The sequence below is a fragment of the Neobacillus sp. C211 genome (assembly GCF_051842875.1).
Classification (GTDB): Bacteria; Bacillota; Bacilli; order Bacillales; family Cytobacillaceae; genus Neobacillus.
This window is the reverse complement of sequence record NZ_JBPXRO010000035.1, coordinates 1-55,279: the sequence shown is the minus strand read 5'-3', so window position 1 is coordinate 55,279 and position 55,279 is coordinate 1. Positions and strand designations below refer to the sequence as shown.

Here is a 55,279-nt window from a genome sequence, read left to right as displayed (position 1 = left end):
TTAAAGACAACCTGAAAAGGTTGTTTTTTTATTTTTCAACGTATATGTATGGTGTTCACTGTAGTTATTAATATAACTGAGCATTAGTTTACTCCATTGTCCTATGTAGATCCTACTTTTTAAATATTATAAAGGCCGCTTTTTGTTTTCGATAATATACAATTTCCATTATATGTCCGAAAGTTCCAGTCAACAATCCTATTACAAGTCCATTAAAGACAGGGAAATCTAGAAATCTAATGACCGTAAAATGTCTGATAAAGCTAGAGTCATGCCAAAATAATCCGAAATCCATTCCTAATACCATTCCGATAAAGAAGCCAGACAAATATGTCCTGTGGTCAACATCTTTACCGACCATTCTATTATTATTGGCTATTGCATAATTGAATGCCTGCCAAATTCCATAACCATATAGTGAGGGGTAAAATAACGCCCAACTATAATCAATCACATGATGGGCTGAATTAATATCTCCCATAAAGGAATCAATGAGAGAAATATTTAGGTTTGAATTCAAATTCACTATAAATTCCAAGCCAATCAACACAGCGCCAACAATATAATCTTTATTGTAAAATTGTCCGAAGCCTGGTAAAACACACGACCATAACATAGCAGCAAATGGAGATTTATATTGTCGACTTTGTCTCATGGTGCTATTTCCCCCAAAAGAGTATGTTACTATAATTTCTGCATAGTAAGTCTAATCTCCTTTATTTGTCCATTTTTTGGTAAAAAGGTCATATACCACTATTATAAATTAGGTAGGAATGACCATGGGGACGGTTTGTGTAGTCGACTGGGAATCCCATCTGGCTGATGATTGGAATCAACTGTTCCACTTTCTCTCCCCCTTCTATAATTAATAAAAAGAGGCCGGATTCATCATGAATCCAGCCTCTCTCCCTTATTAGGCAATTACGTAATCTGTCACATTTCGGTCGATGACTCTTGCTCCTTTTGCAGCTACAAACTTGCCACTGGCCGTTGTGAAAACTTCAGATGCAATAATCTGCGCCATCGATAATTTTACAACTTCTTCATCGATCGGCTCTTTAGGGTTATCGACGGAAAGATTTGCCGTCTTTCCAAACTCTGTGGTAAATTGCAATTCTAATGTTTTTACCATTTCTTTCACCTCCACTCCCTTTATTATTTCGTTAGACTATTAACCTAGAATCGCGGAGCTGTCATTTCGCTCCACTTTGTTTAGCGGGTCATTGCATAGAGCAGCTACTGCTAGTGCCGCTTGCGATAGTTGATCTGCGGTAGCAGCCTTTGTGATATTGCTAAACGTTTTTGCTTTGAGGATGGGATTTCCTTCGTCATCCATGCCCGCTTCAAACACGATGCGAAGCTTCGTAACCTCTAATAATGCTTGTGCCATTATCTCTCACCACCTTTCACCTTCTATATATAGGAAAGTCGGTAAAAAGGACAGGGTAGGGAGAAGAAGATTTTAATTGGTGGTCGAAGATTAATAGTTTTTAGTTGAAAAATGCCCTCGTGCTTTTACTGTGTTCTTGGTATTTCTTGTTTACGAATCCGAAGAAAGAAATAAAAATGTACCTAAATAGGCGGAATCCAACAATCAACCTCATTTATACTTCTGATGTTCTTCGTAGTAATCTTAATTGCCAAGGTAACCAAAAGCCAAAAACAATAATGAATACAGGGATAGACCACCAAGTATGCCATCCTTTTAACTTCATATATCCAACTTGAACAAGCATCCATTCAGATAGGGCAGACAAGAGGGTAAAAAGGGTAACATATATCCATTTCTTTTCCTGTTTCAAATAGTTAAGAAATATTACAGCATAACAGGAAGGGATGATACCCATACTTATCAAATCACCGATTCCTTCTTGCTTTGGATCACGACCTAGATCAAATACATCAAAGTAATTTAACATAAAGAACACATCTATTATTATTGCTACAAATCCAATCGTACCAAAGATAAAATAAATTTCTCTCCAACTTAATCGTTTTGGCATAAAAAGCATATAAAGCAAAGAAATAATCCCCAAGATAATAGGGAACCATATGCCTTTAGCTGATAAATCCAAGTTTTGGATGAACTTTTCCATAATATATATCTCCTTTATTCTTTAAAAAAAAGGTGTTTATCGGAACCCACATATCTCAAAAGATAATTGTTATTTTTTGAAAAATCCACACAAAAATGCACCAGAGGGATTGGATAATTTCGGTAAATATTGCTGGAAACTTTGTTTTTGGGAATAAGTTTTGGTTCTAGAAACTACGGTTTACGTTTATGGTACTGTTCTTGTTCAACGAAGCAGATTTAAGTAAATAATAAAAAAGGGACTAATTTAAGCATTAGTCCCTTTTTCATTGATGGACTTCATAGGTGTTCCATATGTATTTTCTCCCTATTTTGGGGATATTATTCCTTGATGGATTTAATAGGAGGAAAGTTCTATGGAAAATAATCACGATCATATTAAGTTAACAGCTGGTGAGCTTGCGGTTTTATGGGGTTCTTATATGAATGATTCGTTAGGTATTTGTACGATTTCTTATTTTTTAAAGGATGTGGAAGATCCAGATATTCGTTCTGTTTTAGAGTATGCTTCGGATTTGGCAAAAAAACATATTGAAGTCGTAACGGATATTTTTAAAGAAGAAAAAATCCCTATTCCAATGGGGTTTACAGAACAAGATGTTAATTTGGACGCTAAAAGGCTTTATCCAGATACGTTTATGCTTTACTACATTCAAAATATGGGAGCAACAGGGATAAATAGTTATAGTGTAGCCCTGCCCAATGCAGCTAGAATGGATATTCGTGAGTTTTTTACATCTTGTATGGGTTCATCCTGTGAACTTTATAATCGGGCATCGAATGTTCTTCAGGAAAAAGGTCTTTTTATCCGTTCTCCTTATATTCCTTATCCGAGCCAAGGTGAATTTGTTCATAAACAGCATTTTTTAGCAGGATGGATGGGGGAGCAAAGACCTTTAACAACGATTGAAATTTCAAATTTATTTTTTAATTTGTACAGAAATTCGCTTGGAAGTGCTTTGTTAACAGGCTTTTCTCAAGTTGCTCAGTCTAAAGAAGTTCGCCGATATATGGTCCGTGGCGCTGAAATTTCAAGTCATCATAGTGCCGTTTTTGCTAAATTTTTAACGAATGATAATCTTCTTTCTCCAATGACTTGGGATATCATGCCGACAACATCAACAGAATCGCCGTTTTCTGATAAATTGTTGATGTTTCACTCAATAGCACTGAATAATGCAGGAATAGCGTATTATGGTACAAGTTTAGGAGGAGCTGCAAGAAAAGATCTGGCAACTGCTTATAATCGTTTAATATTAGAAGTAGGAGAATTCGCAGTGGATGGAGCAAATATTATGATTGATAACGGGTGGTTAGAAAAGCCTTTTTCAGCACCTGATAGAAAAGACTTGGCAAAAGGTTAGAACGATGTGGTATCTTTTGAAAGATTATTAAGGAGTATTGCCCTCATTGGATTTGGGCAGCCCTTTAAGGATTTTCTCGAATCCTCGATACCACAGTTTAGGTTTATAATATGTTTCAATAGCTTTACTTATTGGGTCTACTAAGCGTTCAATCATTCAACTTATTCAAAGATATGGAAATAGATATGTCTAACAGGGGAAAGATACGACCTTGAAGTTTAGTGTGGAAGTGTACTCCTTCCAGACTAAACTTCAAGGCTAGTAAGAGAAAGCGCGATAGGGATGAAAGACAGACTAGTTGCCTGATGAAGAGACTGCTAAATCACAGGATCTATTACTACCCAAAGAGGGTAATTCAAGTTCTTAAATCCCGTAGCTATGAATACATGTAAACAACAATAAAAGGTGCATTCCTTCAGCATTTTTTAAGTTGATACTATATATAAGTGAAGGTTAATTGAAGAAGGGAATTAAAAAGAGGATGCAGTGCATACTGTATCCTCTAATCTTTTGCTGCACGCAGTAGTCCGTTGTAGGTGCAGCATTACCAGAAAATGATGGTATTCATGAGCAATTCTGGAGTCAAGTCCAACTGCAACAAGTGAATACTCAAGGTGTTTCTAAATTATTTCTCTCATTATTTCTCTAGTATTTTTCCGTAAAAAGTCCTACTCCTAATGGAATATTATAAATTTAAAAGCTACAGCTACAAAAGAATCTGGAATTGAGGGATTTAAGACTTATTGATCTAAATCTAAACTTCTTTAGTTATATCATACTTTAACAATTGTCGATGGTCATAAAATTTCTCAAAAATAATACCCATTAAATAGAAAAATAATAAACCAAAACAAATGTGAATGAGTGTAAATTTAACTCCAAATGATGCGAATTCATATACAATAACTGGTAATTTCGCAGTTGTCCAAACTCCTAAAAAAAATACAATGTACCGTATGCTTGCCCCTTTTCTTAATAAAAGTGCCGCAATTGGAAAAGCTACGTAGAGTGGACCAGCTGCAATTACTCCTAATAATAGGGAGAACAAAATGCCATAGATGCCGGATTTCCTTCCCATATATCTAATTAGTGTTTCTTTCTCCACCCATTTGTCAAGCAAACCTACGAATATTAAGACAGGAGGGAGTAGAAACAGCATATCTAAAATGCTTTTTTCTGTTAATTGAAACGCGTTCCATCCCACCGATTGGTTTATAAAAGTAAGGATAATGAGCCCAAATAATAAAATGAAAAAGAAACGATATCTTTTTAATTCAATCATCCCATCACCACCCAAATAATATATGGAAATATTAGGGACATTAACACTGCAGATGCATTGCGAGAATAGGCAAAACTTCGCCCAAATATCTTTTGTTCCATAGGTAAAGTTGTGATTCCTACTGACATTAATGTAGACATTAATACAGCTACTTGAGGTAGTCCTGCACCATTTTGGACTAATGTATGTCCAAGAGGAAATACAACAAAGCTTGGAACTAGTGCAATAGATCCAATTAATGCTGAATAAACAATACCTATCAATCCAGACTTTTCTCCAATGATTGAAGAAATTAAGGATGGAGTTAATATAGATAGTGATAGTCCAACGAAAAGCATAATTGATAACATGTCAGGTATAATATTACGAAAGCTTTTCCATGACTTTAATAGAGCATCTCTTGTTTTATTTCGATCTTTTATAAAAGAAATACTGAGAAGAATAATAGCCATAACGTAAAGGATAGCACCATTAATCATGATTAGACTCCTTCCATTTTTTGTATTTATTTAAGAAAAATGATAAGTTCTTCATTTTTTCTTCGATATCTATTTGAAAATCTTCTAATTTTCTTTTTCCAACTGTAGTAATTTTGTACATTTTTATAAGCTTATCTTGATCAGATCTGTCCAAATAAGACTCAACAGCACCTTCTTTCTCTAATGTTTTTAATGTGCGATATAAGATGGCACTATCAATAGGATTGATGGGAAGCTCTTCTTCACATTTCTGCAGAAGTTTCCCTCCATAGCTATCTTCCTCTGTTAAAAACAGCAGAAGAAATGCACCTGTATGTCTCCCTGTATGTTTCATGAAATATATAACCTCCTAATTTAAATGTAAAATTTTTTTCGGCAACACTTTACTGTTAATAACAGTATACTGTCATCGACAGTAATATGTCACTGACAGTATGTCCTTTTTTAAAAATTTTTTGTTCAATTTTTCAGTTCAGCTTTGGTAGGGTTAGTTGGATGGTGGCTTAAGAATGGAATGTCTATTAGTAATTGTTATGTTTGGAATGGGCCTGACACTCGAGCTATCGGATTTTAAAGAAGTATTTAGAAGACCGAAAGAAGTGGCGCTTGGGGTCATCGGTCACTTTATCATTATGCCGTTACTTGCCTTTTTATTGGCGGTCGGACTCCATTTACCTGAAGAAGTTGCTGTAGGTGTCATTTTAGTAGGATGCTGTCCAAGCGGAACTGCTTCCAATGTTATGGTGTTTCTAGCAAGAGGAAATGTGGCACTTGCCGTTGCAATTGCCTCAGTTTCTACGATTCTTGCACCAATTGTTACACCATTGCTTATTCTTCTGTTTGCGAGCAAATGGGTTGATGTCAGTGTTGCTTCCTTATTCCTTTCGATTGTACAAGTTGTCATTGTTCCATTAGCAGCTGGCTTTATCATTAAAAAGTTCTTTGGCAAACAGGCAAAAGCCGGTGCAAAAGCATTGCCGCTTGTTTCCGTTATTGCGATTGTGTTAATTGTATCTGCTGTCGTAGCAGGCAGCGCGACCAAAATTGCTGAATCGGGTCTACTTATTTTTGGTGTAGTAATCCTTCATAATCTGCTTGGCTTCTTCCTAGGCTTTTTCTTTGCCCGTTTATGCGGGATGGACCTTGCAAAACAAAAGGCTGTAGCAATGGAAGTTGGTATGCAGAATTCGGGCTTGGGAGTCGCTATCGCTACCGCTCATTTCTCGCCTTTGGCGGCAGTACCAAGTGCCATTTTCAGTGTCTGGCATAATCTATCTGGCTCCGTTCTCGCTAATATTTTCAGCCGGATGAAAGAAAAGGATCAAAATGATCAAAGTAGTAAACAAGCAGTCTGATCCTGAAGACCATTCGCCTAAATTTAATAGAATAGAAGAGAAAAACCACCTTTTAAGATTTTAAAAGGTGGTTTTTCTATGCTTGGGGAAAGGGGACAATGTCCCTGTTCCTATTTTACTGTAATCATCCGCTTCACTACTGTCGTGTTTTGGGATTTATCAGTAACAGTGTACGTTATTGTATAGGAACCTTTTTTCTTTGGATTAACCGTTCCTGTAACTTTTATCTGACTGGTTAAACTGCCATCTAAATTGTCTTTTGCGGTTACCCCTGTTTTCGGATTGAAGGAAGATTTGTAACGAATGGTTATATTTTTAGCCCCAGAAATGACTGGTTTTGTACTATCAATCGTGATTTTTCTCGTAACAGTGATAACGTTCTTTGAATTATCAGTGACCGTGTACTTTAATGTATAAGTACCCTTTTTCTTTGTATTAACGGTGCCGCTGACTGTTATTTTACTAGTCAAATTACCGTCAATATTATCGCTCGCCGTTACACTTGCTCTTGGATTAAATGAAGAATTTAGTCTAATTGTTTTGTTGGTGGCACCTAAAATGACAGGTTTCACATTATCATAAACAGTTACTCTTCTTTTAACTGTAGTCACATTAATAGACCTGTCAGCTACATTGTAAATTAAATCGTACGTGCCTAATTTCGTCGTATTAACCATACCCGTCACATGAATAGCACTTGTGATATCACCATCTACATTATCTAATGCTTTCACACCTGTTAAAGCATTAAAAGTGGATTTGATCGGAATAGATTTGCTTGTGGCACCTGTAATGACAGGTTTCACCGTATCCTTTATTATATAAGCTGAAGAAACATATCCTCTCATCTTATGGTCTTCGGTTAAAACAGGGTACCAAACAAATTGATTTGTAGAGTCATAAGTAAATTCTCCGTCAATGATCAATGCTGTATTTTTAGGTAAGGTTTTGAGAATTGAAGTACCTGGTGCTTCTCGCAATTTAACACCGTCCGCCGTCGTTACCACACGGTTTCCAACTTTAAAAAAATAAGCGGAGTTGTGTACTTGATCAGTTAGTGTGTATTCCAACCTATTAAACTTAATGCTTTCAGTGCTATCACGATCATATTGAAAATCAGATGTGCTAAATGGGTATTGTGCTAGTTTTGTATCATCTAAATAACTTTGAGCTTCTAATTTAGCAAAAACTTGTTCTTGATAAGCATCCTTATTTCTTTCACCGGTCTCTTGTTTAAGCGGACTGTTCACAGGTTTTGTCCCGTTGTATGCGAAAACAGGGAAATACCAATTTTCAATCACCTGGCGTCCTGCCCCTTTGATTTTCGGCAAATCCGTTCGTGTATACATACTGCTAAGGACTCTTACACCGGCCTCGATATTATAGACGATATCGTTTTTCAACTTCTCCTCGTAGTATTCATCTTGATTGGTAAGCTGCATGAGACCGATACCACCATCTGGAGAAACAACAGGTTCACCCGCATCATCAAACTGCTCCCAGTTCCCATTTTCCTGTGTAGCCACGGCTTTTACTACTTCGGGAGGTATGTCCGCTTCTACTGCTGCATTCGTAAGTAAGCAGTTCATTTGCTGAAAAGTCGGGTTGACGTTCGGTTTAATCCCACCGCATTTGGCGGATAAATCTGACTCTGCAGAAGCGTTCACATTGAACAAACTAATAGTTAAACAGGTTAATATTCCTACTTTGAATAAGGGGATCTTCACGAAACAAAACTCCAGTCTATGAATATCTTTGTCTAGTATTATCATAACATGGTGACTAGTAATTTTGAATGGACGCCGCTGTCAAGATTTGTTATTTTTAGAACGATGACCTCGGAATATAGAATATGAAGAAAACAGAACAGTATGAGGGTTTGCTGTTTTCTTTTTTAAAGGAAGTGTATCTGATGACTTCAGGTTATAAACCCGCCGTGCATTTTAATCATGTCAATTATTCACTTGATGGAATCCATATTTTAAAAAATATTACGGGATCTTTCCCCGAAGGTTGTATTACCACTTTAGTGGGGCCTTCAGGAGCAGGGAAAACGACTTTGCTCAAATTATGTAATGGGTTGCTATCACCTGGTGCGGGAGAAATTCAAATCAAAGGTAACATTATCTGCAGCTATGAACCCGTGGAATTACGCAGGCTTGTGGGGATTGCACTTCAAAGTGCGCCAATGATTAATGGCAGTGTTCTAAAAAATCTTGCCTTACCATTAGTATTGCAAGGGAAACAACTAGCTGAAAAAGATGCAAAAAATTTATTGCATGATGTGGGGTTAGAGGAGGAATGTTTGCTTCGACCTATCAAGGATTTATCAGGAGGACAACGTCAAAAAGTATCGATAGCAAGGACACTTGTTAACCATCCACAGATATTATTGCTTGATGAAATCACTTCTTCACTTGATCGTGTATCACAGCTGGAAATCGAAGAACTCATTGTAAAAATTAATCAAAAATACGGGACCACTATCATCTGGATTACCCATAATTTACAGCAGGCAATGACGATTGGACACTACACTTGGGTCATGATGAATGGTGAAGTGATTGAAACAGGAAAAAGCAGCTTACTGCGCTCTCCTGTTAATGAGAAAGTGCAACTTTTTGTAAAGGGGGATATGGAATGAGTTATCTCCACTTAACTATTGCCCTTATTTTCGTTTTCCTTCCAATTATTTTATCCAAAACGCTTAATCTGGGACTGGAAAGAGACACCATCATATCTGTGATACGTTCCATCATTCAATTATTGGCGGTTGGGTATATTTTGAAGTTTGTATTTGATTCCGAACATATGATGTATATTTTCCTGATGGTGACAATCATGATTGCCGCAGCGACACAAAGTGCACGAAAAAAAGGCGTTTCTATAAAAGGGATCACATGGAAATTGATCGTCACATTATTAGTAATTGAAGTGCTGACACAAAGTATTTTATTAGGATTCAAGATCACACCTGCCACGGCCCAATACATTATCCCAATTAGCGGAATGGTCATCGGAAATTCGATGGTGCTCGCTATTCTCTTCCTCAACAGATTCACAGCAGAAGTAGAGGCGCATCAAGATGAGGCGGAACTCATCCTGTCACTCGGCGGAACACCTAAACAAGCCATACACACACAGCTCATCACTTCTATAAAAGCAAGCATGATTCCGACCATTGAGAGTCAGAAAACAATCGGCCTCGTCCAGTTGCCGGGAATGATGAGTGGCCAAATCATCGCAGGAGCCAACCCAATGCAAGCAGTCCAATTTCAATTGCTCATTCTCTTTCTCTTGTTAACAACCGCTGCAGTCACAAGCGCCATGCTCGGATATTTATCCTACCCAAGCCTTTTCAACCATCGCATGCAGTTACTAAGGGGGAAATAGTGCAAAAGGTGTCAGGCACCACGAAAAGACATTTGTCCATTTGTGGTGCCTGACACCAATAACTATATATTCCTCTTATTTTTGGTACTTATCTAACTTAGAGGTTACGGTGCTGGGCTTTCTCTCCTGAGGTTTGGCTTTTAGGGTTGATGCCCAAGCTATTTTTGATTCATATTTCTGGGTATGTTCCTTTTTGACTAGGTTCTGTAACCGATCTTTGTTTTTTTCTAGGGATTCCTCAAGGGCATGCATACGCCGTGAAGGAAAGGCGAGTCCCGCCAAAATAGTCGTTACCGTTGGATCTGATTCCGAGAAGTAGGTCCCTTCGAATAATTCGAGTGGTTCTCCAATTCGTTCAAAAATGGATGGAACATTAATTAGTTTAGCCATTTTTTCTGGGCCTTCGTAGATTAAGCCCGAGCGGATTACACCGGTTGACTCCACCGGACAGAATACGGAGGTAGCCCAAGATTGTTGTATTTTACTAGTAACATCTGAGGTTGTTTTTGCATCGGTAATTTGAGCAGAAGATATAATCGTTACTCCTCTTGTTCCCAAAATATTCATCAGATCAGTTTCGTCAAAGTTTCCGTAAAACGAGCTCTTTTTCGTTACTTGCAACACACTCTTAATGGCTTCCATGACTTGCTGATTAGAAGAAAGGTAGATTTGATGTTTACTGGATTGTGGGTTTAACTTTCTCATTTGATCATTATCAACTAGGAACACCGATGAAAGCGAGTTTATCTTGGAAAGCTCTTCAATACACTCTGTAGCATTGATGCGGTTACCTGTTAATACATTTCGATCAGGAACAATTGCAATGGCACCTATGTTAACGCCGGATAGATGTTCCAATAACAGATCGATCAATAACGGGCTCATCCCTGATCCAGTACCACCATCGGTTGAGAAGGCCACTAATAAAAGTTTAATTTTCTTAAAGGAATTCTTTACAAAGTCGACAATCTCTCGGTAGTTATCGTTAACCGCTTTTAAACCGATGGATCGATCCTGCCCAGCACCATTGTAACCAGGAACAAAATACTTCCTTTCCACTTTTGTGTTCACTATGCCATCGCGTTTGTTCGTATTGATAAGTGCGGTTTGAAACCCCATTGATGAAGCAACTTCCGCTAAATTACCGCCTGCTTGCCCGACTCCTAAAATCCCAATTGATTCCATCAGATCGCCTCCTTCATTACTAAAATGATACTCATGTTTTTCGAAAATAGACTTTTTCATTTAAAAAATGCCTAAAAATAGTAGTTGTAAAATGAATAAACCAACTGTGACTTAACAATCGCTACATATTAAAAATGGTGTCAGGCACCATGAAAGGACATTTGTCCATCTGTGGTGCCTGACACCAGGAACCACTCGCTGGCGAGGTGTAATTTTATACTAAATTTAAGCGGCTAAGGTGTTGAAACGTAGTAAATAGCAGTAATCTTTACGAAAACATCCTAACAGAACATGTAAAACGAACTTGCTAGGTTAAAATAACCACTTAAATCTCGAGGAAGAAACATTAGATGAACCTATAAATTACAACTACATTAAATAATGGGGTAAGAATGCTTTGGTTCGGTATTGACGACCGGACGCACATATTTATTATTCTCGTCTTCTACTCCCGTATTAAATTCTTTACTTTTTCTCTGGCACCACTACGCCAACCTTTCACGGCTGATAAGGATACCTTTTCTAGTTCGGCAATTTCCTTTACCGATAGGCGATCACGGATGGTATACAGGAGCCATTTCTTTTGATTCGGTGTCAGTGTTTCGCAGTAGGATAATAGAATTTCCTCCTGTAAAGGGTCATCCGAATAGGGATCTGCTGCCAGGTCCCAGAATTGCTCATCAGGGTGAACATTTCGTTCTTGGTCTTGGTGTAATTTTTTCAATTCCATCAGAAGATAGCCTTTTATATAGGTGTAGGCATAGTTGGTGAAGCTCCCTTTTTGGGGCTCAAAGCGCTGGCTGGCTTCCCAAAGGGCGATGAGACTGTGCTGATAGAATTCCTCATGGTGTTTGTAAAGGTGGAGCGAGTGCATGATTTTATGGAGCATGGGCTGGTACTGGTCGACTAACTGTTCAAAGCTTTCCAAGGGAAAGTCCTTTCAGAAAGCGCGCTTTTCATGTATTCCCGGGTACCTCTACCATAGCGGGAATGCTCGATCGTATCGAACGGACAATATTCACTTTTGGAAGGGATTTTGGGCTAATTGAGGTGATTTTTGCTAGCAAATTTGATTTTTGGAGGCGTTTTTTGGAGTTTCAGTCGATTTTGGGGTGAATTACGGATGCTTACTACATAATTATTGGAATTTACTACATAATCCCGTACACTTATTACATAGTTTACGAAACTTACAACATTTGCTGGATAATTATTGGAAATTACTTAAAAAAAGAAAGCTCAGTCCGAAACAACCCTAACTTCTGGCAACCAAATTACAAAAAGACAAAAAAAATTTCACACAGATACAAAATGTGACAAAGTTCACACTTTATATCTAGTAGAATAGTAGTAAAATTTGAGAATTGATACTATAATTTATATTTATGATGCAAAACCAAAAGCTTCAAGTCGAAAGACGTCGAAAGCTCGATTGTTAGGTATGCGGGGGGAATTTTAATGGAAAATGCAGTGAAAGAATCAGTGGAAGAAGTTGGAGAACGGCGGGCGAAATCTTTTAAATGGTATACGAACTGGAAATTTATCACAACGGGTATAATCATTATTATAGCGCTCATATTTGGGGCAATCAGCTATTATCAGGCAAACCACTTTAATGCAAATATCAAGATTAATGGCGTAAACGTCAATGGACTGACTGCTGATGAGGCACTTAACAAATTAAACACAGCTGTTTTAAAAAACGTCGTCTATGTCGGGCAACAACAAATTTTTGATGGACAAGATACGAAGATGGGTTTTACAGATCAGGATCTAGCAGGTGTTGAAAAATTATTAAACAGCCAGCGAACGTATTTTCCTTCTTCAAAGGCAAAAGAATTTTCATTAATGCCTAGCCAACCCGATCAGTATCGCAGCCAAGAGATGAAGAAACAAGTGGAAGAAAAGCTACTTTCAATGAATAAGAGTTTAACAGCGCCTAAAGATGCGAAGGCCAGTTTGGAACAAGGTAAAGTTGTCGTCTCGAAAAGTAATGATGGACAACAGCTTGATTTTGCCAGTCTATTAGAGGACTACGAAAAGCAGGAATATACGAGTGAAATCCGTTTGAACCCTGTATACATCCAGCCAATCAAAGAAGACAGTCCGATTGTAAAAAATGAACAGAAAAGGCTAGAGGAACTCCTTCTGCAAACCGTTGATTATAAGGTACAGGATAAAGTTTTTTCGTTAAAAGGCAGCGAATTAATAAAAAATGCCTCTGTGACAAAAGACTTGAAGGTCACGATTGACCCAAGTGATATTAACGAGAAAATTGCTGAAATTAATAGTTCTAAATCCACATTAGATAAAGATTTCACATTTAAGACCCATTCAGGTGCAGTCAAAACCGTAAAAGGAAAAGGCTATGGCTGGGCATTAGATGTGGAAAAAGAAACAACACAAATTAAGAAAGCTTTTGAAAAAGGCGAGAAATCGATCGATGCTGCTAATATTATCGGACATGGCTGGAGTGGGGAAGGCTATGGTTATGAAACGACATCAAACAATGGCATCGGTGATACATATGCTGAAGTTTCGATTGCACAACAGCGGATTTGGATTTACAAAAATGGTAAATTAGTCGTCACATCGAATGTTGTGACCGGGAAACACAGCACCGGTAATGATACAAAAAAAGGAGTGTGGTATATTCTCTATAAACGCACACCTTACACACTAACGGGCCGAGAACTCGGAGGAAAACCAGGTTATTCAGTAAAAGTTGATTATTGGGCTCCTTTTACGAATGATGGACAAGGATTCCACGATGCCGGCTTTCGGTCAAACTGGTCAAGTAATGCCTATCTTAATGCAGGATCACATGGCTGCGTCAATACACCGCCAAATGTTATGAAAGCCGTTTATAATAACCTAAGCACACACGATCCGGTGGTCATCTATTAAACAATCGATTAGAGTCAGGAAATCGTCAATGATTTCCTGATTTTTTATTTGGAGTCACTTTTTTGCACTTCATCAAGAAAAAGACAAAAAGCGATCATCCATCCTGACTGCCTATTAAGAAATCCAAATCTAAATATATCTTTCAAAACTGAGGTACTATAGAGATAGGTTCAAAATTCATAAATAAGCGAGGCAGAAAAAAGATGGAGTTAAATAAAGACTGTATGTATTGCATGAAGGATGAAAGACGAGACAATCTTATGATTGAAATCTGTGAGTTGGAGGTTTCAACAGTCTTTCTTTTTAAAGAACAGACGTATACTGGCAGATGTAATGTAGTTTATAAGGATCATGTTAAAGAACTATTTCAGCTCAGTCATGATGAATTAGCGGCTTTTATGAACGATGTAAAAAAGGTAGCTGCAGCGGTCGATCAGGCTTTCCAACCAAACAAGATTAATTATGGAGCGTATGGTGATACATTACATCATCTACATATGCATATTGTGCCTAAGTATGAAGGAAAAGAAAATTGGGGGTCCACTTTCGAGATGAACCCAGGAAAAACATACTTAACAGAAGAAGAATATCAGAAAATGATCGAAACAATAAAAGGAGCTCTGTAACATCTATTGAAATTGTTTTTTCAAATTTGATGTGTTTTAAGGTGATTTAGGCTTGGTTCCGAAAAAAACTTCCGGGCCGTAAGGGGGAGAGGTGTGAGTATAGCGCACTCCTCTTTTGTGTGCCTTAAAAAGGTGGCTTAAGGATAACAAAAAAGATGGGATCATCCCGCTTTGTTTCTTACTGATTAATACTTATTCCCCACGTGACCTCATCTAGCAGTCTCTTTAATAATTCTTTTACATCAATATCCTTCGCTTTGGCTATGATTGATTCTCGATCATCGTTCAAGTATTCTTTATCCCCATTGGTATCAACGATTTCTAGCATCATCTCTGAAGGGATAATGATAAGTGGTGTATATCCTTCTCTTTTTCCCTCTATTAATCAACCTAAATAGGTGATACAGAAATTTGTATCACCTTTAATTATGGCTTCTTTAAAACCGCTTTATTTATGATAAGGTTCCCCCGTAACAAGGCTATCGCAAAATTTTTATCCAAGTTATTTTAGCTCCTTAAAATTGGAACGGTATATGAATAAATCAAATACTAGTATCATATGCTTTTTCCGTGTTGCTTAATAGATTTCCGAAGAATTATCCCGTGGTTAGCAAAATGGGAAGCCGCAAGCATTATCGTTCCTGTCGTAGGAATCAATTTTGAACCATGCAAACTTGTTCTTTCCTCTCCATATCATTCTTTTCTTCTCAAGTAAATGTTTCTCAGGTTACTAGATCTTAGGGGGGATTCACATTGGAAAAAACCTATTTACTTCTCATTTCAATTATCATTTTTCTGGGATTTTTCTTTTTATCCTCCAATACCGATAAAGCGTTCGCACATTCCGGAAGCTACGGCTTTGCTAAAATCGCGGCGGACGGTGATACGATAAAAATTACCCTCCTGATTGATTCATTATCCATCTCCGAATTCCCGGGTGTGGATGCCAATCATGACGAGATAATCGATCAAGATGAATTGAAAAACGCCTACGACGAGGTGGTACGTCCCTACATTGAAAAAGGCTTGGCAGTAAAAAATAACGGCCGCGTTTTGTCAATGAACCATGAACTTCAATCGGTCCCCCAACTATCGATGATTCAAATCGATTTATTTTTTAAGGATTCTTCCAAAATCGGGACAGTGTCAATTCTTTATAATTTGTTTTTTGGCCGCTCCGAAAACAAACATACGAATGTTGCCACATTTAAAACGTTAGACGGAAAATCGTTCGAATATATATTTTCTAAAGATAAAAAGGAGTGGACAGGAACGTTTGGTGAAGCCCCGGGATTTTTTGACACGGCTTTTCAGTTTATATGGCTTGGAATCGAACATATATTAACTGGGTACGACCATATGTTGTTTTTGCTAGCCCTTTTTTTGGTAAAAATGAAGTTTCGAAGTATGGCGGCCGTCGTCACCTCCTTTACTATTGCACACAGCATCACACTCATTCTAGCAGCTTTGGACGTCGTGTCCCTGCCTTCCCGGATTGTAGAAGCGACGATCGCCCTCACCATCGTTTACGTGGCGCTGGAAAATCTTTGGTTACGGGATTTTCAGCACCGCTGGGCGTTAACGTTTGCCTTTGGATTGATACACGGATTTGGTTTTGCCGGAGTGCTGCAGGAAATCGGGTTGCCTAAAAACCACGAACTCACTGCGCTGTTTACCTTCAACCTTGGAGTAGAATTGGGTCAATTGCTCATCTTGGTCTGTCTCTACCCTCTGATTCGAAAAGTGGAAAATTTCCGCGGGTGGCCAAGAGCTGTACAAACCGGTTCCGTCCTGGTGGGATTTGCCGGATTGTATTGGTTTGTGACGCGTGTTTTTACCTGAAATTTTTCCACTTATAAATTAACTTAAAATTTATGGGAATGTTATCTAAATTTAACAATTTCTCCTTATCCTAAAGTAGTTATCCACTAAAGGATTGGGAGGGGAGAACTGAGTGAGGGCAACTTTGAATTGGGACGCAGTGAAAAAAGCAATTCCTGCTATTGTTCTTACGACCACAATATCTGCGGGCTTTGTTTTGGCCAACGGAAATTCTGAATCGCCAGGCATACCCAAAAACACCGAGAATGATAAGAACCGTTTCATTCAAGTACAATTACTCGGTCTTAACGATTTGCATGGACAATTGGACAGGACCCGTAAATTTAACGGAAGGTATATGGGCAAAGTCGAATATCTAGCAGCCTATTTGAAGCAAAGGAAAGGGGAGAACAAAAACACTCTTTTGGTCCATGCAGGTGACATGGTGGGTGGCAGCGCACCCGTATCTTCGCTTTTGCAAGAGGAACCTACGATTGAAGTGTTGAACAAAATAGGCTTTCATTTGGGAACGTTAGGGAATCATGAATTCGATCGGGGTGTGAAAGAAATGATGCGCCTGATCCACGGTGGAACCAACCCGAAGGACGGCTACTTTGAAGGTGCTCAATTCCCTTATGTATGTGCCAACGTTATTGACGAAAAGACGGGTAAACCAATTCTCCCTCCCTATGAAATTAAAACGTTTAATGGCATACCGATCGGATTTATTGGAGTTGTATTGAGCGATACGCCCAAGATTGTGAATGCGAGTTTATTAGTGGACGTAAAATTCACAGATGAAGTGAAAGCCATTAATAAAGCAGTGGCAGAACTCAAAAAACGAGGCGTTAAAGCTATCGTCGTTCTTGCACACAATGGTGGCAGTCAGTCCGCCCTGACTGGTGCTGCTGCCGGAGACATCATTGATATCGCCAAAAAGGTGGACGATGAAGTAGACGTGATGTTTGGCGGTCATACTCACACGTATCTTAACGCCAAAGTGGACGGAAAGCTGCTTGTTGAAGCTTATTCTTACGGAACAGCTTTCTCCGACGTCGACTTGGAGCTTGATCCGGCAACTAAAGAGATTGTGACCAAAAAAGCTGAAATTGTAAACGTCTATCAGGACGCCATCAAACCGGACGAGGAAATTAAGAAAATGATGAAAAAGTACGAGGCCAAGGTCGCGCCCATTGTAAGTAAAGTCGTTGGAACGGCTGCAAATGACATTACCGGCACTAGGAACAAAAACGGTGAATCCGCTTTAGGAAATCTGATTGCCGATTCCCAACGAAAAGACATGAACTCTGACTTTGCTTTTATGAACCCTGCTGGAATCCGGGCCGATATCCAAGCTGGGGAGGTCAATTGGGGAGAGCTGTTCACCATTCTACCGTTTAAAAATAATCTAGTTAAAGTGACTTTGACCGGCGACCAAATTCGCCGAGTCTTGAATCAGCAATGGCAGCCGAAGGGAATCGTGCGTATGCTGCAAATTTCCGGACTGAAATACACCTGGAGCGGACCTAAAGGTACGAAAAGAAAGGTCCTTGATATCTTCCGTGCTGACGGGACCCCTATTAACCCTGATTCCAAATATACAGTTACGGTTACCAGTTACCTGGCTAATGGCGGTGACGATTTCACCGTTTTCCTTGAAGGGACCGACAAAGTGGACGGTCCGGTTGACATCGATGTCTTTGAAAATTATGTGAAGCAGCTGAAGCAGCCATTTACTTCTTTGATCGAAGGACGGGTCACGAAAATTAATTAACCCCATGTTAGGAGACCAGCTTGCTTTCTCAACCGCTAGAAGCAGAAAATGAAATTCCCTGGAAGGGATTTATGTTAAACGACAAAAATATGATTCTATTACAATTGCACCGTTCAGATTTATGGGGAACGGTGTTTTCCCTTTGATATAAATTATTTTATACTTTAGAAAGTTTGTCCATACCATTGTTCCTCTAAAACATAAAATAATTATTAAGAGTTTCTTACTATCTTTCATAAAAAAAATCTATGATAAGCCCATGGGGTATAACCATTATAATGTTACATTTCTTATTACTCATCTGTTCTGTCTTTGATTATGGGCACTTCCAGGATATTTACTAGCTAGGAAAGTAATGAAAACTCATTCATCATCTACTACTTTTATCATTATTTTAATAAATTTGATTGTTTTGATAGATAGAACTCTTAACAATTTTCTATAAAATTTTATTAAAGGAGAGGAATAATCTTGGCCAATGGATGTAATCAAAATCCTATAGGAACTTGTTCGGAAGCAGAAGGAATTGGCACAATCGCCAATGGGTCAGCCTCCCATGCGGAAGGAATTAATACAAGAGCTGTGGGAAATGCTTCCCACACAGAAGGTTATATTACCGAAACGGCAGCTGATACGGCACACGCAGAAGGGACAACTACCACAGCCAGAGGAGTGGCTTCCCATGCAGAAGGATACTCCACGATGGCCGGTGGAGCACATGCTCATGCAGAGGGAAACCATACAATCGCTAGTGCTCAGGACTCTCACAGTGAGGGACGGTTCACAACAGCCAGTAATTTAGCTGCCCATGCAGAGGGAAATTTGACGACCGCATCGGGCATTGCTTCCCATGCAGAGGGAGAAAATTCTGTCGCTAGCGGACTCGTTTCTCATGCGGAAGGTCAAGGTACGATGGCACAAGGAGAATCTTCGCATGCGGAAGGCGACCAGACGGCAGCAAACGGAAGGGCGTCTCACGCGGAAGGAAACTTGACAGTGGCTGGTGGCATTTTTGCCCATGCAGAGGGGCAACGCTCCGTAGCTTCCGGGGATCTTTCCCATGCACAAGGAAATCAGACGCAGGCACTCGGCCAAAACTCTCATGCAGAAGGCGCTCTTAACATTGCGAGCGGCTTCACTTCGCACGCGGAGGGAGTGAACACGGTGGCTTCCGGATTTTTCTCCCATACGGAGGGGCAATCGACGGATGCGAACTTTTTGGAAGGCGTTCATATCATGGGGAAATTCGGTGCGGCAAACGAACTGCCGTATTCGTGGTACCTGGCTAATGGTTCGGATGCTTCGACTCCGGGTTTGGCCGCTAAAATATTAAGCGACGGTAACGTCAAAATTGACGGGGCCGTCTCTACCCCGGCAGCAGATTATGCGGAAATGTTCGAAACGACAGATGGGAATCCGATCGATTTCGGCTACTTCGTCACGTTAGAAGAGAATAAAGTGCGCATATCAAATGGCCAAGACGATTATATACTAGGTATCACAAGTGCAAGGCCTGCTTTCTTGGCCAATAGCGGAGAGATGCGATGGAAGCACAAGTACTTGACTACTGAATGGGGAGAAATTTTGTACGAAGACATCCCAATTCCTGCGGTTTTTGACGCTGACGGTAATGTCATCGTGCCGCAACGGACAGAACACAGGCCGGTCTTGAACCCTAAATGGGACTCAACTAAGGAATATATTCCAAGGTCCGAAAGACCGGAATGGGTGGCGGTTGGTCTAATGGGACAACTTCTAGTTCGGGATGATGGCACATGTAGGGTGAATAGTTATTGCAAACCAAACAATGAAGGGATTGCAACAGCCTCAGACCAAGGTTATAGAGTCATGAAACGTACAAGTCAAAATCAAGTCTTGGTTGTCGTTCCTCAGCTTTATAGAAATCCTAATAACAACACAGTTGATTATCTAGTAAAACTAGCAAAATTAAAAGAACAGGGCTACCTTACTGAAGAGGAATTTCAGATTGAAAAGAAAAAGCTATTAAAACAAAAAGGTAATTAAATTGAATCTACATGATATTAAAAGATCTTATGATGTAATAGTCAGTTCATGATTTTCCTATACTTCCAAAACAAAACCTTGTTAAATTTTACCATATAAAAATTCTTTATTTGTAACTATAACTATATTGCATTTTATTTATTTCCATTATTGCATTATCATAGGTTTGAGGAAATGAATAAAAACTTCTTTAAATCCTAAAGTGCGGATTTCATCATGCTAAATCATCCTTGAGGTTAAACATAGCTTATGTATACAAATTTTAGACGTTTGTCGGTAGGACAGAAATGATTTATAAAACCTAGGAGGAATTTTTATGTGGATTATCACTCGTTATTTAGATTCTAATATTTCCATGTTTGAATATGAAACAGAAGAAGCAGCAAGAAAGGCTCTCAAAAACATGAAGGGCTGTAAAATTCTTTCTGAAGTTGTATACTTCAATGATCCTTGTTTCCAGCAGGAAGCAGCTTAAGATATTTGCGTACTAATGAAGAATAGTTCCAGTTGCAGTGATGGGCGGCATATGTATCCTGTTGTTTGGTATGATCGCGGCAATGGGGATCCGTCACCTCATTGAGGAAAAAGTGGGTCTGGCTAATATGAAAAATTTGGTCATCGTCGCAATCCATCTTCATCATCGGAGTTGGATATGCTCATAATGGTATCGCCTACGCCACCATTGCTGGATTGCTAATCCATTGGCTCGTATCTAATTTTACGACAAAGAACGAACGTTAAATTGAAAAGGCCATTCCAAACACTTGCAGCGGAATGGCTTTTTATATGTAAGTCAAATACACGGTCAAAGGAAAAAACCTTCATTTACTTATGATACGGTTCACCGCACCTCATATACCAGCGGTTTTTTCTTTAAAAGAGACTGACTCAATAGGTCGTTGAATGACGACTTTTTTGAGTCAGTTTTTATTTTCATTCAATTTTTCGGTCTTATATGGAAACTTGTCCCTTGTGATAGGGAGCCCCCTCTATTCCTCTATTCTTTTGCTATCTTTTGTAAGTGGATTCCCACTTCATTAAATTATGGGTAACACAATCACTTTCTACCTATTCTGGGATTTATAATTTTTATTTACATTCTTTAAATAAGCGAAAACCTCTTGTTCTATATCGTCTCTTTGCAAAGCAAAGTCAATGGTTGCTTTAATAAATCCAATTTTGTCTCCAATATCATAGCGTTTCCCCTCAAATTTAAAGGCTAAAACTGCCTGTTTTTTATTCAGCACATTAATTGCATCTGTCAGTTGCAATTCATCGCCTTGTCCGACTGGAATCATGGCTAAAATATCAAAAATTTCAGGTGTAAACACATATCGACCTACAATCCCATATCTTGAAGGGGCTTCTTCTAAACTTGGTTTTTCTACTAAAGATTCAATATGGAAGAAATTCGCTTCGTTTATCGGCCATTTTGGCTTAATAATTCCATATTTACTAACGTCGTTATCATGAACGGGCTGAACCGCTACAACTGGGCTGTTGTAATACTCGAATACATTGATTAATTGCTTCAGGCAAGGCGTTTCTGACATAACGATGTCATCTCCTAGCAAAACAGCAAAAGGTTCATCGCCAATAACGTTTTTCGCACATAGAATAGCATTTCCTAGCCCTTTTAGTTCTTTTTGACGGACATAAACGATGTTTACCAGATTAGATATTTTCTGAACATCCTTTAATATTTTTAGCTTATTTTTCTTCAATAATATATCTTCGAGTTCATAGGATATATCAAAGTGGTCCTCAATTGACCTTTTTCCTCTACCGGTAATAATGATAATTTCCTCAATCCCCGAAGCCACCGCTTCTTCAACTATATATTGAATGGTTGGTTTATCGACAATCGGCAGCATTTCCTTTGGCTGGGCTTTTGTTGCTGGCAAAAAACGAGTTCCGAAGCCAGCCGCTGGAATAATGGCCTTACGGATTTTCATTTGATGACTCCCTTTCAAATTCCTTAATCTTTTATATGCAAAGAGATAGCTAACGGTCAAAATAGTAACCTATTAATATCCCTTGTTAAGATCTATATTCAATTATCTAAATTGGACTTTCCCTGCTTCAATATAAAATTTCCATAATCTATAATCATGATTTCACCTGTCTTAGATAATGCCATATTATTACTATTCATATCTTTAGGGTCGATTTCATACATTAGAAATTTGTTTTTCAATTTGGATAAATTTTCATAATATTCTTCATCTTTAGTAATTTTCGATACCATTTTTTCCATTATAATCCAACCTTGTCCAAATTCTATCACAGGGCAAAGGTACTTTCGTAAATAAGGAGGACAATTTAAATATATTTTATTTTCATTTTCATTACTTGTAACCCCATGTTCAGAAATGGCTACTTTTAATACATATCCATTTTGAAGGTCATAGACAATTCGATGTTGACCTTTTCCAATTATTTCGTATTTTAACTGTAAGTGGCTTTTAGCATTTTTAACTTTCTTTTTTTGATCTATATCTTTATACTGATTCATTTTTGAAATCCATTGATTAATAGATTGTATCTCACTATCAGACAAAATTAGAATCTTCACTCTCCCCCTTCTTTATCTTCAAAGTTTTTAATATTACAGTTTATTCAAAAGAGAGTAATCTTGTCTGGGTATTTTTTAAAGATTCAGAAGGCAGTTGAACCTTCATTTCAACAGCCTTCGTGATTGAAGTAAACTATAAATACTCTAATTGCTCCATGTTCTTTTTACATATATCGTTGATCATTTTAATGGCATCGTTATTAATACTTTTTTGTTGATTAGTGCCAGAAATTTTGTTAGATAAAACATAATCTATTTCTTCATCAGTCAATTGTCCTAACTCAGAGATCAATTTTATGGTTGACGGCTCTTTTTCCACTAGTTTTTCATATTGAATTAAATGGGTACTCGTATCCGTTTGTGCAAATTCAAGATAAAAGGAGACATTTTTGTTCCATTGTTCCGCAAAATGATCGGCTGACCTGTAATCTTCCCAATCTTTTGGATAGCTTTCCCAACTATGAATGGGATTACGGATAAGAAGGATAATTTGTGCATCAGGATAACATTTACGAAATAAATTCAATTCATCACGACCGTACCGAACTTCTTTAAAACCTACAATATCGTGTCCCTCATTATTCTCCTGATAAAGACTATTAAGAAATGTTTTTACTGATCGTAAAATCGCTTCTTCGATATATTTGGGAGATGGCACCATAGTTGCGACCCAAATATTTGGATTCTCACCGTTCCCAAAAAATTCCTCTCGTGTTTCTCCCCATTTGTTTGACGCACCGAGGATATTTTTATAAATATGACAAAAGTCAGTTAAGCAACCTCTATGCTCCCCCCAAATTAAAGTGTTCCTTCTAGCATTGAAGATTCTCTGCAAAAGAGTTGAACCTGACCTTAGCGATGCAGCAGAGATAACAAGGTCAATCCCCCCATTTCCAGATTCTCCACTTTGTGCCCGCATGAATAATCACTCCTCTTACCTGCCTCTAATTTGGATTTTGTCATATTTTATGTAAAGAAAAATAAAATGTTCAGTTCCTCGAACAGCCAAAATACTAATGTACTCTCTTCTTTCCGCGTCTGTCCATTTCGTCTGCTTATTTACATCATATAAATAAAAAAACGCAACCTTTAACTATAATTATGGCAATTTAAATAGCAACAAACAGTTTTTAATAAACGAGGTTAATTGTCACTCAAAGCCAAGGTAAGCCAATTTAAATTTTTTGAATTTTTATAATCAATTGTTGATACCATGAAAGGATGACTGGTGTATTAAATGGACATTGAGGTTAGTATTATCATCCCGTCCTATAACCGTTACCCCCTTAATCTTTTTAACCTTTTAGCACTGGAAAATCAGACATTTAATTTATCCAAAATGGAGGTCATTTTTATTGATGATGCGTCTGTGGACAATACATCACTTTTAAAAGACTATCATCCGCCCTTCCTTTTTAAATACATTCAAAACCAATCCAACATGGGCCTATCCCGCACTAGAAATATAGGATCTAAAATTGCTAAGGGGAACATTATTTTCTTTTTAGATGCCGAAATTATTGTCCATCCTGATTTTGTAAGTAATCATTACCGACATCATATTACAAAAGATCAGATCGTTGTCCTAGGGAGACATAATACAAAACTTTATTCTTATTTGTTTCCTGAATTTAGCTCATCACAAATTAATGATATTTACGAATTAGGAAAAAATAGATCGTTAGTAGAAGAACGGCTGTGTGAAAGGTTAAAACAGAACATAAATGACATAGAACTTCTAGCCTTCATAAAAAAGTTAAAAGAACCTATTCAGTTGACCTCTAAAGAAGATATTATGAATTGGTCATCCTTAGAGTCATTTTCTTTATCAAAAACCTATACTGATAAGGTTTTCGAGCAATTGGCGGAAAATTTCGATGACAGACATTTATCCTGGATGGCATGTTTTGGTTCAAACCTATCGATAAAAAAAGATCTATTTCACATGGTTGGCGGTTATGATGAAGATTTTAGAGGATGGGGACACGAGGATATCGAATTTTCTTACCGGCTTTATAAAAACGGTACCGAATTTATCGTTGATCCTAACTTAACCCCTTATCACCAAGAACATCCGATAACCGTTGACAAACAGCTGGAAGGATTAAAGAATATGGTCCTGTTACAACAAAAACATCCAGTTATCGACGTATGTATTAAATCTTTGGAATTAATTGGAGAATATGATTTTGGGTTTATCGATAGGGTCCTTCGGGAAAATAAATCTCTCAACGATAATTTTCCTGGTCGGTTTGAAGATTTTAAAAGTTCAATCGTCTTTCTGCTACAGCAAATTCCTAACTTAAAAATACAGAAAAAACCGGTTTGCAACCTTTTGCAAAGTTCTGGAATAGGGAACGATCTAAAAAGAAAAAAACGGATATTTTCAGAACGAAATGAGATAGAAGCTTACAAAAACTATATGAATTTAGTTAAATTATTCGACCTTCTAACCGTTACATCCTCTCATACACAATCATAGAAGAAACATTCTAGAGTAACAATGAAATCTCAAAAGCGTGCCGTATGATGATTAAATTCTAGAAAGGAGATTTAACCTATGTGCATTGACGTGAGTGTCATTATTCCTTCTTATAACCGCTACCCACTAAACCTTCTTACCCTTCATTCCTTAGAAAATCAAACATTTGATTTATCGAAAATGGAGGTCATTCTGATAGACGATGCCTCTACTGACGAAACACCTTTGTTGCAGGAGTACTCTGCGCCATACCATTTTCACTACATTAGAAATCAAGAAAATTTAGGCCGTTCCATAACTAGAAATATAGGAATCAAAGCAGCCAGTGGGAAAATCCTTATTTTTTTGGACGCCGAAGTAATTGTGGATTCTCAATTTATATATAACCATGTTCAAAGGCACCTATCAAATGAACCTTTAGTCATTATTCCAGGCAATATTAATTTAACCTACTCCTGGTTACTGCCTAATTTTAGTGATAATCAATTAAAAAATTTTTACTCACTCGCTCAAAAAACACCCTTGGTCAAAAATCGGGTTAGCGAAGAAATTGGCCTTGAAAAATGCAAGTGGGAAAATTTTTTACCCATGATAAGAAAATTAAACCGACCTATACAACTTCTTTTTAAACAAGATATCAGCTCTTTTTCAAACATAATGTTATCCTCCAAGCCGAAAAAATTTCAACAAGATATTTTTAATATGTTTGATGACAGTTTTCGGTTACCATGGATTTCCTGCACCACTTTAAACCATTCCGTCACAAAGAAGTTGGTTGAATCAGTGGGCGGGTTCGATGAAAGTTTTAAAGGCTATGGATTGGAAGACTATGAATATGGCTATAGGCTTTATAAATCTGGCGTAAAATTTACTTATGATCCGAATATTAACGTCTATCACCAGGAACATCCCAGTGCCAGTATTCTTAATGAAATAGAGGCGACAAAGAATTTAATCATCTTTCAGCAGAAACATCCCAGCATCGATGTCTATCTTTTTTCTCTAAGAAAAATCGGTATCAAAGACTATAAAGACTTGGATATCATCCTGGCGGAATATGAAGCTATTTCTCAAAACTACCCTGATAGATTTGAACATATTAAGAAAGCAATTCAAGCAATGTTAAAACAAATCCCTTTATTAAAAGTGGAGGGTAAACCAATCACAGACCTTTTAAAAAACTCAGGCGTTGAATTAGATGACAATTTTAAAAGCCGTTTATTATTTGAGCGTAACGAATTGGATTCTTACGGATTTGAAAATGCAACAAAATTGTTTGACCTATTATTTAATCTCTAAATCAAGAGTTCTTTCGAAAGGTGACTAATATGGAGTTTGAAGTTAGCGTTATCATCCTGTCCTATAACCGTTATCCTCTAAATCTTTTTACTCTTTATGCACTGGAAAATCAGTCATTTGATTTATCTAAAATGGAAGTCATTTTCATTGACGATGCATCCTCGGACAATACTTCTCTTTTAAAAGAATATCATCCTCCCTACTCTTTTAAATACGTTCGAAATGAATCCAATTTGGGCATAGCTGGCACAAGAAATAAAGGCTATAAAATGGCGCAAGGAAAAATTATTCTCTTCTTGGACGCAGAAATTATTATGCATCCCGATTATATAAGAAATCATCACAGTCATCACATGACAAATGAGCAGGTGGTTGTGATAGGAAAACAGTCCGAAAAGCTTTATAGTTTCCTTTTTCCTAAATTTAACTCAGGTCAAATCAATGATATTTATTATTTAGCAAAAAATAGACAATTAGTAGAAGAACGATTGGGTAAAGTGCTTCAGCAAAAAATAAATAAGTCTAATCTTCAAGATTTGATAAAAAATCTAAAAGAACCTATACAGCTGCTATCAGAAACAGAAATAAAGAACTCCACATACTTAAAATCATTTTCTGTATCTAAAATATATCTCCATGAAATTTTCGAGCAGTGGGAGGAAAATTTCAATAACAGCCCGTTAGCTTGGATGGCTTGTGTCGGTTCGAACTTTTCAATAAAAAGAGATTTAATAGGCATCGTTGGCGGTTATGATGAGAGTTTTAGAGGATGGGGCCACGAAGATATTGAATTTTCTTACCGCCTCTATAAAGCCGGTACAAAATTTGTGTTTGATCCGAACTTAATCCGATATCACCAAGAACATCCAATCCCTGTTGAAAAACGGAAGGAAGGGAGAAAGAATATGATCTTGTTGCAACAAAAGCATCCGGTTATTGAAGTATGCATAAAATCTTTGGAATCAATCCATAAAACAGATTTTGCGTTTATGAACAAGATACTACAGGAATATAAGTCGCTCAACAGTGAGTTTCCCGGTCGGTTTGAAGATTTTAAGAGTTCAATTGTCTTAATGTTACAGCAGATCCAAATCTTGAAATCCCAGGAAAAACAGGTCTCGAACCTTCTACAAAGTTCCAGCAATGACGATGATTCAGGAAGGAAAGAAATTATATTTTCGGAACGAAATGTGATAGAAGCTTACGGAAACTATGGGAATTTGGTCAATTTATTTGACCTGCTAACCACTAAATAAAGAGGAGATAATTAATGAAAAATAATCTGGTCAAAAGAAAGAAAGTACTTGTTTTAGGCCATGACAACAGATCATTTCTATGTGTTATCCGTTCCTTAGGCAGGGCACAAATTGAAGTGCATGTGGCATGGCATAGAAATGTAGAAGCCATTTATTCAAAATATGTTCATAAAATACATGATATCCCTCCATTCAAAGTGGGTGAAAAAGATTGGTTAGATGCAATGGTTAATGTGCTCAAGGAGGAAATGTTTGATCTTGTGATTCCATGTCATGATTCTTCAATAATCCCCCTTCAAAAATATCAATACGATTTGCAGAAATATGCAGAGATATATACGATTAATGACAAAGCATATAGTGTATTATTCAACAAGATTAATACTAATCAATTGGCTAGAGAATTAGGAATCAACTTGCCTCGTGAATTAATAGTAACTAATTTGGAAGAGATTGATAAGATTCTTGCAAATTTTGATTTTCCTATAGTTATTAAGCCTGTAAATTCCTGTACAGAGCAAAATCTTTTTTCCAAACACTTCGTAAAGAAGGCATATACGGAAAAAGATTTACACAATTATTTACAAGAAAGTCTAAAAGCAGGACCTGTCATCATCCAAGAAAATTTTATAGGTTATGGAGTAGGTATTGATTTACTTTTAAAAGATGGACAGCCATTGATGACATTTCAGCATATCAGAGTACATGAACCACTCCATGGGGGTGGAAGTTCATATCGAAAAAGTTCGGTAGTTCATCCTGAACTGTTAGAGGCTTCATTAAAAATTATGAAAGAACTTAACTATTCAGGCGTAGCAATGGTTGAATTTCTATACAATCCAAAAACAAATGATTGGATATTCGTTGAAGTGAATGCGCGTTTCTGGGGTTCCCTTCCTTTGGCTGTAGCAGCTGGAGCAAATTTCCCATTGGCTCTTTTTAATATGATGGTAGATGGAGAACTAAAATTCCCACAAACCTATCGTAAGGAAATTTATTGCAGGAATATTAAGAGGGATCTAAGCTGGCAAGTCGAGAACCTTCGAGCTGATCATCTAGACCCTACTTTGGCTACACGTCCAATATTAAAAATCATAAAGGAAACGTTATTCAATCTATTTTCCTTACGTGAAAGATACGACGAGATAACAATGGACGATCCAAAACCAGGTATTATTGAAGTTAAAAACATGATTCGTGAAATGTGGTTAAGGTAGAGTTTACACAAAAAAATAAGGAAGTGATTCATATGGAAGATTTCAAAGCTATTGAAAGGACTTTTGGATTACGTTTCTCACATTCATCCAAAGGATTTTTTCAACAATTCCGTATTCCTAGGCTCTGTTGCTTTGGTATTTACAGTTATCTCAATATTCACTTTATCTGTTGAGAAGATGACTTTAATCGGAAATGAAAGCGTTAAAAAGGCGGCTTAAAGCTATGAGTAAAACTTCGAGCAGGCATTCTAAGATAACCAAGAGGAGCGGATTCCAAGGGTAATGAAAGTACAAAGAAGTGTTCGTACTTGGGGTGGATTGATTGGTTGTATGGATATAAAAACCTCTAGCGAAAATTTGATTGGGTGTTTAGGAGGGATGCCATCCTGGTTGGGGATGGTGTCCCTTTTTTTGGGGGATTGTAGTGCCAGTCATAGAGGAAAGAATTCGGATGGGGAAATTACTACATAATTAAGGTCACTTACTACATAATCATTGAGACTTACGACAAGATAGCGGCCACTTACTACATATTTTACGGAACTTACGACATTTGCTGGAACATAATTAACATATCTGGAGCCATATGAAATGGCCCCAGACAAATGTCATGATGTTAACTCACATGTGTTGTAATCGACTCTTTTTTGGTATCGTTTTCATTAGAATATGCATGTCTAACAGGTATGATAGCTAGGGCCGCTGCTGCTATTAAACCAGGGATGGCAAAGGCAATGAAATTTAAGTGAATCGGTAACGAAACAGATAACAGGAATCCGCCTAAAAGTGGTCCGAGCATCCCGCCCATTCTTCCGATGCCAGAAGCCATCCCTAATGCTGTCGATCTCATATTTGGAGGATAGTATTGTGACACATAGGCCTGGACTATATTTTGGGCACCGATGGTCGCAGCACCTGCAATGGCTACTAAGAGATAGATCAAAAACGAACTTCCGCCAAATCCGAGCAATGTCAACGCCACTGCTCCTGATGCATACATCGGAATGAGCATTTTTTTGGAGCCGTATTTATCACAAAGTCGTCCAATGATAAGCGTTCCGATAATGGCACCGCCTTGAAGGGTAATGAGGAAGGTTAGGCTGGAATTAAGCCCATATCCTGCTTCAATCATCAACTTAGGAAGCCAAGTATTTAAACCGTAGACCATCAATAAACAACTGAAAAAGGCAATCCAAAACATAACTGTACTTAATGCTCTTTTTTCTTTAAATAATCCAAAAATAGGAACTTTTGTTTCTTGTAATTTTATTTCTACGATTTCATCATGTTTATTAAATTTTGATCCGGGGCTTACTTTCGTAAGTGCAGAGATCAACTTTTCCTTTTTGCCTGTCCGTATCAGGTAGCTTGCTGTTTCAGGTAGTTGCTTATACATAAAAGGCAACAGTAATAGAGGCAGACCTGCAACCCAAAAGATCGATTCCCATCCGAACTTTGGCATTAAAAAGATTCCTAATAACGGAGCAAGGATTCCCCCAATTGAATAGCCGCATAATACGATGGAAACTATCATACTTCTCATGTTTTTAGGGGCATAATCTGTCAATAATGCGATGACATTTGGCATGATTCCTCCCAGTCCTAATCCTGCTAAAAAGCGAAAGGTTGAGAAAACAGTGGGTGTTTCTGCAAAGCCGCATAAGAAGGTAAAGAAACTAAACAACACTAAGGTAATTGCGATTACGTTTTTTCTTCCAATCCGGTCTGCGAGTGTTCCGAAAAGGATGGCACCGAACATCATCCCAAATAATCCATAGGTTCCGATGGCTCCTGCTTCAACAGGGGAAAGGTTCCATTTCTCTATTAAAGTTGGGACGACGGTTCCATAGACGACTAGATCATACCCGTCGAACGATATGATGAAGAAGCTCCATAGTAGTAAGCCTAGATGAAAACGGTTAAATTTACTGTTAGCAATAATCTCTGTCGAATTAATTGTTGCCAAATATTCTCCCCCTTTTTTCATTTCAAACTTAGTGAGAGCGCTTACGGTAATGCAATTAAGCTCGTAAGCACCATACTAATTATATATATAGTGAATATTGTTATCTAATTAGAGATTATAAAGGGCAATTTCTTTATTTTCAATATAAAAATTATAATATTTAAAGTTTTTTGTAAGTTTTACGTTTTTTAATGGTAATACACACAAAAAAAAGCGGGGATGATCCCGCTTTTAGTTTCCTACTATTTATTCTAATTCCTCATTTGATAAAAATCCGAAACTACTTGATATGTCTTTGCTGGTTTGGATGAAAAATTGACTTAGTTCTTCTTCTTCATTACTGGGGATTAACTCGGAAAAACCTACGATCGTTACAGCTCCAAGGAGTTTCTTTTTAAAGTTAAAGACTGGGAACGAAACGGAGGACACGGATGATACCAGCGGCTCCCTTGCAAAAGAGATTTCTTTTTCCTGAATCAATCTGCGTTCTACTTCCAGCTGGATAACCTTTTCTGGAGGACTTTGTAGCAATTCCCTCGCTTTCCACTCACGAATCGTTTGCTCATCCATAAAGGCCATAAATACTTTCCCGGCTGAGGAATAAATGGGAAGTAAGGTTCCGATCTGAGCTCCAATATTATATCCTCGATTGGTGTTAATATCTTTAACGATCATTGGACCATTATGGGTCCAACTGGAATAAAGGACAGTGCTTGAACTTTTTTCGTTCAGCTCTTGTAAGTATGGGGTGATCCGATCGATAACGTTTTCGTGATCGACTGCTGCCATTCCGTATTCAATTAACTTACTTCCCAGGACATAGGATCCGGTAGCTTTATCACGATAAAGGATTCCTAATTGTGTAAAGGTATTTAAGTATTTATAAAGATTACTTTTTGTAATCTGTGTTAGATCTTGAATATCGGTAAATTTTAATGGCCTTCCTTGTTTGGCCATTAAATCTAGGATACCCATTCCGATTTGTAATGATTGAATGGTCGTTCCTTTTTTGGTGACTTCCATTGTGAACCTCCTTTATACCCTCGTTATTATTTCCTATATTAGCATAGCGGTGATTCATATCCCACAGTTATTCATGACCAATGATACGTAGTAAGGAAATAAATAATTAGGGGAACTTACTACATAATTTTTGGAACTTTAGACTAAAAAAAGAGGTGGAGGTCTTCACATATTTATAAAGTCGATTTATTTAGGAGTATGTTTACATTTCTTTAATCTTATTTACCTAATCCTTACAAAATTTCCATTAATCCTTAATGATTGCTAGATAAACTATAAATAGATATAAAAAGCATTTATGAGGAGGAATATTTACATTATGGAAAATCAAGTATCAAAAGATGGCATGAATCGACGAGATTTCTTAAAAGCGGGAGGAATGAGTACACTTGCAATTACGCTTGGATCAACCGGAGTGTTAACACTTGGTTCAAAAGCATTTGCGGATACTACCAATAATCCAACCAGCGGTTTTGGTGGGTATGGTCCTTTGGTTCAGGATCCGAATGGAGTTCTCGATCTTCCAAAGGGATTTCATTATAAGATTATTTCCGAAGAGGGCGGTCAGCTGACAAACGGCAGAAAAATCCCTGGCGCCTTTGATGGAATGGCAGCTTTTGAAGGACCTAACAATACAACCGTTCTTGTTCGTAATCATGAATTGAGTCCAGGTGCAGCAAATCCGGTGATTGGAACCAAGCCTTATGATGCCGCAGCCGCAGGGGGGACAACTGCGCTAGTTATTAGCCCAAATCGGAACGTCATCAAAGAATATGTAACCTCTTCCGGTACCATTCGAAATTGTGCAGGAGGAGCGACACCTTGGGGTACGTGGCTGACTTGTGAAGAAACACGTTCGGCGACGCACGGATATGTATTCGAAGTGGACCCGCAGCAGCCTGAGAATGAAATGTCCAGAACTCCAATTAAGGAAATGGGACGCTTTTCTCACGAAGCCTGTGCGATTGATCCGGCGACAGGATATGTTTACTTGACTGAGGATGCAACTCCAAGTTATTTCTATCGTTTTATACCAAATGATACCACCCAACAGCCGGGTGCCCTGCAAAAAGGCGGCAAGCTTTATGCGGCGGCGATTGAAGAGGTAGCTGGCCCATCAGCAAGTACATTTAAAACAGGACAAACCTTTAAGATTGTCTGGAAGGAACTAGATCCTCATTTATGCCGCGAGGATGCCAAGGCACAAGGCTGTATTGAATTCAAAAAATTAGAGGGAGCTTTCTTCCAAGCGGGTGTCTTTTGGTTCGATGACAGCTCTGCCGGTGAAAAAAATCTTGGACGCATTTACCGCTACATTCCAGGCACCAATACCTTGGAGCTTTTCTATGAGGCAACAGATGCAAAAGACATGGAATCTCCGGATAACATTGCTATGACTCCATGGGGCGACCTTTGGTTCGTGGAAGATGGAGCAGGTGACGATCGACTTATGGGAATTACACCTGAAGGCAAAATCTATCCTTTTGCTCACAATCGTCTCAATGGATCTGAAATGACAGGGCCTACCTTCTCGCCTGACGGAAACACGCTTTTTGTTAATATTCAAAGCCCAGGCAGAACCTTTGCGATCTGGGGTCCATTTGCCCGCAGTAACTCTGCCCGTGCAAGGGAAATGTCTTACGCTGTTCCTTCGAAAAATTTTGCACCACAGGTTTCTAGCAAGGTTGCCCAGTTTGCCGAGAGTCAAGGAATGTCGATTCTAGAAGCCGCAGCATTTGAGCGCCACGGACTGAAGATTTAACCTTTATATGAATCTATAAAAAGATGTAAACTGGCCCTGTGTCTGGTTTACATCTTTTCTTTTTGAATTATCAAATAGTGGCGTAAAACCCCTTTCTTCAGAAATGGGGATATAAGCCATATTTTTTTCTTTTTACTATCAATTGCTATTCCATAGTAGTACAATAAGTATATGGAACAAATGTTCTGTTAGGAGGTGAAAAAATAAATGGAACCCCATAAAAAGAACATGAAAGAACAGAAGAAAAAAGAATCGAAAGGAGATATTGTCATTCGGAAATTTCCGCTCCGTTTAACCGGCGAGGAGAGAAGATTAGTCGATACTCTACGTATGGAAGCAGCAAATCTGTGGAATGACTGCTTAGATCTCCATTGGTGGCTATATGATGCATATAAGGTTTGGACAAGTGCATCTGAAAAAAAGCAATGGTACAATGCCACCACGCATAAATTACACTCGCAAACGATTCAATCGATCATCGAGCTACATGAAGAAACATGCAAAAGAACAAGGGAGTTACGGGCAAAAGGTGAGAAACAGTGGCGGTACCCTTGGAAATACAAAAAGTTCTTTTCCGTTAAATTTAAAAAAACTGCGATTACATTGTCCGGTAAAAAGCTCAGGTTTAGCAATGGAAAACAACAATCCCCCTTAGTGATCCCTCAACCAAAGCACATTGATTTCCATACGATAAAAAGTGCCGAAATCGTTTGGCACAAAAATCAATACTGGATGCATCTAGCAGTGGAAGTACCAAAACAAAAGCAGGTTCAAGGTAAAAAGGAAGCCGGCTGCGATTTAGGGATCATCCATGCGGCCGTTTTAAGTAACGGAAAAGTCCACCTCATTGTAACAGGAAGAGAACTTCGCTCGTTACAGCGCTACAGAAACAAAAAGTTGAAAGAGTTTCAGAAGCTGATTAGCCGGAAGAAGCCAGGTTCGAATAAAAGGCAAAAGCTCATTTTGCGTAAACGCCGTTTTTTAGAAAAACTGGAACGGAGAATGGAGTATCTATTGCATTCGATTTCGAAAATGGTCACCGATTGGTGTGTGGAAAATCAAATTAAAACACTCTATATCGGAACACCGGATGGCGTTCAAAAGAATACGAAAAAGAAAACCCGTAAAGAAATTCGTCAACAATTGTCCAATTGGAGTTTTGGGCAATTAATCGAAAAAATAAAGTCCAAACTGAAACTTCGAGGAGTCAAAGTCCAACTTGTAGAAGAGTCCTATACTTCTGGTACGTGCCCGTCATGTGGAGAATTCCGCAAACAAAGGAATCGAGACTTCGACTGTCATTGTGGCGCGGAAGGACATCGGGATGTAGTAGGTGCCATGAATATTTTGGACAAGGCTGTCAATAAACAGCTAACGAAAAATCGGGAACTACCTAAAATAGAAGATACAAAGTATCGCCGAGTCCTTTTAGCTCCCATTGTCTCGCGCAATGAGGCTAAAAGGGCAGTGGCGTAGTGCCTATGATTGGGCTGCGGTATGTGGTTTTTACTACATTTCGTAATGAACTGGAGAAGTAGTAAGACCTGGAAGCTCCGGCCGAAAGGTGGCTTTGATGAAGGTTTAAAAAAGAATCCCCTGGATTTATCCATGGGGCGAAGTCAAGTTGGATGGCTCGTTGATGGACCATTTCATAAAAAAAGTCTTAGCACATGGACTAAGACTTCTTTTTCATTTACGCAGCTAGATTCACTTGTAGTTTTCGCCGATAAACGACCTTTGATAATAGAACGCTGCATTCATATAGGAAAATCAGGGGGATGATTACCAATATGTCTGATAGAAAATCCGGCGGGGTGATGAAGATTGCGATTAAAATTAGTACAAAATAGGCGTATTTTCGAATCTTTTGCAATCTATATGGGTTCAGCACTCCGACACTTGTTAGGAACATGATAATCACTGGAAGTTCAAATAAAAATCCAAATGGAAGCGTCATATGAATTAAAAACATAAAGTACTTTTCTGTTGTAAAAAAGGTCATAAACATTTCCTCTGACATCGAGAGGAGGAATTGAAATACCGTTGGAAAAATGACAAAATAGCCGAAGCAAATTCCGATAATAAATAGAAGGAATAGTGCTGGAATATAAGCCAGCGTTGCTTTACGTTCCGTTTCTTTCAATGCGGGACGGACAAACAGCCAAGTTTGATAGGCGGCCATTGGGATGGTTCCTGCAATGGCCACGACACTTGATAGGATCATATAGACCCATAAAATGTCGCTCGGTCCTAATATGGCCAGCTTCACTTCTAAGTCCTTCACTAGCCAGTGATAAATGTCCTGTACATAGATAAAGGATACAATGAAGAACAGGATAAATGTTCCTAGTACGAAAATGAGACGTTTACGTAATTCTTCAAAATGACCAATCAGGGCCATATCGTGGTTTTTCATCTGGACGGTCCTCCTTATGAAAAAGAAGATGCAAGCCTTCTTACATCTTCCTAAAAAATGATTTGGATTAAATGGCTTTATCCTCCTTTTTGGGCAGTGCTTTTGCCGGCTCTTCATCGGAAACTAAATCTCTTGTTGATTTTTTGAATTCCTTTAATGTGGAGCCAACCGCGCGGCCTAATTCCGGTAATTTTGAAGGGCCGAAAATGATTAAGGCGATTACAAGAATAAGAATCAAACCAGGAACCCCAATATTTTGTAGCATTTAAAATTTCCTCCTCTTATATGGCTGTATACCTAAGAAAAAAAGTATGTAGTGGATTTTCATCTCCTTCTATAATTATAGGTTACTACCATCACTATGTTAATTAAGTGAGTGTAAAGAATTGTAAATAAACGATTAATTCTATTAATCGTCTGTAAAAATGTTCGAGATGGGGAAGAAGCGAATCGTGCACGTGATCACGGAAAAACGAAGTCGTCCTAAGTGCTCGCGGAGGCATTTACTCAACGCCTGAAACAGCACCAATGGAAATGGCAGACAATAGATTACCATGAACTTCTGGTAACAAAAAGGTTTCGCTCCCTGTGAAGCCTTTTTGTCATACTTATTAAGCTTTTTGAGGCTTACTGTAAAGGTTGTAACATTATTATCTACCATGTAAGAATCTTAATAGATTTTTAACATAAAAGTTACCCATTCTTTCAATGAAAATCCCAACCTCTATGTTAAGATAATTCAAAGCCAATTTTTCAGGAAGTATTCTTTATTGATATTAAATATAATTGGCGAAACATTAACCATTCTTATATGAATGGTTGAATGTATAAAAGGAGGTCTTTTTTTGAAACGAAAATTACAAGCAATGTTTCTTGCCATACCAATGTTTTTCTCTGTTCCTTCTATCAGCTTTGCAGACGTAGCAGAAGGAGATGTCATTGTTACATTAGGAGAAAACCTAACCGAACAGCAAAAAAATGATATGTTAGCAGAGTTAGCGGTACCGGAAAACGCACAAATTATTACCGTATCTAATAAAGAAGAGCATGATTATTTAGGGGAGTCTATTCCTAAGGCACAAATTGGTTCTATTGCTATTTCATCAGCGAGCATCACAATCGGTGCCAAAGATTCCGGGTTAGACGTTCAAACGAACAATATTACATGGGTTACGGATGAAATGTATACAAATGCCTTGTTTACAGCGGGTGTAAAGGATGCGAAAATTCAGATTACCGCTCCGTTTTCTGTTACAGGTACAGCTGCTTTGACAGGAATAATGAAAGCTTACGAAACGACAACTAATGAAGAAATTCCTGAAGAAATCAAAAAAGTGGCGAATGAAGAAATGGTGAAAACCGCACAGCTCGGTGACTCAATTGGAGCGGAAAATGCTGCTGCTCTCATGGGAAAAGTCAAGGATGAAATCGCCAAGAATGAACCGAAAACAGAAGCTGACTTGCGTGCATTAATTGAACAAGTTGCGACGGAGCTTGGGATTACTTTAAAAGATGCAGAGTTAGATATGTTAGTAGACTTCTTCAATAAACTAAACGCTATGGATATTGACTGGAATCAAGTAAAAGAACAATTTAGTGTTACGACAGAAAAAATCTCGACATATTTGCAATCTGAAGAGGGTCAGTCATTTTTACAAAAGCTGCAAGATTTCTTAAATCGCTTACTTGATGAGGCTCGTGTCCTCTTTGCTTAGAAGGATAAGGGGAATGAGGCGATATATTAATGGCTACACTCCAATCTTAGTTTTGGCATGTTTGTAATCGCGGTTTTAAAATTTATGATCAAGATAAGAATCCTTGAACACGCTGTAAAGGCGTGTTATTTTTTTGATTTCATGTGTACATAAAATTAAAAAGCTCTTTCCATTTTATCGGAAAGAGCCTTTTTGCAGTTAAGGTGCAAAAAAATAAGGATAGTGCCAATAAATTTGGCAAATTGTTTTAAAAAAAGTTAATAAAATAGCGTTTTTAATATAAATATTGTGTCGATCATCCGGGGGGTGCCTTGCATCACTTTTTATGTTTTTCCAACCCAGGCATTTTCTGAGTATCCACGTTCTTCCCAGTACCCAATATGTTCATCTTTAATGAGTTCAATCCGGTTTAACCATTTAACGGATTTGTAAGCGTACATTTTCGGGACGATTAATCGAACAGGACCGCCATTCTGTTGATTAATTAATTTTCCATCTAATAACATGGCGACCATTATATCCTTCTCAATTGCTTGCTTTAGGGATAAGGTATCGGTGTAAACTCCATCAGCAGAATAAAATTTTACGTATTTTGCCTCTTTTTTAATACCTGAATTCTCAAGAAGCTTCTTTAATGGTATGCCTTCCCATGTGATATTATAAACGCTCCAGCCTGTTACACAATGGAAATCACTTACTTGTACATCCCGTTGAAGCTGTACAAATTCACTCCAATTATAATGTTTTTTCTGTTCAACTAGACCATCAATCGTCAGATTCCAATTCTCACTGGTAAATTTCGGAACCTCTGTAACTGTATAATACCGAAAATCTCCCTTCTTGCCCCCGCCAATAGGCGGGGAGGAGTTTGGCTCAGGCTCGGGCAAGGGCTTTAGTTGATTACCATCTGTTAAAGCTTCTGTCTCCCCGTATGTTGGGAGATAAGACCTTATCCATTTTGTAAAGGTTGGTAAAAAGGTAATAGCGATTAGGCTTCCGCTTAACACTTTTAAAAAGGTTCTTCTTTTATAAATCGGATTCCGGTCATCAATGATGATAGGTTCCTGTAAGCTCTTTTCTGATTGTTTTCCTTCCCCCAGTCGATTAAACCATTTACTGCGGGTAATGCTGTGATAGATGGCATATGGGGCCCCAATCCATGTGGCTATATCATGGACGAACAATGACCAGGAGCTAATATATGGTGGAAATTGTCTATGAAAGGTTAACAAAAAACCTGAAGCAATCAGTAGAATTAAGATCGTAAAGATAAGATAGAGATTGCGACGATTATTTTCCTTTTTTTGAAGTGTCTTGAGATGCTTCTTCATCTTAGGAAGATAAAACATCAAAGGTAGACAAAGAATGACTCCAATCCAAATATGAAGATCCCTGATCCATACTCTGACGGATGGAAAAATGGAACGAAAGGAAGAAGAAAATAAGATAAAACCTGTTACACTTAATACTAGAAATAAAATGGCATTAGAATGATGTAGTCGAATAAGTCCTTTGCCGAAATTCAACTTCCTTTGAAAAAAAAGTCTATAATTCATTCCTTACACCGACCTAACGTTTAATAATGGGGATAGTAACAGTAAAAGTACTCCCTTTTTCAAGCGATTTATCCCTTTAATAAATTCCCCTTAATTTTAACATGCTCAAGGGAAAAGTAATAAGCGGTAACCTATTTCCCATCCATGATAACCTCTTCTTTAGCTTTTTTCGCCTCTCCCGAAGCAGAAGCCGACCCTCCAAAAAAAGAAACCATGATTCCGGTAATAATTGCTGTGGAAGTCCATATTCCGGTCTTACTCCTTTAGCAATGGCAAAGTCCATCGCTAAAGGAATCGCTACAATACCGGCGATCAATCCAACAACTACATCTTTCTGAAAATGTCCTAAGTTATACCCTCGAAACCTCCTAGTGGGGAATCATTTAGTCACCTTACTTATAAGACTGGGTATGTTTGTGCTGTTTGACTTTATATCTTTATATCCGTCGATCACCAGATCCAATTTTCCTGTTTCAGGATCAATCACCATCCCATGAACAGCGATATTTTTAAGGAATAATGGGTGACTTTTAATTAAACGGACACTGTTGGCGACACTTTCTTCTACACATTGAAAACCCGTCAGCCACCTGGACAAATCAATCCCAGCGTTTGTGAGAATATCGATCCGCTCCTCGTCAATTCCATTCTGTTTTGCTTTTTTTAGAATAGAGGATGCTTCTAAACCTACCATACCACATCCATGATGACCGATCACACACACTTCTTCAGCCTTTAGTTCATAAATAGCGACTAGAATGCTGCGCATGATACTGCCGAAAGGATGAGAGATCACAGCCCCGGCGTTTTTGATTATTTTCGCGTCCCCATTTCCTAGACCCATTGCTTTGGGGAGCAATTCCAGCAAACGAGTATCCATACAAGTTAGGATGACTAGTTTTTTATCTGGAAATTTTGTCGTCTTAAACTCCTCATACCGGTTTTGATCAACAAAATCCTTGTTGTATTCGAGAATTTTAGAAATCGTGGTCATAATTTTTTCCTCCATTTCATGATTTAGGATGTTTTATTAACATCAGCTCCCTAAAAAGGGGGATGTCCAATTAAATTAACCCAAGCTCACGTTTTGTTTTTCTTTTTGCTTTAGGGTTTGCTTCTTCTTTTGAGAGGGTTGAACATTCTGCAAAAGAAAAATGTTTACACCCTTTACATCGCTTAACATCCAGATTTGAGAGAGCATAATTGATAGCTTCACCTGTATGGGCAAAGAAATTTTCCTTACCTGCCAATTGATAAAAACCAGTTTTCTTAAATAAATCTTCCAATTGCGGCTGGATACCAGAAAATATTACTTGTTGGTTACTATCCTTGAATTTTTTTACAAGATTCATGAGGAGGGCCTCCCCAGACGAATCCACGATGGAAACTTTACTCATTCTTAACAGGAGCACTCTTGGTTCTAAACGCAAAATTTCTTCCATTTCCTTCTCGAACTGCTCGGTGGTGCCAAAGAATAATGGACCTTCTACAGTGTAAATATTAATTTGCGGGCAGTTTGAACCTTGCTTGACCATTTCGGGTTTTACTAGTTTATCGTTTGGATCCGGCAAAACCTTTGATACTTTTAACGTCCTGCTTATTCGGATGACAAAAACGAGGAGAGCTAAAAGCAGACCTACTCCAACGCCTGTAGTTAAATCCATAAAAACGGTTAGCAGAAAAGTAGAGACTACTACAAGGGAATCCATCGTTTTTGATTGTAAAATATGGGCAAATTCCTTGCGCTCACTCATATTCCATGCAACATACATAAGAATGGGAGCCATACTGGCCAAAGGGATGGCAGAGGCATATGGCGCTAACAATACTAACACTAGTACTACGACAACACCGTGTATGACACCTGATAAAGGGGAGAACGCACCGTTTTTAATATTCGTTGCCGTTCGCGCAATCGCACCAGTGGCAGGAATTCCTCCAAATAAAGGGGTGACGATATTGGCCAATCCCTGTCCAATCAATTCTTTGTTACTATCATGCTTACTGCCGGATATGTTGTCTGCTACTAAGGCAGATAATAATGATTCAATCCCCCCAAGCATGGCAATGATGAACGCAGCAGGAAGGAGTTCAATCACTACATTGACCGTTAACTCAGGGAACTCAAATTTTGGTAATTCATTTGGAATGGCTCCATAAGTTGAACCGATGGTTGCAACCTGATTTGGAAAGAACAGTGCAGCAACAACAGTTGAAACCATTAATCCTAACAAGGCACCTGGAATTTTAGGCAAATATTTTGGTGCTAATATGACAATAGCTAAACAAATACTTGCTGTAAAAATACTATAAATATTGATTGTATTTAAATTAAATAAAATTTCTTTCATATTCAAATGAAAGGCTTCTTCTTTTTTTAAGTTTTCAAGCCCCAGGAAATTGGCAATCTGGCCAGAAAAGATAATCACGGCAATTCCAGCAGTAAAGCCGATTACCACTGGACGAGGGATAAATTTAATATACCTTCCTAATTTAAACACACCCATAAGAAGAATTAAAAACCCTGCCAAGAAGCCAGCGATTAACAGCTTTTCATATCCAAACTGGATCACCACTCCCAATAAAACCGGGACAAAGGCTCCAGTCGGGCCTGCAATTTGAAATTTAGAACCTCCAAAAAGAGAAACAAGGATTCCGGCAATTGCCGACGTATAGAGTCCATACTCTGGTCTTACCCCTGAAGCAATCGCGAAAGCCATTGCTAAAGGAATCGCAACAATCCCAACAACTAACCCGGCAATCAAATCTTTTTGAAGATAGCGTAGGTTGTATCCAGAAAACCTTTTAGATGAAACCATTTATTACATCATTCCATTTCTATATTGTATAGTTTTTCACAAGTAAAAAGGACAAAGCTAATTTCCAGTACGACAATGTTTCATAACCTTTCTATTTCTTTTATCAACTTTTGAAACGAGAAATCATAGTTGTAAAAAACCTCCTTCAAATACTTTTTTGTTACCCGGAATCATTATAAAAAAAGAGTTATGTTCCGACGCTCTGTAAAATCCCTGTTGTCTCTTTCCATGTAGAGATACGCTTTGAGGGAAGAAGAGTTTCATTTTTTTGAATTTTGATACATATTTACCAAATTATTCTCTTGTGTTTTAGGGAAATGGTCCAAGAATTTGTTAAAGCAGTAAGAGAAGTATAGTAAATTTTGGGGAGATGGTAAGTTCAAGAAGAAGAGCTCCTTTATTTAATGGGAAGTTGATCCAAGCTATTTTTTACTTAAGGGGATAAAAAAATTTTTTGTCCCTGATAACCATTGAATAAAAATACGTATTATTGTATATTTATAAATAATTATTGCAAAAGGAGATACAAAATGGATATTTATCATGCAGTGACAAGTGATGTTAAAGATATTTATGATTTAGTCCAAATTTATGCTAAAAAAGGAATCGTATTGCCTCGTACGTATTTATCACTCTATCAACATTTACAATGTTTGTATGTTATGAAAGAGGATAATAATATACTAGGGGTTGCAGGATTACATGTTTTAGGACAGGACCTGGCAGAGATACGATCTTTGGTTGTTTCTCCCGATTATGCTGGAAAAGGTATTGGTCGCAAATTAGTAAATCGTATTATAAGTGATGCGCCGAAACTTGGAATTAGCCGTGTAATGTCTTTCACATACGAAACAGAGTTTTTCAAAAAATGTGGTTTTAAGATCGTAGCCAAGGAGACTTTGCCTGAAAAAGTGTGGGTGGATTGTATGAATTGTCCTAAGTTGGATTGCTGTGATGAAGTCGCAATGATAAAGTATGTTGGGTAAGGTGTCAGATAGGTTGCATACAGTGATATTAAACTTGGCAGTTTACAAGAGAAATAGGAATGGCGCCATTATGTGGTGCCCATTTTCTTCGTTGTTTAGCAAAATGATAATTTCCTAGATTTGTAATGGTACAATGCGACGTGCGAGAAAAGACCCAAGTAAATAATTGGCACTGAGTTCATAAGGAAATCATGTAAGAAAGAAAAAGTAATAGGCTAAATGTTCTTTCCTGTGGAGGGGAAAAATGATATTCAAGGCAAAAGAAATAGCAGAAATTCTTTTTTTTGGACAATAATTCGTTTTACCAGAGAAGATAAAGGGAGGATATTGCCCATTAAAATTAACAGTAAATTTATAACTATAAGAAAATTTTTCTGAAAATTCAATTTAAATTTGAAAATGTAAGCGTTTTCCGTTATAATAAATAATGGGTTGGATGGCATGCGTGGCCGTCAGCGTATCTGGCGTAGGTGGGGCCGATACTAGGGACAGATGTAGATTGTCCTTGTAGTAAAATACTTAACATCATTCGTTATATTATATGGAAAATCAAGGATGAAGGAGAATTATAAGAAAAACCCATATAAATGTACTGGATCGATTAAATTGCGATCCAGTTTTTATTTGAAATACGATCAATACTTCGTATATTTAGAAACGACTTTTACGACACCGTTCATTCTCTAAAATTTTAAGATATGAAATGGGAAACGCTTGAAATGATTTACCTCTAATTGTGGATCATATTTGTTATGATTGCACTCGTCCATATAACAGCCCTTCTCAGCTTAAGCGTATGTACTCCACATTTATGCTGGAAGGGCCAAATATTTTAACTAGAGGAAACATTGAAAACTGTTCACCGTGTCGTTCGTTGTATTTCATTCATTTTTTCGTTTTGTTCCATTTGATTTAATTTACTCCTTGTGTATCTATTGGAGAAAAATAACACTACGATGAAAAAAATCAAGCATCCACCCATAATCAACAAGAAATATTGAAACCCTGAAACGAGAACTGAAAACTCCATTCAAATCCCCCTCGTATAATGACTTGTCTTCTATGTATTTCTATGAATGTAAAAAAATCCCTGCCATTAAAGCAGAATAATGTTAAGGTTTGACCTTTTTATGGGAAGTATTTACTATGGGATATGGTTTAATAAAAGGGAATTGAATGAATTAAGTCACAGTATCTAGTTCAACAGCAACGGTGGTTCCTTTTTAAAACAGTCATAAAATGCCCTGGTGAGACGAATCTCTCCCAGGGCATTTTCTATGCATTTCTCGAAACCAATTATGCGCCTTTTCTTTTTTTTGATTGTACAGACTTTGATGAATTAAACAGATACTCTTTTACAGAATTTGTTTGATGTTTCGCTTTTGCTGTGAAAAAAGGATTCAAAATGATAATGGTTAAGAAGTTTGCTGATAATCCCCAGAACCCTTCATAAATTCCATGTGAGCTGTTTGTTCCGTATACTGTAAATGTTGTAGCTAATCCCACAAGTAATCCAATAATTGTTGCTTGTCTCGTTTGATTTTTCCAGAATAAGCTGACAACAATTGCAGGGAAAATTTGAACCATTCCTGAAACACCTAAAAGCTGCAAAGATACTAGTGCTGTAGGGAATAACAGTCCAAATAATAAAGCAAGACCAATGACAACAAACACCATTGAACGAGTGACGAGAGTTAATTTAGCCCCTTTTACGTTGGGATTGATTAAATCACGATAAATGTTGTTTGCAAATAAGTTGGAAGCACCGATGGCCATAATAGAGCATGGAATTAAGGATGCTAAGGCAATTGTTGAATAAGCTAACCCTTGTCCAATCCCGCCGTATGAAACTTGAATTAGATTTAAAAAGGCAAAACGCGGATTGCTTCCTGCAGGTAACACATGGTAAGCAACAAAGCCAAGGAAAATGACCAGAATTAAGACTATATTATATAAAGGCAAGAACATCGCATTTTTTCGAACGGCATCCGCGCTTTTCGCTGTGAATACTCCTGTTGCTCCATGAGCCCACATAAATAATGCCAAGGCTGAGACTACAGACGCTGTCATGAACCATGGAATGCCTTTGGGGCCGTCGGTTGGAATCGTCAGCAATTGTGGTGATTCCTTCACAAGTGTATCAATCATCGGGCTCCAGCCGCCAAAATGGATAATCGGCAGAGAAACCACAAGGAATAACATAATCGCCCATACGAGAACATCTTTAATGATGGCTGTATAGGTTGGGCCTTTGATACCGCTAAAGAATGTAAAAAGTGCCACAAGAAGGAATGACGTAATCACGACTACCTTCACATTAATATATCCTGTTCCAGCTACCTGAAGCGTATCTTGAATCCCTGCTAACTGCAAATCGATATACGGGATAAGCATCAATACGCCGACAATTGCAATAATAGAAGAAAGAAGTTTACTGCCAAAACGCTCCCTCGCATAGTCTGCAAGTGTGGTTAGTTTAAATTTATTCGCTACTTTCCATAGTTTAGGAAGGTAAAAGTATGAAACAAAATAGGCTAAGATACAGTAAGGAATAGCAAAGAATGCAAGACTTCCCCCTGCATAGGCTGTACTCGTCAATCCCAAAAATGTATAAGCTGTATATAAATCAGCCCCTACTAAAAACCAAACCAGCAATCCGCCAAAGCGTCTGCCGCCAACAGACCATTCCTCTACTGAGCTTCGCGAAGATTTATTGCGCCCTGCGATAAATCCAATCAAAACAACGGTCAAGACAATGAAGACTGTGATTAACAAAGCTGTCAAATTTCCATGCATTAGTCAAGACTCCCTTCTGATTTCTGGAGTTGATAAATCCCTAATGTGCATAAAGGTGTTAATACGATCCATAAAAAGAGCCAAAATTGAAGGAAGGGTAATCCTAAAACAACAGGATCAATTCGATTTACGAATGGTAAAACGGCTAATTGAGAAATAAAAGGGAGTATTATTAATAATAATTTAATGAATTTTCTGCTCATTTGGTGTACCTCCTGTTTGATATTCAAATAATACTATTGTCCCGACAATAGTATTGTTAAATAATTTTACATGTAGGTTATAGTAACAATTTTTCCAAGAGATTACAAGTGAATTATTTAATAATTTATAAAATTCGAATTAACTAATTATTTTACAAATCATTATATAGATATATACCTGCACTCAACCTAACATATGTGTAGTAAAGGATTGAATGAAGTTGAAGTTGAAAAGGGCTTCATTTAAAAGTTGTTATGTTAACCACTGTTATCAGGAGCGGTATGAAGGACAAAAGTTGCCGGAGAAGCACAAGAGATGTGTCCCATCATAAGGGGCCGTTTATGAAACATCAGATAGGTTCAGATTCTTTTGGGTGGACTTTGAGGAGCCAACCTATGAGGAAACAAAGCTGCTAAGTGAATACTTTCATTTTCATCCATTAGCAATTGGTTATTGGGATCTGTGTCCTTTTTGCAGTCTCTGATGAATTCCACCAGTTATTTGTAGCGGGCAGAGGGGCTCAGGTAAAAGATGTTTTCATTGATAGTGCGGGAGCGATAGTGGGAATTGTGATTTATGGGATAGTGAATCGATTTTTATCAAAAAAAAGCGTAAAACCCCTATGAGATAAGGATTTTTACGCTTTTTTTTAGATGATACTGTTGCCGGTCCAGCCTATTAGAAAATAAAATGAGTGATTACTTTGATCCAACCGAAAAACGCAATCCATAACGGAACACTTAGTGATGTACCCCAAATTAATCCAATTAATAGATTCCCCTGCTTGTCCATGAAATCCACTCCTATGATCGACATAGATAAACATTTATGGTTTTTGAGTTTTATTGATAACGCTTTCAATAGTTGAGATCTCAAATAGGCCTTCCCCAACTAAGGGGTGTTAAGTTTTCAGATTGTTTCCTTTATGATACCCAACCACTGTTAGGGAAAAACGTAGAAATGCGCGAAAGTTGAAAAAATATTTCGACAATAAATGTGGTGAAGTGCGAATGGATGTAAGACTGTCGTTGCGTCACTTTATTATCATATTAAATAGGTTAATAGGGCTATTTAATCCATAGTAATCGATGGTATAATATGAAAATAAACACATAGTTCGTACGAAAGGGCACTCCCATTGAAAGATGGTGTCGCAAAACTAGAGGGGCTAAGGTTGTCAAAACTATGCTAGCCAGTTACCGAATATGATCGATCACCTTACTACGAATTATAAAACACACTCTAGGAGGTAATACTATGTTTATATTTATTGCAGGCCTATTTGTTGGATCGTTCTCTATGCTTTTGATTATGAGTCTAATGGTTGCAGCGAAAAGAGGAGACCAGTTAATCGAAACACATCGATAAAATGAAAGCGTTTTCTAAAACAATCCCGTCTTTTAGGGGTTGTTTTTTTATTTTTAGGACAGGCGATCAGAGATTCAATCACATTTTCGTCGCTAGTATCTCTACGTGACTGACTTCTTTGCCAAAGCCTATTTTTAAAAGGGTTACCTCCCCACTCCAAAGCGAAAAAAAGCCGAATGATGCTTTATCATCATTCGACTTAATATAGTTACCAATCCATTCTATTTAAAAGTTCTGAGCTACTAGATCTTTGATTTTGTCCTGATTAATCACTAGCTGGTAGTTATTTGCTTTTAAGATATCATCGTACATTCTTTTTCCTTCACCGGGGATTTGGTGGTATTCCAGCTGGGTGTTGGGGTCGAAATCTTTCGATGCTAGTCCAAGGCTTAACATATCTTGTGTAGACATATTGGTCGCAATCACAAAGTCAGGAATGGATTTCACTAATGAAGGCAAGTTGGTGATATTTTTTGGACTTAAGGCCTTCTTTGCAATTCCTTTTAGTGCTTCTTCTTGTAACTTTTGACGACCATATTCGCCACTTGCGAGGGAATAGCGCTCGTGTACAACCTCAGCTACCATTTTTCCGTCAAAGGAATGGGTTCCAGCACTTATCACTTTATCCTTGTTTTCACCATACCAAGGATGCGTTAATTTCACATCAAATGGTACGCTCATCTCAATGCCATCAACGGCATCAACCATTGCTTGAAAGCCGCCATAATTGGTTTCAACATAGTAATTGATCGGAGTTCCTGTTAATTCAGCGACTGCATTGACTGCTGCTTCTACTCCTTTTTGGGCCCCTTTTGTGGCCTGCATAATATATTGAACACTTGTTAGTTTGGTATAGCCGTACCCATCTAAATGAACGCGGGTATCACGTGGAATGCTAATCGCATCATATTGATGTTTTGTTAAATCGACATGGACCAACATCATCGAATCCGAGTGACCCACATTTTGTCCTTTTCGTTCATCGGACCCGATCAATAACAGGTTAAAAACGGGTTCTTTTACCTCGACAGATTCACTTGTTGATGTGGAATCGTCCGTTTTTCCTGAACTAACTACAGGCACCGTGGTAAAATGATTATTCGGCTGTATCTTATAGTATTCATATCCAAGGCCCGCAACAATGAGTAAAATAATCCCCAATATGCTAAAGCCGGCAATCTTCCATTTGCGTTTATTCTTCTTTTTCATAATTTCCTCCGATGGATTAGCAAAATCAATTCTATTAATTTTACAGTTTTTGAATCATCTATTCAATCATAATTTATGGGAAAACATTGGCATTCTTGTGTCAATCCAGTCAATTATTATTAGATTCACAGCTATCCCGAAAATAATCACCAAAACCACCCTAGAAATCGGTCTTTTTCAAACGTTTTTTAAACCAACGAACATGCCTGTTCGCACTCAGCAGTGGAATATTTCGTGAACTACAAAATAAGCATATATACATAAAGGAATGAAACCCGATAGGCAGCCCAAACCAAAATTCCTTCCCTAACGACCCGGAATGGAGGTTACGATGAAAGCTATTATTCTAGCAGGTGGAAGCGGGACACGCTTATATCCGTTAACGATGGTCACCAGTAAACAATTATTACCCATTTATGATAAGCCGATGGTCTATTATCCGCTTTCCACCTTAATGCTTGCAGGAATTCGTGATATTCTGATTATTTCAACTCCAGAGGATACCCCGCGTTTCGAGGCGCTGCTCGGTGATGGATCACAGTTTGGAATACATCTAGAATATAAAATCCAGGCGAGCCCAGATGGATTAGCCCAGGCTTTTTTAATTGGGGAAGAGTTTATTGGCGATGATTCTGTCGCGATGATTTTAGGAGACAATATTTTCTACGGCAGTGGGATGCGAAAAATTCTCCAACGTGCGGCTCAAAAGGAGAGTGGGGCAACCATTTTTGGTTACCATGTACAACATCCAGAGCGTTTTGGTGTAGTGGAATTTAATGAAAATGGAAAAGTATTAACCGTCGAAGAAAAACCGCAGGTACCAAAATCAAATTATGCGATCACGGGTTTGTACTTTTACGACAATCGAATTGTGGATATTGCCAAAAGTGTCAGACCTTCGGCACGAGGTGAGTTAGAGATTACCACTGTAAATGATCGATATTTACGGATGGGAGAACTCGAGGTTGAGCTGCTTGGGCGGGGTTTTACGTGGATGGATACGGGAACACATCAAAGTTTAGTGGAAGCCACTAATTTTGTAAAAACAATTGAGGATCATCAAGGAATTAAAATCGCTGCACCCGAAGAAATCGCCTATATCAATGGCTGGATTGATATTGATAGATTAATTGAATCAGGTGAGAGATTCTCCAAGACAGGTTATGGCCAATATTTATTAAAAGTAGCCAATGGCAGCATCAAGTATTAAAAGAGGTGATAGGTTGAATGTGATTGAGACTTCCCTGCCAGGGGTAATGATTATCGAGCCAGAACTTTTTGGCGATCATCGCGGTTGGTTTATGGAGACCTATAGTGAGGGAAGGCTGCAGGAAGCAGGAATCGATGTGAAATTTGTTCAAGATAACCAATCATTCTCGGCAGCAAAAGGGACATTACGGGGATTGCATTATCAATTACATCCAAAAGCGCAAACCAAGCTCGTTCGCTGTACCAAAGGGGCGATATTTGATGTGGCCGTCGATCTTCGTAAAGGCAGCCACACGTATGGGAAGTGGTTTGGAATCGAGTTAAGTGCGGAAAATAAACGTCAATTATTGATTCCTAAGGGGTTTGCACATGGATTTTTGACGTTGTCCGATGAGGTGGAAGTTCAATATAAAGTAGACCACTTGTATACACCTGAATGTGACCGGGGCATCATCTGGAACGATCCAACCATTGGAATTGAATGGCCAGTTGTGACTCCGATACTATCTACAAAGGATGAAATGGCTCCATTCCTGGCAGATGCAGAAAATAATTTTAACTTTGGAGAATAAACGATGAAAATTCTAGTGACGGGTTTTACAGGACAGCTCGGTTTTGATGTGGTTCGTGAAGGGGCGAGGCGCAGTATTGAAATGGTTGGCGTGGGGTCAAAAGATCTGGACATAACAGATGAGCGTTCTGTTTACAAGGTTGTAAAAGAAATCAACCCGGATGCGATAATCCATTGTGCTGCCTATACGGCGGTTGATCAAGCAGAGGACGATCAAGAAAATTGCTGGAAGTTGAATGTTGATGGGACCAAGTATTTAGCCTGCGCCGCCAAGGAACTAAGGGCTAAATTTATGTTTATCAGTACAGATTATGTTTTTGATGGATGGGGTGATGCACCTTTTGACGAATCGAGCGCGCCCAACCCCGTCGGTTATTACGGGCAGACCAAATATGAAGCGGAGAAAATTGTCCAAACGACCTTATCCGATTGGTTCATCGTCCGGATATCATGGGTTTTTGGATTAAACGGGAATAATTTTGTGAAAACGATGCTGCGATTGTCTGAAACTAAAAATGAACTACATGTGGTGGGAGATCAAGTGGGTTCGCCAACGAATAGCTTGGATTTGTCGCGTTTATTAATTGATATGATTCAAACGGATCGATATGGAATCTATCATGCCACGAATGAGGGATTCTGTAGCTGGGCTGAATTTGCCGAAGAAATTTTTCACAAAGCGGGCAAAATAGTAAAAGTCCATTCGATTAAAACAGAGGAATATCCGACAAGGGCCGCCCGTCCCAAGAACTCGCGATTGTCGAAGCAAAAGCTACTGGACAATGGATTTATTCCATTGCCGTCTTGGCAGGAATCCTTAAAGCAGTACTTAAAAGCGTTAAAGCAAGAGGTGAAGTCATGCAAGGGAAAAAGCTTCTTGTAACTGGTGGAGCCGGATTCATCGGTGGAAACTTTGTTCAATATATGATTAACAAATACCCTCAGTATGAAATTTATAATTTAGATGGATTAACCTATGCGGGCGATCTAACCAAGCACTGTGAGATCGAAAAGAAGGAAAACTATCATTTTATGAAAGCCGATATTGCTGATCGGGAAACCATTCTACCGCTTTTTGAAAAAGAAAAGTTTGATTATGTGGTCCACTTCGCGGCAGAAAGCCATGTCGATCGCTCGATTACGGACCCAGAAATATTTGTTCGGACGAATGTGCTAGGGACGCAAGTGTTACTTGATGCCGCCAAACAAATAGAGGTCACCAAGTTTGTTCATGTATCAACGGATGAGGTATATGGAGAGTTAGAGCTGGATTCATCGACATTGTTTACAGAAGAGACGCCGTTACAGCCCAATAGTCCATACAGTGCAAGTAAAGCCTCCTCTGATTTCTTGGTTCGTGCCTATCACGAAACATTTGGACTGCCAGTTAATATTACACGCTGTTCCAATAACTATGGTCCCTTCCATTTTCCAGAGAAATTGATCCCGTTAACGATTTCTCGCGTAGTAAATAATCAGAAGGTACCAATTTATGGTGACGGAAAGAATATCCGTGATTGGCTGCATGTCCATGATCATTGTGCAGCATTAGACCTTGTTTTGCATAAGGGTGTTACCGGTGAAGTCTATAACATAGGCGGGCACAACGAGCGGACCAATTTAGAAGTGGTAAAAACGATTATTACCACGTTAGGAAAATCGGAAGAGTTCATTGAGTTTGTCCCTGACCGTTTAGGTCATGATAAGCGCTACGCCATTGACCCTACGAAGTTAGAGAAGCTAGGGTGGAAACCAATTTACACATTCGAAACGGGAGTCTCGCAAACGATTGAATGGTATTTGGATAACAAGTGGTGGTGGGAGCAAATTATTAGTGGGGAATACAAGAATTACTTCAAGAAGTAGTATTCTTTAGATCAATCATAGATTGTCAAAGCCCTGTATTCACTATCGTGGATCCGGGGCTTTTTATTTTTATGGCATCGCGGTTCTGCTAGTAAAGCTTTCCTGCTAAACTAACTAATTTTACCCATTAAATACCAAGAAATTAGTATATTTAAACTAAGATTTGATTATGTAGCAAACGCACCATAGTTCATCGACCTTCCTCTCCCAGCCGTAGAATCAGTATTGACGGTTTAAAACAATTTTCCTTCTCTGTGGTGAAGCGCTGATTTTTGCGCTTCATGGATGGCTAAAGGGGCAGATTAGCTGAATAAGACTTTGACGATTTTTTCTCACTTGCGATTAAGTGGTGCTAAAATAAACAAGTACAAGAATGACAAAATAGAGGTGTAGGAATGAAGTTAGAGGAGTTTACAATTGGACAGGAGTTCCAAACTAAATCATTAAAATTAACAAAAGAGGATATTATGAGGTTTGCAGGTGAATTTGATCCTCAATATATGCATTTGGATGAGGAAAAAGCAAATCAGGGAAGGTTTAATGGAATTATTGCCTCCGGTATACATACACTAGCCATTTCTTTTAAGCTTTGGGTTGAAGAAGGTATCTATGGTGATGATGTTATTGCTGGAACACGAATGAATAATATTAAATTTATAAAGCCCGTGTTTCCTGAAGACGAATTGCAAATCACTGTTAAAGTTATTGATAAGAAAGCAACTAAAGATGAAACAGGTATCCTTACTGTATTGTTATCTACCTTCAATCATAAAGATGAAAAAGTTTTTGAGGGTGACTTGTCTGTATTGATAAAGCGATGAAGGGGCATTTAAAAAACGGGCAGTTTAGATTGGTTGGTTAACTACCGAGTGCTTTTGTTGAAAATGGGTGAGTGGCACGTTTGAAACAAATGAGGACAAAAAACCGTTCAGTTGTCTGAACGGAGAAAGTTGAATTAGGAGTGTTAATAAATGAAATTTATATCCCTGTTTTAACGCCAAAACCTACTAACATTAAGCCAGTTGATTTTTGGAATACTTTCTGGAATTTGGAGTTATTCAACCATTTTTTTGCGTAATCAATTACATAAACAAGGGTTAGAAACCACAATACAGCAAGTAAAGTAAGGATTGATGCTAACACAATCAATTGCTGATTTACATTTCCGTTCAAATCGATAAATTGAGGCATGATAGTTATATAAACCAAAACAGTCTTTGGATTAAGAACATTACTAAGTAATGCTTGCATAAAGGACTCTTTATTATGCCGACTTGAAGAATTGGTAGGAGCATTCGCTTGTGCTTGAATTTCCTCTAAAGAGAACAAACTTTTAGCAAAAAAACTTTTTATACCCAAATAAATTAAGTAAGCAGCTCCCAAATATTTGATTGTACTGAAAAGAATTACAGACTTTGCAATGACAACAGATAATCCAAGAATAGCAATAAGCGTCCAAAAAGAAAGTCCCGTTGCCATTCCGAGAACTGTATAACGTCCAGCTTTTGGTCCATAGCTGAGTGTGTTTTTCACCAATAGCATAGTATCTGCTCCTGGAATAACAACCATCATTGCAGCAATTGAAATGTATGTTAGTAAGCTATCCATGTTTTTTCTCCCTTCCTTTGCTAATAGTGACTACCGAGGTAACTACTTACCAAGAGTATATCAGAAGCCTTTGGAAATAATCAACAGATTTTGATAAAATATTAGTTACTAAGGTAGCGACTAATATTCTATTGGAGGGTTTATGAAAGAAATCATTTTTGAAACATTAAAGAATCTAAATTTTACCGAATATGAAGCGAAAGCGTATCTTACCTTATTGGAGGAATCTCCATTAACTGGATATGCAGTAGCGAAAAATTCTGGTGTACCACGTTCAAGAATATATGAAGTTCTAGATAGTCTCGCCATACGAGGAGATATTCTGGTTAGTCCTGGAAACACGCCACAGTATACTCCTGTTCCTGCAAAGGAGCTAATTAAAAACCGCCGAAGGAAAGCAGAAGAGAATTTTGAACTGGCAGAAAAATCACTAGCGGAGTTCGAACGTTCTGCAAATGACCGTGAAAATATCTGGAATATCACGGGACACAATGAAATACTCCATAAGGTAAAAGTTTGTATATTATCTGCAAAAAAAAGAATTCTCTTAGAGGTTTGGAAAGAGGAATTCGAAGAATTGGAGTCTGAACTAAGACAGGCAGTAAAAAGAGGGGTCAACGTAACAATTATTGCTTATGGGGAAATCGTCACTGATTTTGCTAATGTTTACCTACATTATATGGGTCATGAAATTACAGAAGAGTATGGTGGACGATGGCTTGTTATTAGTGGAGATGATTCAGAAGTAGTAGCAGGTATTGTCTCGCTGGGTAAAGATAGCCGTGCAGCATGGACAAGGCATGTTGGGTTAGTAATGCCAATTACAGAAGTCATGATTCATGATTTGTATCTCATGGAAATTATGGAGAAACATAGAGAACTTTTAGAGGAAAGTTTTGGGGAAAACCTCGTGAATTTACGTCAAAAATTTTCTATTCACCCAGATTTTAAAAAACATTATGTAAAATAAATTTGTATGATTATCTGTTTTATATAACATAAGAAGAACAGCATTTCTTCATAGCAAATAGGCTGCTCTTCTTCAACTAAAGGAGCAGTTATATGTAGTA

50 protein-coding genes, 2 pseudogenes and 1 riboswitch are annotated in these 55,279 nt (G+C 38.1%); of the genes and pseudogenes, 26 read left to right on the top strand and 26 right to left on the bottom strand.

Annotation, left to right across the window (positions count from 1 at the left end; translation table 11 throughout):
• Window positions 1-112: 112 nt before the first annotated feature.
• From ACSU6B_RS24595 to ACSU6B_RS24580, 4 genes are all read right to left on the bottom strand, one after another.
• Window positions 113-655, bottom strand: coding sequence for a hypothetical protein (locus ACSU6B_RS24595; RefSeq protein ID WP_410888939.1), 543 nt, complete (start codon window positions 653-655; stop codon window positions 113-115).
• Between the two features lie 258 nt (window positions 656-913).
• Window positions 914-1,132 carry a DUF2922 domain-containing protein gene (locus tag ACSU6B_RS24590; RefSeq protein WP_410888937.1) on the bottom strand — a complete coding sequence of 73 codons (219 nt, stop codon included), beginning with the start codon at window positions 1,130-1,132 and terminating at the stop codon, window positions 914-916.
• 39 nt (window positions 1,133-1,171) lie between these two features.
• Window positions 1,172-1,390: a DUF1659 domain-containing protein gene (locus ACSU6B_RS24585; protein ID WP_168241034.1), complete on the bottom strand. Its 219-nt coding sequence runs from the start codon at window positions 1,388-1,390 to the stop codon at window positions 1,172-1,174.
• Between the two features lie 214 nt (window positions 1,391-1,604).
• Window positions 1,605-2,096, bottom strand: a complete 492-nt coding sequence (locus tag ACSU6B_RS24580) for a hypothetical protein (protein WP_410888935.1) — start codon at window positions 2,094-2,096, stop codon at window positions 1,605-1,607.
• 355 nt (window positions 2,097-2,451) lie between these two features.
• Between ACSU6B_RS24580 and ACSU6B_RS24575 the strand changes: the two genes are divergently transcribed.
• Window positions 2,452-3,459 (top strand): DUF3231 family protein, encoded by a 1,008-nt coding sequence (locus ACSU6B_RS24575; protein ID WP_410888933.1) that lies wholly within the window; start codon window positions 2,452-2,454, stop codon window positions 3,457-3,459.
• A 754-nt stretch (window positions 3,460-4,213) separates the two neighbouring features.
• Here the strand turns inward: ACSU6B_RS24575 and ACSU6B_RS24570 are convergent.
• Genes ACSU6B_RS24570 through ACSU6B_RS24560 form a run of 3 tightly spaced genes read right to left on the bottom strand, consistent with a single transcriptional unit; the run spans window position 4,214 to window position 5,554 of the window.
• The gene (locus tag ACSU6B_RS24570) at window positions 4,214-4,741 is read right to left on the bottom strand and encodes a permease (protein WP_410888931.1); all 528 of its coding nucleotides are present in this window, start codon (window positions 4,739-4,741) and stop codon (window positions 4,214-4,216) included.
• A complete protein-coding gene (locus ACSU6B_RS24565) occupies window positions 4,738-5,220 on the bottom strand; it encodes a hypothetical protein (protein ID WP_410888929.1) in 483 nt (160 codons plus the stop codon). Before ACSU6B_RS24565 ends, ACSU6B_RS24570 begins: the two co-directional genes overlap by 4 nt.
• Window positions 5,213-5,554, bottom strand: a complete 342-nt coding sequence (locus tag ACSU6B_RS24560; RefSeq protein WP_410888928.1) for a PadR family transcriptional regulator — start codon at window positions 5,552-5,554, stop codon at window positions 5,213-5,215. Before ACSU6B_RS24560 ends, ACSU6B_RS24565 begins: the two co-directional genes overlap by 8 nt.
• A gap of 184 nt (window positions 5,555-5,738) precedes the next feature.
• On the opposite strand from ACSU6B_RS24560, the pseudogene ACSU6B_RS24555 reads away from it, so the two are divergent.
• A pseudogene (locus tag ACSU6B_RS24555) lies at window positions 5,739-6,575 on the top strand (bile acid:sodium symporter family protein); the annotation flags it as partial.
• A gap of 110 nt (window positions 6,576-6,685) precedes the next feature.
• Here ACSU6B_RS24555 and ACSU6B_RS24550 read toward each other — a convergent pair.
• Window positions 6,686-8,302: an immunoglobulin-like domain-containing protein gene (locus ACSU6B_RS24550; protein WP_410888927.1), complete on the bottom strand. Its 1,617-nt coding sequence runs from the start codon at window positions 8,300-8,302 to the stop codon at window positions 6,686-6,688.
• 185 nt (window positions 8,303-8,487) lie between these two features.
• Between ACSU6B_RS24550 and ACSU6B_RS24545 the strand changes: the two genes are divergently transcribed.
• Both ACSU6B_RS24545 and ACSU6B_RS24540 read left to right on the top strand, forming a co-directional pair.
• Entirely contained in the window at window positions 8,488-9,219 is a 732-nt protein-coding gene (locus tag ACSU6B_RS24545; RefSeq protein ID WP_410888941.1) for an ABC transporter ATP-binding protein, read from the top strand.
• Window positions 9,216-9,968, top strand: coding sequence for an ABC transporter permease (locus ACSU6B_RS24540; protein WP_410888925.1), 753 nt, complete (start codon window positions 9,216-9,218; stop codon window positions 9,966-9,968). The genes ACSU6B_RS24545 and ACSU6B_RS24540 overlap by 4 nt, the downstream gene beginning before the upstream one ends.
• A gap of 75 nt (window positions 9,969-10,043) precedes the next feature.
• Here the strand turns inward: ACSU6B_RS24540 and ACSU6B_RS24535 are convergent, their stop codons facing one another.
• The gene (locus ACSU6B_RS24535) at window positions 10,044-11,153 is read right to left on the bottom strand and encodes a tubulin-like doman-containing protein (RefSeq protein ID WP_215003815.1); all 1,110 of its coding nucleotides are present in this window, start codon (window positions 11,151-11,153) and stop codon (window positions 10,044-10,046) included.
• A gap of 445 nt (window positions 11,154-11,598) precedes the next feature.
• The gene (locus ACSU6B_RS24530; RefSeq protein ID WP_410888923.1) at window positions 11,599-12,081 is read right to left on the bottom strand and encodes a sigma-70 family RNA polymerase sigma factor; all 483 of its coding nucleotides are present in this window, start codon (window positions 12,079-12,081) and stop codon (window positions 11,599-11,601) included.
• Between the two features lie 530 nt (window positions 12,082-12,611).
• On the opposite strand from ACSU6B_RS24530, the gene ACSU6B_RS24525 reads away from it, so the two are divergent.
• The 7 genes from ACSU6B_RS24525 to ACSU6B_RS24495 all read left to right on the top strand — a co-directional run bounded on the left by ACSU6B_RS24525 (window position 12,612) and on the right by ACSU6B_RS24495 (window position 20,968).
• Window positions 12,612-14,060, top strand: a complete 1,449-nt coding sequence (locus ACSU6B_RS24525; protein ID WP_410888921.1) for a L,D-transpeptidase family protein — start codon at window positions 12,612-12,614, stop codon at window positions 14,058-14,060.
• 203 nt (window positions 14,061-14,263) lie between these two features.
• A complete protein-coding gene (locus ACSU6B_RS24520) occupies window positions 14,264-14,686 on the top strand; it encodes an HIT family protein (RefSeq protein ID WP_410888920.1) in 423 nt (140 codons plus the stop codon).
• Window positions 14,687-15,439: 753 nt separating this feature from the next.
• Complete coding sequence (locus tag ACSU6B_RS24515; protein ID WP_410888918.1) at window positions 15,440-16,528, top strand: HupE/UreJ family protein; 1,089 nt, start codon at window positions 15,440-15,442, stop codon at window positions 16,526-16,528.
• A gap of 112 nt (window positions 16,529-16,640) precedes the next feature.
• Window positions 16,641-18,281 (top strand): bifunctional metallophosphatase/5'-nucleotidase, encoded by a 1,641-nt coding sequence (locus ACSU6B_RS24510; RefSeq protein WP_410888915.1) that lies wholly within the window; start codon window positions 16,641-16,643, stop codon window positions 18,279-18,281.
• Window positions 18,282-18,752: 471 nt separating this feature from the next.
• Window positions 18,753-20,306 carry a peptidase G2 autoproteolytic cleavage domain-containing protein gene (locus tag ACSU6B_RS24505; RefSeq protein ID WP_410888913.1) on the top strand — a complete coding sequence of 518 codons (1,554 nt, stop codon included), beginning with the start codon at window positions 18,753-18,755 and terminating at the stop codon, window positions 20,304-20,306.
• Between the two features lie 316 nt (window positions 20,307-20,622).
• Window positions 20,623-20,781: a hypothetical protein gene (locus tag ACSU6B_RS24500; protein ID WP_410888912.1), complete on the top strand. Its 159-nt coding sequence runs from the start codon at window positions 20,623-20,625 to the stop codon at window positions 20,779-20,781.
• Window positions 20,782-20,821: 40 nt separating this feature from the next.
• Complete coding sequence (locus ACSU6B_RS24495) at window positions 20,822-20,968, top strand: hypothetical protein (protein ID WP_410888911.1); 147 nt, start codon at window positions 20,822-20,824, stop codon at window positions 20,966-20,968.
• A 402-nt stretch (window positions 20,969-21,370) separates the two neighbouring features.
• On the opposite strand, the gene galU is transcribed toward ACSU6B_RS24495, so the two are convergent.
• The 3 genes from galU to ACSU6B_RS24480 all read right to left on the bottom strand — a co-directional run bounded on the left by galU (window position 21,371) and on the right by ACSU6B_RS24480 (window position 23,800).
• On the bottom strand, window positions 21,371-22,261 hold the full coding sequence (gene galU / locus ACSU6B_RS24490; RefSeq protein WP_410888910.1) for a UTP--glucose-1-phosphate uridylyltransferase GalU: 891 nt from the start codon (window positions 22,259-22,261) through the stop codon (window positions 21,371-21,373).
• A gap of 98 nt (window positions 22,262-22,359) precedes the next feature.
• Window positions 22,360-22,881 (bottom strand): hypothetical protein, encoded by a 522-nt coding sequence (locus tag ACSU6B_RS24485; protein WP_410888909.1) that lies wholly within the window; start codon window positions 22,879-22,881, stop codon window positions 22,360-22,362.
• A gap of 133 nt (window positions 22,882-23,014) precedes the next feature.
• On the bottom strand, window positions 23,015-23,800 hold the full coding sequence (locus ACSU6B_RS24480) for a sulfotransferase (RefSeq protein WP_410888907.1): 786 nt from the start codon (window positions 23,798-23,800) through the stop codon (window positions 23,015-23,017).
• 318 nt (window positions 23,801-24,118) lie between these two features.
• Between ACSU6B_RS24480 and ACSU6B_RS24475 the strand changes: the two genes are divergently transcribed.
• The 4 genes from ACSU6B_RS24475 (at window position 24,119) to ACSU6B_RS24460 (ending at window position 29,135) form a co-directional block, all read left to right on the top strand.
• Window positions 24,119-25,363 carry a glycosyltransferase family 2 protein gene (locus ACSU6B_RS24475; RefSeq protein WP_410888905.1) on the top strand — a complete coding sequence of 415 codons (1,245 nt, stop codon included), beginning with the start codon at window positions 24,119-24,121 and terminating at the stop codon, window positions 25,361-25,363.
• Window positions 25,364-25,441: 78 nt separating this feature from the next.
• Window positions 25,442-26,662, top strand: a complete 1,221-nt coding sequence (locus ACSU6B_RS24470) for a glycosyltransferase family 2 protein (RefSeq protein ID WP_410888904.1) — start codon at window positions 25,442-25,444, stop codon at window positions 26,660-26,662.
• A gap of 29 nt (window positions 26,663-26,691) precedes the next feature.
• Entirely contained in the window at window positions 26,692-27,918 is a 1,227-nt protein-coding gene (locus tag ACSU6B_RS24465) for a glycosyltransferase family 2 protein (RefSeq protein WP_410888902.1), read from the top strand.
• Between the two features lie 14 nt (window positions 27,919-27,932).
• A complete protein-coding gene (locus tag ACSU6B_RS24460; RefSeq protein WP_410888900.1) occupies window positions 27,933-29,135 on the top strand; it encodes a carboxylate--amine ligase in 1,203 nt (400 codons plus the stop codon).
• A 616-nt stretch (window positions 29,136-29,751) separates the two neighbouring features.
• Here ACSU6B_RS24460 and ACSU6B_RS24455 read toward each other — a convergent pair.
• Both ACSU6B_RS24455 and ACSU6B_RS24450 read right to left on the bottom strand, forming a co-directional pair.
• Window positions 29,752-31,101 (bottom strand): MFS transporter, encoded by a 1,350-nt coding sequence (locus tag ACSU6B_RS24455; RefSeq protein ID WP_410888898.1) that lies wholly within the window; start codon window positions 31,099-31,101, stop codon window positions 29,752-29,754.
• Between the two features lie 246 nt (window positions 31,102-31,347).
• Window positions 31,348-32,124, bottom strand: coding sequence for an IclR family transcriptional regulator (locus ACSU6B_RS24450; RefSeq protein ID WP_410888896.1), 777 nt, complete (start codon window positions 32,122-32,124; stop codon window positions 31,348-31,350).
• A 319-nt stretch (window positions 32,125-32,443) separates the two neighbouring features.
• Here ACSU6B_RS24450 and ACSU6B_RS24445 point away from each other — a divergent pair, with 319 nt between their 5' ends.
• Together ACSU6B_RS24445 and ACSU6B_RS24440 are read left to right on the top strand one after the other, a co-directional pair.
• A complete protein-coding gene (locus ACSU6B_RS24445) occupies window positions 32,444-33,886 on the top strand; it encodes an alkaline phosphatase PhoX (protein ID WP_410888894.1) in 1,443 nt (480 codons plus the stop codon).
• A gap of 207 nt (window positions 33,887-34,093) precedes the next feature.
• The gene (locus ACSU6B_RS24440; protein WP_410888893.1) at window positions 34,094-35,362 is read left to right on the top strand and encodes an RNA-guided endonuclease InsQ/TnpB family protein; all 1,269 of its coding nucleotides are present in this window, start codon (window positions 34,094-34,096) and stop codon (window positions 35,360-35,362) included.
• A 217-nt stretch (window positions 35,363-35,579) separates the two neighbouring features.
• On the opposite strand, the gene tatC is transcribed toward ACSU6B_RS24440, so the two are convergent.
• On the bottom strand, window positions 35,580-36,302 hold the full coding sequence (tatC, locus tag ACSU6B_RS24435; RefSeq protein ID WP_410888891.1) for a twin-arginine translocase subunit TatC: 723 nt from the start codon (window positions 36,300-36,302) through the stop codon (window positions 35,580-35,582).
• Window positions 36,303-36,369: 67 nt separating this feature from the next.
• A complete protein-coding gene (gene tatA / locus ACSU6B_RS24430; protein ID WP_410888889.1) occupies window positions 36,370-36,567 on the bottom strand; it encodes a twin-arginine translocase TatA/TatE family subunit in 198 nt (65 codons plus the stop codon).
• Between the two features lie 580 nt (window positions 36,568-37,147).
• Here tatA and ACSU6B_RS24425 point away from each other — a divergent pair.
• Entirely contained in the window at window positions 37,148-38,017 is an 870-nt protein-coding gene (locus ACSU6B_RS24425) for a DUF1002 domain-containing protein (protein ID WP_410888888.1), read from the top strand.
• A gap of 323 nt (window positions 38,018-38,340) precedes the next feature.
• Here the strand turns inward: ACSU6B_RS24425 and ACSU6B_RS24420 are convergent, their stop codons facing one another.
• From ACSU6B_RS24420 to ACSU6B_RS24405, 4 genes and pseudogenes are all read right to left on the bottom strand, one after another.
• Window positions 38,341-39,543: a molybdopterin-dependent oxidoreductase gene (locus ACSU6B_RS24420; protein WP_410888886.1), complete on the bottom strand. Its 1,203-nt coding sequence runs from the start codon at window positions 39,541-39,543 to the stop codon at window positions 38,341-38,343.
• A gap of 221 nt (window positions 39,544-39,764) precedes the next feature.
• Window positions 39,765-39,946, bottom strand: a pseudogene (locus ACSU6B_RS24415) (SulP family inorganic anion transporter); the annotation flags it as partial.
• 6 nt (window positions 39,947-39,952) lie between these two features.
• Window positions 39,953-40,567: a beta-class carbonic anhydrase gene (locus ACSU6B_RS24410; RefSeq protein ID WP_410888885.1), complete on the bottom strand. Its 615-nt coding sequence runs from the start codon at window positions 40,565-40,567 to the stop codon at window positions 39,953-39,955.
• A gap of 70 nt (window positions 40,568-40,637) precedes the next feature.
• On the bottom strand, window positions 40,638-42,392 hold the full coding sequence (locus ACSU6B_RS24405) for a SulP family inorganic anion transporter (protein ID WP_410888883.1): 1,755 nt from the start codon (window positions 42,390-42,392) through the stop codon (window positions 40,638-40,640).
• 530 nt (window positions 42,393-42,922) lie between these two features.
• Here ACSU6B_RS24405 and ACSU6B_RS24400 point away from each other — a divergent pair.
• Window positions 42,923-43,378: an N-acetyltransferase gene (locus ACSU6B_RS24400; protein WP_215004464.1), complete on the top strand. Its 456-nt coding sequence runs from the start codon at window positions 42,923-42,925 to the stop codon at window positions 43,376-43,378.
• An 859-nt stretch (window positions 43,379-44,237) separates the two neighbouring features.
• Here the strand turns inward: ACSU6B_RS24400 and ACSU6B_RS24395 are convergent.
• The 3 genes from ACSU6B_RS24395 to ACSU6B_RS24385 form a co-directional block, all read right to left on the bottom strand.
• The gene (locus ACSU6B_RS24395) at window positions 44,238-44,408 is read right to left on the bottom strand and encodes a hypothetical protein (protein ID WP_410888881.1); all 171 of its coding nucleotides are present in this window, start codon (window positions 44,406-44,408) and stop codon (window positions 44,238-44,240) included.
• Between the two features lie 266 nt (window positions 44,409-44,674).
• Window positions 44,675-46,174 carry a sodium:solute symporter family protein gene (locus tag ACSU6B_RS24390; protein WP_410888880.1) on the bottom strand — a complete coding sequence of 500 codons (1,500 nt, stop codon included), beginning with the start codon at window positions 46,172-46,174 and terminating at the stop codon, window positions 44,675-44,677.
• Entirely contained in the window at window positions 46,174-46,377 is a 204-nt protein-coding gene (locus ACSU6B_RS24385; protein ID WP_410888878.1) for a DUF3311 domain-containing protein, read from the bottom strand. The genes ACSU6B_RS24390 and ACSU6B_RS24385 overlap by 1 nt, the downstream gene beginning before the upstream one ends.
• Before the next feature lie 447 nt (window positions 46,378-46,824).
• Here ACSU6B_RS24385 and ACSU6B_RS24380 point away from each other — a divergent pair, with 447 nt between their 5' ends.
• On the top strand, window positions 46,825-47,004 hold the full coding sequence (locus ACSU6B_RS24380) for a VanZ family protein (RefSeq protein ID WP_410888876.1): 180 nt from the start codon (window positions 46,825-46,827) through the stop codon (window positions 47,002-47,004).
• A 492-nt stretch (window positions 47,005-47,496) separates the two neighbouring features.
• A riboswitch (cyclic di-GMP riboswitch) is annotated at window positions 47,497-47,582 on the top strand.
• Between the two features lie 389 nt (window positions 47,583-47,971).
• Here the strand turns inward: ACSU6B_RS24380 and ACSU6B_RS24375 are convergent.
• A complete protein-coding gene (locus tag ACSU6B_RS24375; protein ID WP_410888875.1) occupies window positions 47,972-48,955 on the bottom strand; it encodes an LCP family protein in 984 nt (327 codons plus the stop codon).
• Window positions 48,956-49,286: 331 nt separating this feature from the next.
• Between ACSU6B_RS24375 and rfbA the strand changes: the two genes are divergently transcribed.
• The 5 genes from rfbA to ACSU6B_RS24350 all read left to right on the top strand — a co-directional run bounded on the left by rfbA (window position 49,287) and on the right by ACSU6B_RS24350 (window position 53,422).
• Complete coding sequence (rfbA, locus tag ACSU6B_RS24370) at window positions 49,287-50,165, top strand: glucose-1-phosphate thymidylyltransferase RfbA (protein ID WP_410888874.1); 879 nt, start codon at window positions 49,287-49,289, stop codon at window positions 50,163-50,165.
• 13 nt (window positions 50,166-50,178) lie between these two features.
• Window positions 50,179-50,736 carry a dTDP-4-dehydrorhamnose 3,5-epimerase gene (gene rfbC, locus ACSU6B_RS24365; protein ID WP_410888872.1) on the top strand — a complete coding sequence of 186 codons (558 nt, stop codon included), beginning with the start codon at window positions 50,179-50,181 and terminating at the stop codon, window positions 50,734-50,736.
• Between the two features lie 3 nt (window positions 50,737-50,739).
• On the top strand, window positions 50,740-51,618 hold the full coding sequence (gene rfbD, locus ACSU6B_RS24360) for a dTDP-4-dehydrorhamnose reductase (RefSeq protein ID WP_410888871.1): 879 nt from the start codon (window positions 50,740-50,742) through the stop codon (window positions 51,616-51,618).
• Window positions 51,594-52,601, top strand: a complete 1,008-nt coding sequence (gene rfbB, locus ACSU6B_RS24355) for a dTDP-glucose 4,6-dehydratase (protein WP_410888869.1) — start codon at window positions 51,594-51,596, stop codon at window positions 52,599-52,601. Before rfbD ends, rfbB begins: the two co-directional genes overlap by 25 nt.
• Window positions 52,602-52,996: 395 nt before the next feature.
• The gene (locus ACSU6B_RS24350; protein WP_214997895.1) at window positions 52,997-53,422 is read left to right on the top strand and encodes a MaoC family dehydratase; all 426 of its coding nucleotides are present in this window, start codon (window positions 52,997-52,999) and stop codon (window positions 53,420-53,422) included.
• A 157-nt stretch (window positions 53,423-53,579) separates the two neighbouring features.
• Here ACSU6B_RS24350 and ACSU6B_RS24345 read toward each other — a convergent pair whose 3' ends face one another.
• Window positions 53,580-54,209, bottom strand: a complete 630-nt coding sequence (locus tag ACSU6B_RS24345; protein WP_214997894.1) for a homoserine/threonine efflux transporter — start codon at window positions 54,207-54,209, stop codon at window positions 53,580-53,582.
• 142 nt (window positions 54,210-54,351) lie between these two features.
• Between ACSU6B_RS24345 and ACSU6B_RS24340 the strand changes: the two genes are divergently transcribed.
• Window positions 54,352-55,179: a TrmB family transcriptional regulator gene (locus tag ACSU6B_RS24340; RefSeq protein WP_410888868.1), complete on the top strand. Its 828-nt coding sequence runs from the start codon at window positions 54,352-54,354 to the stop codon at window positions 55,177-55,179.
• Window positions 55,180-55,279: the final 100 nt, after the last annotated feature.

Coding starts and splice junctions, on each gene's coding strand:
- ACSU6B_RS24595 (WP_410888939.1), bottom strand. CDS start 655: ATGAGACAAAGTCGACAATATAAATCTCCATTTGCTGCTATGTTATGG.
- ACSU6B_RS24590 (WP_410888937.1), bottom strand. CDS start 1,132: ATGGTAAAAACATTAGAATTGCAATTTACCACAGAGTTTGGAAAGACG.
- ACSU6B_RS24585 (WP_168241034.1), bottom strand. CDS start 1,390: ATGGCACAAGCATTATTAGAGGTTACGAAGCTTCGCATCGTGTTTGAA.
- ACSU6B_RS24580 (WP_410888935.1), bottom strand. CDS start 2,096: ATGGAAAAGTTCATCCAAAACTTGGATTTATCAGCTAAAGGCATATGG.
- ACSU6B_RS24575 (WP_410888933.1), top strand. CDS start 2,452: ATGGAAAATAATCACGATCATATTAAGTTAACAGCTGGTGAGCTTGCG.
- ACSU6B_RS24570 (WP_410888931.1), bottom strand. CDS start 4,741: ATGATTGAATTAAAAAGATATCGTTTCTTTTTCATTTTATTATTTGGG.
- ACSU6B_RS24565 (WP_410888929.1), bottom strand. CDS start 5,220: ATGATTAATGGTGCTATCCTTTACGTTATGGCTATTATTCTTCTCAGT.
- ACSU6B_RS24560 (WP_410888928.1), bottom strand. CDS start 5,554: ATGAAACATACAGGGAGACATACAGGTGCATTTCTTCTGCTGTTTTTA.
- ACSU6B_RS24545 (WP_410888941.1), top strand. CDS start 8,488: ATGACTTCAGGTTATAAACCCGCCGTGCATTTTAATCATGTCAATTAT.
- ACSU6B_RS24540 (WP_410888925.1), top strand. CDS start 9,216: ATGAGTTATCTCCACTTAACTATTGCCCTTATTTTCGTTTTCCTTCCA.
- ACSU6B_RS24535 (WP_215003815.1), bottom strand. CDS start 11,153: ATGGAATCAATTGGGATTTTAGGAGTCGGGCAAGCAGGCGGTAATTTA.
- ACSU6B_RS24525 (WP_410888921.1), top strand. CDS start 12,612: ATGGAAAATGCAGTGAAAGAATCAGTGGAAGAAGTTGGAGAACGGCGG.
- ACSU6B_RS24520 (WP_410888920.1), top strand. CDS start 14,264: ATGGAGTTAAATAAAGACTGTATGTATTGCATGAAGGATGAAAGACGA.
- ACSU6B_RS24500 (WP_410888912.1), top strand. CDS start 20,623: ATGTGGATTATCACTCGTTATTTAGATTCTAATATTTCCATGTTTGAA.
- ACSU6B_RS24495 (WP_410888911.1), top strand. CDS start 20,822: ATGGGCGGCATATGTATCCTGTTGTTTGGTATGATCGCGGCAATGGGG.
- galU (WP_410888910.1), bottom strand. CDS start 22,261: ATGAAAATCCGTAAGGCCATTATTCCAGCGGCTGGCTTCGGAACTCGT.
- ACSU6B_RS24480 (WP_410888907.1), bottom strand. CDS start 23,800: ATGCGGGCACAAAGTGGAGAATCTGGAAATGGGGGGATTGACCTTGTT.
- ACSU6B_RS24475 (WP_410888905.1), top strand. CDS start 24,119: ATGGACATTGAGGTTAGTATTATCATCCCGTCCTATAACCGTTACCCC.
- ACSU6B_RS24470 (WP_410888904.1), top strand. CDS start 25,442: ATGTGCATTGACGTGAGTGTCATTATTCCTTCTTATAACCGCTACCCA.
- ACSU6B_RS24465 (WP_410888902.1), top strand. CDS start 26,692: ATGGAGTTTGAAGTTAGCGTTATCATCCTGTCCTATAACCGTTATCCT.
- ACSU6B_RS24460 (WP_410888900.1), top strand. CDS start 27,933: ATGAAAAATAATCTGGTCAAAAGAAAGAAAGTACTTGTTTTAGGCCAT.
- ACSU6B_RS24450 (WP_410888896.1), bottom strand. CDS start 32,124: ATGGAAGTCACCAAAAAAGGAACGACCATTCAATCATTACAAATCGGA.
- ACSU6B_RS24445 (WP_410888894.1), top strand. CDS start 32,444: ATGGAAAATCAAGTATCAAAAGATGGCATGAATCGACGAGATTTCTTA.
- ACSU6B_RS24440 (WP_410888893.1), top strand. CDS start 34,094: ATGGAACCCCATAAAAAGAACATGAAAGAACAGAAGAAAAAAGAATCG.
- tatC (WP_410888891.1), bottom strand. CDS start 36,302: ATGAAAAACCACGATATGGCCCTGATTGGTCATTTTGAAGAATTACGT.
- tatA (WP_410888889.1), bottom strand. CDS start 36,567: ATGCTACAAAATATTGGGGTTCCTGGTTTGATTCTTATTCTTGTAATC.
- ACSU6B_RS24410 (WP_410888885.1), bottom strand. CDS start 40,567: ATGACCACGATTTCTAAAATTCTCGAATACAACAAGGATTTTGTTGAT.
- ACSU6B_RS24405 (WP_410888883.1), bottom strand. CDS start 42,392: ATGGTTTCATCTAAAAGGTTTTCTGGATACAACCTACGCTATCTTCAA.
- ACSU6B_RS24400 (WP_215004464.1), top strand. CDS start 42,923: ATGGATATTTATCATGCAGTGACAAGTGATGTTAAAGATATTTATGAT.
- ACSU6B_RS24395 (WP_410888881.1), bottom strand. CDS start 44,408: ATGGAGTTTTCAGTTCTCGTTTCAGGGTTTCAATATTTCTTGTTGATT.
- ACSU6B_RS24390 (WP_410888880.1), bottom strand. CDS start 46,174: ATGCATGGAAATTTGACAGCTTTGTTAATCACAGTCTTCATTGTCTTG.
- ACSU6B_RS24385 (WP_410888878.1), bottom strand. CDS start 46,377: ATGAGCAGAAAATTCATTAAATTATTATTAATAATACTCCCTTTTATT.
- ACSU6B_RS24375 (WP_410888875.1), bottom strand. CDS start 48,955: ATGAAAAAGAAGAATAAACGCAAATGGAAGATTGCCGGCTTTAGCATA.
- rfbA (WP_410888874.1), top strand. CDS start 49,287: ATGAAAGCTATTATTCTAGCAGGTGGAAGCGGGACACGCTTATATCCG.
- rfbD (WP_410888871.1), top strand. CDS start 50,740: ATGAAAATTCTAGTGACGGGTTTTACAGGACAGCTCGGTTTTGATGTG.
- rfbB (WP_410888869.1), top strand. CDS start 51,594: ATGCAAGGGAAAAAGCTTCTTGTAACTGGTGGAGCCGGATTCATCGGT.
- ACSU6B_RS24350 (WP_214997895.1), top strand. CDS start 52,997: ATGAAGTTAGAGGAGTTTACAATTGGACAGGAGTTCCAAACTAAATCA.
- ACSU6B_RS24345 (WP_214997894.1), bottom strand. CDS start 54,209: ATGGATAGCTTACTAACATACATTTCAATTGCTGCAATGATGGTTGTT.
- ACSU6B_RS24340 (WP_410888868.1), top strand. CDS start 54,352: ATGAAAGAAATCATTTTTGAAACATTAAAGAATCTAAATTTTACCGAA.